Origin of the sequence: Rahnella inusitata (assembly GCF_018288855.1) — a bacterium.
Lineage (GTDB): Bacteria > Pseudomonadota > Gammaproteobacteria > Enterobacterales > Enterobacteriaceae > Rahnella > Rahnella inusitata.
This window is the reverse complement of the sequence record NZ_CP065024.1, coordinates 634388-692058: the sequence shown is the minus strand read 5'-3', so window position 1 is coordinate 692058 and position 57671 is coordinate 634388. Positions and strand designations below refer to the sequence as shown.

General features: G+C 54.5%; 49 protein-coding genes (2 of these 49 running past the window's edge). 20 read left to right on the top strand and 29 right to left on the bottom strand.

The window, feature by feature from the left end; translation table 11 throughout:
- Together envZ and ompR are read right to left on the bottom strand one after the other, a co-directional pair.
- A protein-coding gene (envZ, locus tag I2123_RS03120; protein ID WP_112167553.1) for a two-component system sensor histidine kinase EnvZ crosses the window boundary here: on the bottom strand, window positions 1-168 show its start. 1194 nt of this gene lie to the left of the window's left edge; 168 of the gene's 1362 nt are visible here — the first part of the coding sequence; its start codon is at window positions 166-168; the stop codon falls past the left edge of the window.
- A complete protein-coding gene (gene ompR, locus I2123_RS03115; protein ID WP_009635740.1) occupies window positions 165-884 on the bottom strand; it encodes an osmolarity response regulator transcription factor OmpR in 720 nt (239 codons plus the stop codon). Before ompR ends, envZ begins: the two co-directional genes overlap by 4 nt.
- A 659-nt stretch (window positions 885-1543) precedes the next feature.
- On the opposite strand from ompR, the gene I2123_RS03110 reads away from it, so the two are divergent.
- The 4 genes from I2123_RS03110 (at window position 1544) to I2123_RS03095 (ending at window position 6564) form a co-directional block, all read left to right on the top strand.
- Window positions 1544-2092, top strand: coding sequence for a fimbrial protein (locus I2123_RS03110; RefSeq protein ID WP_213051800.1), 549 nt, complete (start codon window positions 1544-1546; stop codon window positions 2090-2092).
- Between the two features lie 78 nt (window positions 2093-2170).
- Window positions 2171-2857 carry a fimbrial biogenesis chaperone gene (locus I2123_RS03105; protein WP_213051799.1) on the top strand — a complete coding sequence of 229 codons (687 nt, stop codon included), beginning with the start codon at window positions 2171-2173 and terminating at the stop codon, window positions 2855-2857.
- A 57-nt stretch (window positions 2858-2914) separates the two neighbouring features.
- Window positions 2915-5452, top strand: a complete 2538-nt coding sequence (locus I2123_RS03100) for a fimbria/pilus outer membrane usher protein (RefSeq protein ID WP_213051798.1) — start codon at window positions 2915-2917, stop codon at window positions 5450-5452.
- An 8-nt stretch (window positions 5453-5460) separates the two neighbouring features.
- Window positions 5461-6564: a fimbrial protein gene (locus I2123_RS03095; RefSeq protein ID WP_213051797.1), complete on the top strand. Its 1104-nt coding sequence runs from the start codon at window positions 5461-5463 to the stop codon at window positions 6562-6564.
- 37 nt (window positions 6565-6601) lie between these two features.
- Here I2123_RS03095 and pbpC read toward each other — a convergent pair whose 3' ends face one another.
- A complete protein-coding gene (gene pbpC, locus I2123_RS03090) occupies window positions 6602-8971 on the bottom strand; it encodes a penicillin-binding protein 1C (RefSeq protein ID WP_244879876.1) in 2370 nt (789 codons plus the stop codon).
- Window positions 8972-9046: 75 nt separating this feature from the next.
- Window positions 9047-15052 carry an alpha-2-macroglobulin family protein gene (locus I2123_RS03085; protein WP_213051796.1) on the bottom strand — a complete coding sequence of 2002 codons (6006 nt, stop codon included), beginning with the start codon at window positions 15050-15052 and terminating at the stop codon, window positions 9047-9049.
- 273 nt (window positions 15053-15325) lie between these two features.
- On the opposite strand from I2123_RS03085, the gene greB reads away from it, so the two are divergent.
- From greB to I2123_RS03055, 6 genes are all read left to right on the top strand, one after another.
- On the top strand, window positions 15326-15799 hold the full coding sequence (gene greB, locus I2123_RS03080) for a transcription elongation factor GreB (protein ID WP_120078239.1): 474 nt from the start codon (window positions 15326-15328) through the stop codon (window positions 15797-15799).
- 122 nt (window positions 15800-15921) lie between these two features.
- Window positions 15922-18255, top strand: coding sequence for a Tex family protein (locus I2123_RS03075; RefSeq protein ID WP_213051795.1), 2334 nt, complete (start codon window positions 15922-15924; stop codon window positions 18253-18255).
- Between the two features lie 413 nt (window positions 18256-18668).
- Complete coding sequence (gene feoA, locus I2123_RS03070) at window positions 18669-18893, top strand: ferrous iron transporter A (RefSeq protein WP_112167544.1); 225 nt, start codon at window positions 18669-18671, stop codon at window positions 18891-18893.
- 64 nt (window positions 18894-18957) lie between these two features.
- The gene (gene feoB / locus I2123_RS03065) at window positions 18958-21276 is read left to right on the top strand and encodes a Fe(2+) transporter permease subunit FeoB (RefSeq protein WP_213051794.1); all 2319 of its coding nucleotides are present in this window, start codon (window positions 18958-18960) and stop codon (window positions 21274-21276) included.
- 8 nt (window positions 21277-21284) lie between these two features.
- Entirely contained in the window at window positions 21285-21524 is a 240-nt protein-coding gene (locus I2123_RS03060; RefSeq protein ID WP_112167542.1) for a FeoC-like transcriptional regulator, read from the top strand.
- 70 nt (window positions 21525-21594) lie between these two features.
- Window positions 21595-22515 (top strand): LysR family transcriptional regulator, encoded by a 921-nt coding sequence (locus tag I2123_RS03055; RefSeq protein WP_112167541.1) that lies wholly within the window; start codon window positions 21595-21597, stop codon window positions 22513-22515.
- A gap of 5 nt (window positions 22516-22520) precedes the next feature.
- On the opposite strand, the gene mdcH is transcribed toward I2123_RS03055, so the two are convergent.
- The 10 genes from mdcH to bioH all read right to left on the bottom strand — a co-directional run bounded on the left by mdcH (window position 22521) and on the right by bioH (window position 31363).
- The gene (mdcH, locus tag I2123_RS03050) at window positions 22521-23456 is read right to left on the bottom strand and encodes a malonate decarboxylase subunit epsilon (protein ID WP_213051793.1); all 936 of its coding nucleotides are present in this window, start codon (window positions 23454-23456) and stop codon (window positions 22521-22523) included.
- 21 nt (window positions 23457-23477) lie between these two features.
- On the bottom strand, window positions 23478-24104 hold the full coding sequence (locus I2123_RS03045; RefSeq protein ID WP_213051792.1) for a malonate decarboxylase holo-ACP synthase: 627 nt from the start codon (window positions 24102-24104) through the stop codon (window positions 23478-23480).
- 19 nt (window positions 24105-24123) lie between these two features.
- Window positions 24124-25086, bottom strand: coding sequence for an AEC family transporter (locus tag I2123_RS03040; RefSeq protein WP_213051791.1), 963 nt, complete (start codon window positions 25084-25086; stop codon window positions 24124-24126).
- A gap of 188 nt (window positions 25087-25274) precedes the next feature.
- Window positions 25275-26090, bottom strand: a complete 816-nt coding sequence (gene mdcE, locus I2123_RS03035; protein ID WP_213051790.1) for a biotin-independent malonate decarboxylase subunit gamma — start codon at window positions 26088-26090, stop codon at window positions 25275-25277.
- Window positions 26087-26929 carry a biotin-independent malonate decarboxylase subunit beta gene (locus tag I2123_RS03030; RefSeq protein WP_213051789.1) on the bottom strand — a complete coding sequence of 281 codons (843 nt, stop codon included), beginning with the start codon at window positions 26927-26929 and terminating at the stop codon, window positions 26087-26089. Before I2123_RS03030 ends, mdcE begins: the two co-directional genes overlap by 4 nt.
- Window positions 26919-27221 (bottom strand): malonate decarboxylase subunit delta, encoded by a 303-nt coding sequence (locus I2123_RS03025; protein WP_213051788.1) that lies wholly within the window; start codon window positions 27219-27221, stop codon window positions 26919-26921. Before I2123_RS03025 ends, I2123_RS03030 begins: the two co-directional genes overlap by 11 nt.
- A 20-nt stretch (window positions 27222-27241) precedes the next feature.
- On the bottom strand, window positions 27242-28117 hold the full coding sequence (locus I2123_RS03020) for a triphosphoribosyl-dephospho-CoA synthase (protein ID WP_213051787.1): 876 nt from the start codon (window positions 28115-28117) through the stop codon (window positions 27242-27244).
- 5 nt (window positions 28118-28122) lie between these two features.
- Window positions 28123-29784, bottom strand: coding sequence for a malonate decarboxylase subunit alpha (gene mdcA / locus I2123_RS03015; RefSeq protein ID WP_112167533.1), 1662 nt, complete (start codon window positions 29782-29784; stop codon window positions 28123-28125).
- 308 nt (window positions 29785-30092) lie between these two features.
- Window positions 30093-30362 carry a YdgH/BhsA/McbA-like domain containing protein gene (locus I2123_RS03010; RefSeq protein WP_112167532.1) on the bottom strand — a complete coding sequence of 90 codons (270 nt, stop codon included), beginning with the start codon at window positions 30360-30362 and terminating at the stop codon, window positions 30093-30095.
- Window positions 30363-30592: 230 nt separating this feature from the next.
- Window positions 30593-31363 (bottom strand): pimeloyl-ACP methyl ester esterase BioH, encoded by a 771-nt coding sequence (gene bioH / locus I2123_RS03005; protein WP_213051786.1) that lies wholly within the window; start codon window positions 31361-31363, stop codon window positions 30593-30595.
- A gap of 46 nt (window positions 31364-31409) precedes the next feature.
- On the opposite strand from bioH, the gene gntX reads away from it, so the two are divergent.
- Entirely contained in the window at window positions 31410-32093 is a 684-nt protein-coding gene (gene gntX / locus I2123_RS03000) for a DNA utilization protein GntX (RefSeq protein WP_213051785.1), read from the top strand.
- 103 nt (window positions 32094-32196) lie between these two features.
- Window positions 32197-32772 carry a Fe-S biogenesis protein NfuA gene (gene nfuA / locus I2123_RS02995; RefSeq protein ID WP_112167529.1) on the top strand — a complete coding sequence of 192 codons (576 nt, stop codon included), beginning with the start codon at window positions 32197-32199 and terminating at the stop codon, window positions 32770-32772.
- Window positions 32773-32891: 119 nt separating this feature from the next.
- Here nfuA and malQ read toward each other — a convergent pair whose 3' ends face one another.
- The 8 genes from malQ to ulaA form a co-directional block, all read right to left on the bottom strand.
- Window positions 32892-35024, bottom strand: coding sequence for a 4-alpha-glucanotransferase (gene malQ / locus I2123_RS02990; protein WP_213051784.1), 2133 nt, complete (start codon window positions 35022-35024; stop codon window positions 32892-32894).
- A gap of 8 nt (window positions 35025-35032) precedes the next feature.
- Window positions 35033-37447 carry a maltodextrin phosphorylase gene (gene malP, locus I2123_RS02985; protein ID WP_112167527.1) on the bottom strand — a complete coding sequence of 805 codons (2415 nt, stop codon included), beginning with the start codon at window positions 37445-37447 and terminating at the stop codon, window positions 35033-35035.
- Window positions 37448-37744: 297 nt separating this feature from the next.
- Window positions 37745-38434 carry an L-ribulose-5-phosphate 4-epimerase gene (locus tag I2123_RS02980; protein WP_112167526.1) on the bottom strand — a complete coding sequence of 230 codons (690 nt, stop codon included), beginning with the start codon at window positions 38432-38434 and terminating at the stop codon, window positions 37745-37747.
- Window positions 38431-39291, bottom strand: a complete 861-nt coding sequence (locus I2123_RS02975; protein WP_213051783.1) for an L-ribulose-5-phosphate 3-epimerase — start codon at window positions 39289-39291, stop codon at window positions 38431-38433. Before I2123_RS02975 ends, I2123_RS02980 begins: the two co-directional genes overlap by 4 nt.
- A gap of 10 nt (window positions 39292-39301) precedes the next feature.
- Window positions 39302-39958 (bottom strand): 3-keto-L-gulonate-6-phosphate decarboxylase UlaD, encoded by a 657-nt coding sequence (locus I2123_RS02970; protein WP_112167524.1) that lies wholly within the window; start codon window positions 39956-39958, stop codon window positions 39302-39304.
- Between the two features lie 33 nt (window positions 39959-39991).
- Window positions 39992-40462, bottom strand: coding sequence for a PTS ascorbate transporter subunit IIA (gene ulaC / locus I2123_RS02965; protein WP_112167523.1), 471 nt, complete (start codon window positions 40460-40462; stop codon window positions 39992-39994).
- Between the two features lie 11 nt (window positions 40463-40473).
- On the bottom strand, window positions 40474-40782 hold the full coding sequence (ulaB, locus tag I2123_RS02960) for a PTS ascorbate transporter subunit IIB (protein ID WP_213051782.1): 309 nt from the start codon (window positions 40780-40782) through the stop codon (window positions 40474-40476).
- A 14-nt stretch (window positions 40783-40796) separates the two neighbouring features.
- Window positions 40797-42200 (bottom strand): PTS ascorbate transporter subunit IIC, encoded by a 1404-nt coding sequence (ulaA, locus tag I2123_RS02955; RefSeq protein WP_112167521.1) that lies wholly within the window; start codon window positions 42198-42200, stop codon window positions 40797-40799.
- A 405-nt stretch (window positions 42201-42605) separates the two neighbouring features.
- On the opposite strand from ulaA, the gene ulaG reads away from it, so the two are divergent.
- From ulaG to glpD, 7 genes are all read left to right on the top strand, one after another.
- Window positions 42606-43670, top strand: coding sequence for an L-ascorbate 6-phosphate lactonase (gene ulaG / locus I2123_RS02950; protein ID WP_112167520.1), 1065 nt, complete (start codon window positions 42606-42608; stop codon window positions 43668-43670).
- Window positions 43671-43791: 121 nt separating this feature from the next.
- The gene (gene ulaR, locus I2123_RS02945; RefSeq protein WP_213051781.1) at window positions 43792-44547 is read left to right on the top strand and encodes an HTH-type transcriptional regulator UlaR; all 756 of its coding nucleotides are present in this window, start codon (window positions 43792-43794) and stop codon (window positions 44545-44547) included.
- 84 nt (window positions 44548-44631) lie between these two features.
- On the top strand, window positions 44632-44952 hold the full coding sequence (gene glpE / locus I2123_RS02940; protein WP_112167518.1) for a thiosulfate sulfurtransferase GlpE: 321 nt from the start codon (window positions 44632-44634) through the stop codon (window positions 44950-44952).
- 142 nt (window positions 44953-45094) lie between these two features.
- A complete protein-coding gene (locus I2123_RS02935) occupies window positions 45095-46285 on the top strand; it encodes a trans-sulfuration enzyme family protein (protein ID WP_112167517.1) in 1191 nt (396 codons plus the stop codon).
- Between the two features lie 219 nt (window positions 46286-46504).
- A complete protein-coding gene (glpG, locus tag I2123_RS02930) occupies window positions 46505-47335 on the top strand; it encodes a rhomboid family intramembrane serine protease GlpG (protein WP_213051780.1) in 831 nt (276 codons plus the stop codon).
- Between the two features lie 9 nt (window positions 47336-47344).
- Window positions 47345-48103, top strand: a complete 759-nt coding sequence (locus I2123_RS02925) for a DeoR/GlpR family transcriptional regulator (protein WP_112167515.1) — start codon at window positions 47345-47347, stop codon at window positions 48101-48103.
- 277 nt (window positions 48104-48380) lie between these two features.
- Window positions 48381-49892 (top strand): glycerol-3-phosphate dehydrogenase, encoded by a 1512-nt coding sequence (gene glpD / locus I2123_RS02920; protein WP_213051779.1) that lies wholly within the window; start codon window positions 48381-48383, stop codon window positions 49890-49892.
- A 66-nt stretch (window positions 49893-49958) separates the two neighbouring features.
- On the opposite strand, the gene gntR is transcribed toward glpD, so the two are convergent.
- The 6 genes from gntR to I2123_RS02890 form a co-directional block, all read right to left on the bottom strand.
- Entirely contained in the window at window positions 49959-50954 is a 996-nt protein-coding gene (gene gntR / locus I2123_RS02915) for a gluconate operon transcriptional repressor GntR (RefSeq protein WP_112167513.1), read from the bottom strand.
- A 105-nt stretch (window positions 50955-51059) separates the two neighbouring features.
- A complete protein-coding gene (locus I2123_RS02910) occupies window positions 51060-51977 on the bottom strand; it encodes a LacI family DNA-binding transcriptional regulator (RefSeq protein WP_112167512.1) in 918 nt (305 codons plus the stop codon).
- Window positions 51978-52005: 28 nt separating this feature from the next.
- Window positions 52006-53388, bottom strand: coding sequence for a glycoside hydrolase family 1 protein (locus tag I2123_RS02905; protein ID WP_213051778.1), 1383 nt, complete (start codon window positions 53386-53388; stop codon window positions 52006-52008).
- Between the two features lie 25 nt (window positions 53389-53413).
- The gene (locus I2123_RS02900; RefSeq protein ID WP_213051777.1) at window positions 53414-54742 is read right to left on the bottom strand and encodes a PTS sugar transporter subunit IIC; all 1329 of its coding nucleotides are present in this window, start codon (window positions 54740-54742) and stop codon (window positions 53414-53416) included.
- A complete protein-coding gene (locus I2123_RS02895) occupies window positions 54739-55062 on the bottom strand; it encodes a PTS sugar transporter subunit IIB (protein WP_112167510.1) in 324 nt (107 codons plus the stop codon). Before I2123_RS02895 ends, I2123_RS02900 begins: the two co-directional genes overlap by 4 nt.
- Window positions 55063-55331: 269 nt before the next feature.
- Window positions 55332-56027, bottom strand: coding sequence for a pirin family protein (locus I2123_RS02890; RefSeq protein WP_112167509.1), 696 nt, complete (start codon window positions 56025-56027; stop codon window positions 55332-55334).
- 523 nt (window positions 56028-56550) lie between these two features.
- On the opposite strand from I2123_RS02890, the gene I2123_RS02885 reads away from it, so the two are divergent.
- Window positions 56551-57048 carry a GNAT family N-acetyltransferase gene (locus I2123_RS02885; protein WP_213051776.1) on the top strand — a complete coding sequence of 166 codons (498 nt, stop codon included), beginning with the start codon at window positions 56551-56553 and terminating at the stop codon, window positions 57046-57048.
- Here the strand turns inward: I2123_RS02885 and I2123_RS02880 are convergent.
- Window positions 57045-57671: the 3' portion of an MFS transporter gene (locus I2123_RS02880; RefSeq protein ID WP_112167507.1), read on the bottom strand. 600 nt of this gene lie beyond the right edge of the window; the window shows 627 of its 1227 coding nt (coding positions 601-1227); its start codon lies beyond the right edge, outside the window; its stop codon occupies window positions 57045-57047. The two genes, I2123_RS02885 and I2123_RS02880, sit on opposite strands and share 4 nt — an antisense overlap.

The following is a 57671-nucleotide window of genomic DNA, read 5'->3' as shown; positions in this document are numbered from 1 at the left end:
CATACGTACTTCGTATGCCAGCACCTTATTAAACTGTTGCAGGCTAGGTAAGATGGCGAAGTTCAGCACCACCAGATAGGTCGTCACCAGGCTGACGAACAGCAAGGTGACGATTAATAACAGTGTTCGGGCAAACGAGCTACGCGGTGAAAAGCGTATTCGTCTCATGCCTTACTGCCGTCCGGGACGAACACATAGCCCAGACCCCATACGGTCTGGATATAACGCGGATGCGCCGGATCTTCTTCTACCATGCGGCGCAGACGGGAAATCTGCACGTCGATAGAACGCTCCATCGCACTGTATTCACGGCCACGCGCCAGATTCATCAGCTTGTCACGGGACAACGGTTCACGCGGATGGCTCACCAGCGCTTTCAGGACGGCGAACTCACCGCTGGTCAGCGGCATAGGCTCGTCTTCACGGAACATTTCGCGGGTACCGAGGTTGAGTTTGAACTTACCGAACGAAATCACCGCTTCTTCCTGAGAAGGTGCGCCCGGCAACTCGTTGGCCTGACGGCGCAAAACGGCACGTATACGCGCCAGCAGTTCACGCGGGTTGAATGGTTTAGGAATGTAGTCGTCGGCGCCAATTTCCAGACCGACGATACGGTCAACTTCTTCACCTTTCGCCGTCACCATAATAATCGGCATCGGATTGCTCTGGCTGCGCAGACGGCGGCAGATAGACAAACCGTCTTCGCCCGGCAACATCAAATCCAGCACCATCAGATGGAAGGATTCACGGGTCAGCAGGCGATCCATCTGCTCGGCATTCGCGACGCTGCGTACCTGGAAGCCCTGCTCTGTCAGATAACGTTCTAAAAGTGCGCGCAGACGCATGTCGTCATCGACAACCAGAATCTTGTGATTTTCTTGCATGTAACTCTCCCAAAGGCGTGAATGCCTGAAGCTTCTATTGTTAGAAATATGAGCCAAAACAGACAGCGTTTAATGGTATATATTCTAGTCGAAATTGTAACAATGAATACGGATTTCCTAATTTATCAACAATATCAGAGGAATCTCCCACCATCTACGGTTGGTTTGTTACGGTTTGTCGCGATGCCTGAAGGAAGCGAGTTACCCATCCCCCCGGACGTAACCGCTCGAAAATCATCCATTACATTTCAATAGTTCCTAATAAAAGAACTTTCAGAAATACGATTAATTTAAAATAAACGAATAAATTTAACACTTCGCTGCAGTAGCTTATTTTTAAGGCACCCCCTTACCTTAACCATTAAGTTAAAATGTTTAATAAAAGGAAACCCATCCTATAATAACTCTCTCTTGTTAAATTATTTAATCAAACCGAAACGATCAGCCGGATGAATTAATAAGAGCTCAACGATCAGATAAATGAATATAATCGCGCTAATCTTATTAGCCTTCTGTGATAATGATCTACACCCTCTATTCAATGCCTAAAATAGTTGATAGAATCCGCATTTGCAGGCATTTAATTAGTATCGCTAATATATTAATCAAGTGTATCTGTGACTAAGCTCTTAATTTTTTATTTCAGAATGGATGCGAAAATGAAAACGACATACAAGCTCATTGTAAGTGGGTTACTGCTGGCATTAGCCGGGAATAGCTATGCGATAGATGGGACGATAAAATTCACTGGTGAAATACTTAAAACTACGTGCGTTATTAACAATGGTAGTGACGTGAAAGTTGAATTAGGGCATTACGCTGCGGCTCAATTTACCAAAGCTGGTGAAACTTCGCCTCAACTTGTTCCTGTCATTCTTCCTCTGACCAATTGCCCGGTTACGGATACCATCCCTCAACTTCGCGTCTGGTTAGAAGCTGAACCGGTTGATGCCAGTCATCCGAATTTAATTCAGGTCGGTGAGGGGGTTGTTTCTGAAGATATTGCTACTGGCGTAGGGATCGAAATCATTGACTCTGCGACAGGATCAATAATGCCTCTAAATAAGTTGTCAGATATCAGCTACCCCATCACAGGTTCCAGCATGAATATTAACTGGAAAGCGTATTATCGGTCTTACGTCGCACCCGATGATATCCACGAAGGTGCGGCAGATGCCAGTGTGAATGTGACTCTCGATTACCGGTAAAATGTACTCTCTCACCAGTTCAGAGAACATTGAACTGGTGAGGCTAAATTATACCTCCTTACTGGATGTAATAAGTTCATGCGCAATATAATCAGCCTTTTAGTTAAAATTTCGCTAATTTTTATTTTTTCCATTCAGCTAAGTTATGGTGGCGGGATACTGGTTGGCCGCACAAGGCTTATCTACAATGCGGAAAAAAGAGAAGTTGCATTACCTCTTAGTAATCTTTCAGATAGTAAACCCTTTTTGATACAATCATGGGTGGAAGGCAGTGATGGTAAAACTCGAGGGCCATTTGTCGTAACACCACCACTCTTTCGCCTTAATGCACAAGAAGAAAATAGCCTTCGAATTACTTATACAGGGGGCGAATTACCCACTAATAAGGAATCGATATTTTATATTAATGTTAGAGCTATTCCATCAACGCCTAAGAATGATGTCAATGAGTTGAAACTCGTCGTTAAAACTCGAATTAAGCTATTTTACCGCCCAGAAGGAATAGAAGGCCGGGCTTCTGACGCTTACAAAACCCTAACATTTTCCAGGAAAGATGGACAGTTATACATAGCCAACCCCTCTTCTTATTACGTTGTATTTAGCTATCTTATGCTAGGCAATACCTTATTAAAAGATGTCGATATGATTGCGCCTGGCGATCAGATTACCGTGACTTTGCCTGCTAATAATACCGCTAACAGTATTGAATGGAGAGCGATTAATGATTACGGCGGTGATTCTGCCCCGATTAAGGGCACTCTATAATTTAGTTAAAATATTAACTACATAGCAGGAATACATTTGGGCGTCAGGGAAAAGACAATGGATTATTACGCGCCAGTGAAACAAGCCAAGAAACGCTTAACTCTACCTCAGCATTTGCAACACCATCTTTTTATCATATCTCTGACCTGTTCCGTCCCCGCATTGAGCTTAACTCTTAATTCGGCGCTAGCAGAGGAAGTTTATTTTGATCCGAAATTGCTTGAGAATCATGGCCAATCAACGGATAAAGTTGATCTTTCTGTTTTTTCTTTAAGTGATAAAGCACAAGTTCCCGGTCTCTATGAAACAACAATTTATGTTAACCGGCATGAAGTGCTGGAACAGAAAATCCGTTATGACCAGTTGCCAGATGGTTCGCTGATTGCACAAATCACGCCTGATTTATTACGAGCGTTGAACGTGAAGGTTGATGCTTTCCCTTCTTTGATCAGCCAAGAACATAATGTTCCTCTTCGTAAACTGAGTGATTATATTCCTGCCGCCGATGCCAAGTTTGATTTTAACCGCATGCGTCTGGATATCAGCATCCCTCAGGCGGCCATGGATCAGAAAGCCAACGGCTACGTAGATCCCAAAAAGTGGGACGATGGTGTGCCAGTCTTATTCTCCAACTACGCATTTTCTGGCTCTCAGCGTAGAAACAAAAATGGTAGCGATGACTCCAGCCAGTATCTGAATATGCAAAATGGGTTAAATTTGGGCCCATGGCGTTTACGTAATTACAGCACTTACAACAGCGGAGATAACGAGCACCGTTGGGATACTATTTCTACTTATGCACAGCGCGACATTAAAATCCTCAAATCCCAGATTCTGATCGGTGAAAGCTCGACACCCGGCGATCTTTTTCCAAGCCTGCAATTTACCGGCATTCAACTCGCTTCAGATGACAATATGTTGCCCGACAGTCAGCGGGGGTTTGCACCCACGATCCGCGGCATCGCCAATTCCAATGCAGAAGTCACCATCCGGCAGGATGGCTACATTATTTATCAAAGCTACGTCGCTCCGGGTGCATTCGAAATTAATGACCTTTATCCTTCCTCTTTTAGCGGTGAACTGGAAGTAACAGTAAGAGAAGCCGATGGGACGGAACGAAAGTTTAATCAACCCTTCTCCGCTGTTCCTGTCATGCAGCGTCCTGGTCGTTTCAAATATAGCGGCACACTTGGCCACTATCGCTCAAATGAAAGTGGAGATAAAGAACCTGACTTTGTTCAGGGAACCACGATATATGGCATCTCCAATGAGATTACCGCCTATACAGGCATCCTGCTTTCGTCTGACTATATTTCAGGACTGGCAGGAATGGGGTTCAGTCTGCTCGATCTCGGTTCCGTTTCTGTCGATGGGACTCAGGCTCAAACCACGTTAGATAACAATCAAAGTAGCAGCGGCCAGTCTTACCGTATCCAATACTCTAAAAATATCGAAACGACGGATACCAACTTTTCAGTTGCAAGTTACCGTTATTCCACCAACGGTTTTTACGATTTTGATGAGGCTAATCAATCCCAGGATGACTCAGGGCAAGAGAATCATAAGAGAAGTAAATATCAAATCAGTATTAATCAGGCACTCTGGGAGGGCGCTAGCCTTTATACATCGGCTTATCAGCAGGATTACTGGCGCAATAGCAATAAAGAGAAAAATATCACTTTCGGGATGAATACCAGTTTTTACGGCGTAAGTTATAACCTTTCATATTCCTTCAGCCAGGTTAAAGATGAGGAAAATGACCAGCAAATCGCCATGAACATTCGCGTTCCTTTAAGTCGTTGGCTGCCACAAAGTTGGGCTACCTATAACGTCACTCATCAAAAAGGTGACAGTACACGCCAGCAACTAGGCATCAGCGGTAGTGCTCTGGATGATTATCGGCTTAGCTACTCCGCCCAGCAAAGTCATACAGATCATGGGGGCACGCACAACACTAATTTAAATGCTACCTATCGCTCAACATACGGCACGCTTAATACGGGATACTATTACGACAATACGTCTCAACAAATTAACTACGGTATCGCTGGGGGGGTCATTGCGCATTCCCACGGGGTCACGCTTTCCCAACCGTTAGGGGATTCTTTTGCACTGATAGACACTAATGGTGCCAGCGGCGCCAGAGTGCAAAATATTCCTGGTTTGAAAACAGACTGGCGTGGATATGCCGTCGTGCCCTATCTTACGCCCTACTCTGAAAATCGTATTGATATTGATACCACAACCCTTCCTAGAGACGTCGATGTTACAAAATCCTCCGAGATGGTCATTCCTAACAAAGGAGCCATGGTGGTGGCACATTTCGATGCTCGCCTTGGTGTTCGTACCCTGATTAAGTTGCTTCAACCCAATGGTAATCCGGTGCCTTTTGGCGCTATTGCTGTCAGTGAAGATCAAACACTAGAAAATATCGTCGATGAGGAAGGGATTCTTTACTTGTCGGGAGTTAAAACTAATGAACCTGTGAGTATACATGTCAAATGGGGTGTTGCAGCGAATCAGCAATGTAGAGTGACCGTGAATATCTCGCCTGCTGCGGTCTCAGTACAATCTATTACTGCCTCTTGTATTTAGGAAAAAAAATGGAATGTAAAATAAAGTTTAAAATACTTTCAAGGGCAGCGCTCTTACTCGCTTTACCTTGCCTGTACACTCCGAAAATATTCGCAGCCAACTCCGTTAGCTGTGAACCTCTTAATAGCGGAGCAACTTCTTATGAAAACTCATTACTTCATGATTTAAAAAGTGAAGAAAATAAAAAGGCATTCTCCTTTGAGGATGGCTTAAATGGTGGCCAACAAGGCTATCAGATATCATGTAATTGTTCAGATGATGATGCAACAAGTTCCAGCGGAGTACAGGTTATTTACAGTCTGCAAACCTCTTTATCCACGGGACATGCACTAAATTATTATAAAGTTAATGAACATCTGGATGTTATGACGCAAATTATCATCCCTAACAATAGTTATGTTACTGTTCCAACAGTCAATGCAGTGATTGATAAAACCCTCCATCGTGATAAAAATAACAACGGTGTTTGCAGACAACAAGCTACGCACGATACGCTGGCAACAGGTTCTCAAGGTAGAATGACCTTTTATGTCACTACGCCTTTTGTGGGGGAAATAAATATCCCACGCACGGAAATTGCCCGCATCTATGCTTCTGCCGCAACGTCTTCAGATAAAAATCCTTATTTAGGCAATCCCGTAGCTATTCTATATCTCAGTGGCACACTGACGGCTCCACAAAACTGTGAGATAAATCAGGGAGAAGTGATTTCCGTAAATTTAGGCTCTATTCAGGCCAGTAGATTTATAACAAAAAATTCCCCGCCGGATAATTTTAAACAAACCAACTTCGATATTAGATATAATTGTACGAAAAATGGCTTGCCGGTGATCCCCGTAGGTAATAAGTTATCCATGATTCTTGATGGGCAGGATGTGCAGGACCAATATTATCTTGTTGCCCGCCGTCGATCTTCAGATAATAAAGCTGATATCGGAATTATTGTGGAAGAGGCTGGAACTTTTATACCTTTTACTAAGGGTGTACTGGCAATGAATCAAAATGGTTTGGGAAAAATCTCCCTGACAGCTATCCCAATAAACCTCGTTGGCGGTGAACTCGATACCGGCGAATTCGAGGCAACTGCCACACTTAAAGTGGATATCCGATAGCCCATTTCAGGCAGCAAAACTGCTGCCTGACTTCCCGCTAATTCACAATCTCAATACTGATTAACCGGCTGTCCGCCCTTCCGCGATCGTCCACTGCGCGGATGCGGTACTGCCCGTTGTTGATGGGTCGCCAGTCGATGGCCGATTTACTGACGGAGCTGCCGAGGTAGATATCATCGACAAACCAGTACACCGTTTTGCTGTCGGCATCGGTAACCGCGTTGAAGGCGATGCGGTCACGCCCCTGCTGGGATTGTCGTAGCGTATAAGTGGTATTTTTCAGCGGCGAGGTAATCCGCGGTGGATTGCCCCCGACATCAACGCCGTTATCTTTGCATCTGTTCACCGGCGGTTTCCGCTTCGGTAGTCCGGCCTGCGCGAACACGTTCGCCAAATCCGATGGCCAGAACTCGAACACTTCGACGCGGGTTTCGTCTTGATCAAAAGGCGGGCACGCCACGTCGCCAGTCAGTTTATCCAGCCGCACCGGGCGATACACAGTGTCGACTTTGATGGGCGACTTGCCGGGAATGAACCAGGTTTTACCTTTTTGCTGACACCACGGCGTTGGCAAATCACCGCTGGCGAGGCAAATATCCACACGTTTTAGCTGTTTCGGGAACGGGCGTTTGGGTTCCTGCAAATCCGGATAGCTGGCACTGATGCTGTCAATAATGTTGAAGAACAGCGGCGCGGCGGCCTCAGCACCGACAAACACGTTATTGCCCTTGCTGTTGAAATTCCCTTCCCACACCACCAGCACGTAGGGGCCGAAAATTCCGACGCTCCACGCATCGCGAAAACCCCATGACGTCCCGGTTTTCCAATAGACCGGCAGCGAAGACGGCTGTTGCGCCAACGTATCGCCGGGGCGGCGGTGCTGACGCAACATGTCCAGCGTCATAAAGCTGGCTTCTTCGCTCAGCAACCTGACCGGCGTAGTCGGACGGGGATCGATTTGCTGCATACGCAATGGTTGCAATACGCCACGATTAGCCAGCAGCGCGTACAATTTTCCCAGCTCCTGCATCGTCACTTCGCCACCGCCCAGTACCAGCGACAAGCCATAGTGATTCTCACTGGACATATTGGCGACGCCGGACAGCCGCAGGAACTGATAGAACGATGGCTGGCGAAGCTGCGACGCAACGTACACCGCCGGAATGTTGCGGCTGAAATTGAGGGCATCGGTTGCGGTCACCGGCCCGAGAAAGCGCCGGTCGAAGTTTTCAGGCGCGTAAGCGCCAAACGCCGATGGCACATCTTTCAGGATGGTCATCGGGTGCAACACGCCTTGCTCCATTCCGAGTGCGTAGATGAATGGCTTGAGCGCAGAACCTGGTGAGCGTTTGGCGTTGGTGCCGTTGACCTGCCCCTGAATACTGCGATTGTAATAATCCGCCGATCCCATCAGCGCACGCACGCCCATATCCCTTGTATCGACCAGTAACACCGCGGCGTTTCGGATCCCGCGACTTTGATTGCGGGTAATAAACGCGTTCACCTGCCGTTCGACCAGCCGCTGCAAACCGGCGTCCAGCGTGGTATCGACGCGGTTATTCGTCTGGATTAATTGCTGATTTTGCTGGCGCAGTTGCTCGATAAAGTGCGGCGCGATATACGGCATCCGCTCGGGCTGACGCAGCGCCAGCGGCAGTTTAAACAGTGAAAGCTGGCTGCTATCGGTGGTGTACTGCGCCTGCCAGCGGACGAACAGCCGGTTACGCGCCTGCGTCAGCGCCGTGCCGAGCACGCCGGTTTTAGCATCAATACGAAAGCTCGGCGATTGTGGCAGCACCGCCAGCGTCAGCGCTTCCGGCAGCGTGAGGTCTTTCGGCACTTTGTCGAAATAGATCAGGCTGGCCGCGCCGATGCTCTCGATATTGCGACCGTACGGCGCGTAGTTCAGATAGGCTTCGAGAATGTCGTGTTTTGAATAACTCAGTTCCAGCTGCACCGCGCGCAAAACCTGCATGATTTTGCCCGACGGCGTGCGGGTATTGAGATGCCAGTGCATACGCGCCAACTGCATGGTGATGGTGGATCCGCCCTGCATTTTTCCGCCCGCGACGTAGCTGCGCCAGAAACCGCGCATCAGGCTGAACGGATTGAAACCAGGATTAACGTAAAACCAGCGGTCTTCGTGCAGCAGCAAACCGTTGACCGCCAGTGGAGAAACCTGCTCCAGCGGCGTCCATAAACGGTAGCGATCGTCGTTGGCCAGCGTGATACGCATCAGCGTGCCCTGGCGGTCATAATAGACTGAAGAGAAAGGTTGCCCCTGCGAAAGCGGCGGATGCGGCCACAAACGGCAGGCCAGCACAATCAGCGCCAGTAAAAAGACACCCATGGCAATGTTTTGCAGCTGGCGTTTCGCTGTTTTGAAAAATGCGGGAAAGGTCATCATCTGGCTACTCTGGAAAAGTTGCGCCCCGCGATCAATGGCGGGGCGCAGTCTTCAGTGAGTGTGTTGCACCCGCTGTTATTTATTGTCAGCCGCAGGCACGACAACCAGTTTTTTATCACTGACGGACAATGCCTGAACTTCGCGGTCGTACATCGCCTCGCCATACGCTGGCGGGATCACAAAGCTACCGGTGTTGGTGGCTTTGATCTGATACACAAACTCCTGCACATCGGTACTGGCGCTGCCGTAAATGACCACGCGATCTTCGCGAATATCGCTGTAGTCCGGTGCCCACGTCGATCCCGATGCGGCCAGCGGCGACTGCCAGGACGCCGACGCATCGGCCTCACTGCTTTCATCATTGCTGTCAGCTTCCGGTTCCGGTGGCGTCTGTTGTACCACTTCAAATCCGCCCGGCAGCAAATCGACAATCGCCAGATTGCTCTGCCCTTCTTTCGAATTGGCGCGGATTTTCAGATGCACATTGATCTTCTGCCCCAGCGTCACCTGCGTGACCGGATTGCCTTTTTCGTCGGTGTAATCACGGGTAATTTCCAGACCGCGCGAGATGGCTTTTTTCGGTGCCGCCAGATCGTAACCGGCCTGCGTGACCACATACCAGGCGGGCGCATCGTTACCGTTTTCCACCCGAATTGCTTGGGCATCGGCGGTAAAATTGGCTTTGGCAAACAGCCCCTGAACGCTGGAAATCAGCTGCGGTTCAACATTTTTGGTTTTGCTGATCTGCGTGATTTTCAGCGCATCCGGTGCCGTCGCTTGCGCCGCGACCTGGGCGGAATAACTCTCCAGCGCCAGAATACTCATCGCGGAGGAATACGTGGTGTAACGCTCTTCTTTCAGCGATTTGACCATATTTTCCAGCACCTGCGGCGGAATAGCCGACACTTTTTCCGGGAAATGACGGGTGATCAGATACAGCCGCGTCGCGTCCTGCACCAGCGGGTCAAAGTAACTTTGCGTCCACCAGCCTTTGTCGTACGCCTTGCTCAGCTGTTTCCACGTCGGCTGTAACAATGTATTGGCTTCATCATCCATTTTCAGCATGCGGTAAGACGAGGCGAGATACAGCGCGCTGAGATCGGTTTTCCACGTGTCCGGGTAGCGTTGTTGCAGCGTATCCTGCACCGAAGCCAGCGAACTGGTGGTGATTTCACCCTGACGCGTCAGCAAATACACCGCCCACGCGCGCAGTCGCAGATTGTACAAATCGTCATTCTGATTCGCCGCCAGCACGCGCAGTGCCGCGTTGGCTTCCTCCAGCATGCCGGCCGGTAACGCCACGCCCGCAGCTTTGGCTTCCAGCAGATATTGCACCACGTAAGGCGTAACGAACGGATCGGTTTCTGGCGACGAACGCCACAAGCCAATTGCGCCGCTGTCGTTCTGACGCGAGCGCAGGATAGCCAGCATGTCTTTCAGCTTTTTGCTGGTCTCGGCCTGACTCAGATTACCTTTCATTTCCGGATGCAGGCCTTCGAGGATCATCGGAATCGAACGGCTGACAATCTGCTCCGAACAGTAGTACGGATAATCCGCCAGATACTGCGACAGCCCGCTGGTCAGCACCAGTGGCGAATTCGACACCGCCGCCTTGCGCACCCCATAGGCATCAAACATCTGACGCAGATTATCGACGTTCTGGCTGCTGCCGCTCATGCGGCCCATGACGGACTGCGTACGGAACGGCATAGCCGGACGCACCGACGTACTGATGGTGCGACGGCTGGTTTTATCGGCATAGGTCGCTTCAAACACCAGCGGCGCATCGCCCGGAACGGCGTTGGCACGCAGACGGAAGTTAATCACGCCCTCGCGTTTTTCCGCCAGCGACAGGCTCTGATCCGCTTTGCCGACCACTTCCAGCTGCGGCGGTACGTTAAGATGCACGGCGATCGCTACGCTCTTGCCGTTCAGCCCGTCAAGGTTATTGCTTACGCCCACGCTGACGTCAAACTCATCACCCGGCGCCACCATCGATGGCACGTTTGGCGTCATGATGAAGTTGTCACGCACGGTGGCAGAAGTCTGCGCTTTACCGATTTTGTCCGGCGTGACGGAGATTGCCATTACGCGGATTTTGCCGTTGAAGTAATCCGGCACCTGATAATCGAACTGCTTCTGGCCGTTAACTTCAGTGATGCCAGACCAATAAGCCACCGGCTTGTCACGTTTGCGTTTGAACGGATTGACGTTCAGATCCAGCCCTTCGCCGCCGTCACCGCCCGGTGCTGCCGCAAGCTGCATCAGTTTGCTGAACTCCGGCAGGATAAGGTCGAGGATTTGCGAGCTTTCCACGCCCAGCTCGCGCTTGCGGAAGAAGTACTCCAGGGGATCTTTCAGGCGATAACGCGCCACCTGCAAAATGCCTTCATCCACGGCAAACAACGCCACCTGCTGCGGGCCGTCGGTGGTGACCGTCATCGCCAGGTTTTCACCCGGTTTGATCACGTCCGGCGCATGGATTTCCAGAGAGTTTTGACGCGCCTTAGTGCTGATTTTGAAAGGCATTACGCCATAACTCAGCGGGCTCATGAAGATTTCATCGGAGTTCACATCACGTACGAACTGCACGTTGATGTAGCCGTTGCCTTCCATGCCCGCCGGTACGCGGATTTTCTGTACGGAACTGGTGGTATCGGTGTGGAACCACTGCCAGCTGTAGACTTTGTCTTTCTCGATGGTGATGAGACCGCTGCCGGTATATGGCGCGTTGATTGACACTTCGATTTCATCGCCCGGCAGATATTCGCCCTGATTGAGTTTCAGCTTCAGCTCGGCATTTCTGTCCAGCGAACGGCTGAGGTTGGCATTACCGGCGACGGTATAACCGATGCGGTTTAGAACGTTGCCCTGCGCATCTTCAACCACCAGCACGAAATCACCCGGCTTGTCGGTTGCCAGTGTCAGGTCATTGCCCTGCGCGGTCAGCGAGAGCGGCTGCTCTGAAAGCTGAACTTCTTTCATTTTCGACTGGTATTTGTAAACGCCGGAATCCTGTTTGGTCAGTACAGAAATGTATTTCTGTTCGATCAGCGCCACTTTCAGCGCAGGCAGGGCGATTTGTTTAAGCGTCGGGTCAACGGCAATCACGTTCAGATGACGCACCGCTCCGTGATTGATGTAACCCAGATCGCCGTCCGGTTTCACACCGACCAGATAATCATACGGCGACACCAGTACCCGCGCAGTAGCCGACACGGAGCGTCCGCCACCGGCCACAAAGGCTTCCGACAGCAGTTGCAGCTGATAGGTCGCATCGGCGTACGATTTCAGATCCAGCGGGATCGTTGCAGCACCTTTCTCATCGGTAGTGCGGTCTTCCAATTCCGTTTCGAAACCGTCGCTGTTCTGGCGATTCTCGTAGAACGCGTAGTCCGGGAACTGATCGAAGCTCGGATACATCGGGCGCAGCGTCAGTTTCGAGGTCACGCGACGATCCTGCGCAGGCGTACCGAACAGATTCTGCACGTCGATATTGGCTTGTAATTCAGAAGGTTTGACCCAGCCCTGCTTACGTTCCGGCATCAGCTGGAGTTTAACTTTTAACTGGTCCGGCTCGAATTCCTTGACGTTCACCGAGGTGTGACCGAGGAACGTAGAAGATTCATTGTCTTTGCCGATGAGATACAGATAAACGTTCCATTCACCGGTAGGCGAATTCTCGTCGGTGGTGTAGCTCAGTTCGTTGAAACCACTGGCACCGAGCGTCAGCGGAATGGTGCTCATCAGCTTGTCGCGCGGATCGTGAATTTCTGCACGTACCGGCACGCCCGCCAGACCATTGCTCCACTCGGCGGCTCGGGTGATAAGACCGATATTGAACGTATCGCCCGGACGGTAAACGCCGCGATCGGAGAACAGATAACTGCTCAGCGTGCGCGGGTCATTCGGCGTGATTTCGCCGTCAACGTCAAAACGTGAGAAATCGAGGCCGCGATCGTTATCGCGATCGGCTGGCAGGAAGGAAACATCGCCCTCTTTTTCCACCAGGAACATGACCGGCTGGCGCTCGCTGGTATAAACATCCAGCGCAGGGAAGCGCACGTGGCCGTCGGCACCGGTGTTTTGGGAAAGCAGAGTGACACCGTTTTTCGCAATCACCGACACTTTGGCGTTACTGACAGGCGTACCGCTGTGAATCGACTGCACAAACACATCGCGGGTTTTATCCTGCGAACGCTTGGCAATAATTCCCAAATCGGTGACCACCACAAAGCGCGAATCCCCGACCGGCGCTTCGTCTCCGCTCTGGTCTTCTTCCTGATACTGATTACCATCGTCATCGGTAGCCGGTTTTTCTTCTTTCTTCTTCGGATCCCATTCTGACAGCGTCAGCAGGAACACGCCGCGATGCGAAGCCGGATCGGTCGAAAGATAGCGGGAAAGATCGACGCCCTGATAATTCACCTCACCCGGCTTATCGTTATTGACCGCCGTCTGATATTTAAAGTGCTCGGTGAAATACTCGTCATTCAGGCGGTTAAATTCTGCCGATGAGTACTGACGGCTTTTGAAGGAAACAATGTGCTGCAACTGGCTCGGGATGACGCGTTTGATGTCCAGACGCATGCCCGGCACGTTACGCGCCGCGACGCTGATTTGTTTATCACCGTTAACAGACAGCAGCGAACCCTGCGACATAAACTGCAGCGATTTCGGATAATCCGGCACCTGCACGATGCGGTAGACTTTTTCCGGCATTTTGTAGCCGCCGGACGAGGTCAGCACGTTGTCGATTTCCACCAGCATGGAACGGTGCGCGGGCGCATCGAAGCGGAAACTGAACTGCGGCTGATAATCGCTTTCGGCCTCATTAAGCTGATTGTTTAACGGCGTGGACTGTGCGAGCACGTTGTTTTCAACGCTCTGCACATCCCAGCTGGCGTAATCATCCGGCCCGGTCGCAGATTCTGAATCATTGGGATCATGCTGCGGCAGCAGCCAGACTTTCACCGCGCGGCGGATATCTTTGTCTTTCACCGCATCGCTGAAGCCGACGATCAGCGCACGCTGACCTTTCGAACCTTCGGCATCAACGACCTGCGCGCTGGCTTCGTTGACGGTCAGGCTGTAAAGCGTCGGTACTGAAACCCAGCCGTTACGCGCCTGTGTGGTGGCATTGGACGCTACCGAGGCTTTCACGCCCTCGCCTATCGTCACATGCACTGCACCGCCGTGATCGAGGGATTTCAGCGGTTCGGAATGCACCCAGGCGTTGAGTTTTTTCTGGTCGTAGACCACGGAGTAATTCAGCTTAGACTCGGTTTTAGCTTTGCCTTCGGTCAGGCCGAGAGAAACCTGTTTCTCAAAGCTGGCAACGTCCACCGGCGCATTGAATTTGACGTTAAAAATTGCGCTGCGTTTCTGTGGATCCTGCGGGTCCTGATAATATTCGGTCTCGCCCAGCTGATAATCAAACGCAGGCGCGGTGAATTCATATTTCGTCACCGCCAGCTTAATCTGCGGCGCGAGCAGCACGTCAGGGGTGAAATTGACTTCATATTTGGTGCCCATCGGCAGCGGATTTTTCGGCACGAAAGCTAACGTATAGCCGCTCAGCCATTTCCATTCGCCTTCGGCGGCAGGTTTCAGGGAAATCCCTTTTTCCACCACTTTGCCGACGTCAGTCAGCGGCGCAGCAGAATTTTTAAAGTAAAACGTCACTTGCTGCGGTGCCGGCTTTTGCGCGGCGTAGTTCACCGCTTCCGGGCCGCTGACCCGTACGCTGGTTTCCTGATACACCATCGGTGCCGGTTCGATCGGCTGCGGACGGTTTAACCACCAGTGATAGCCATAAACGCCCGCCCCCGCGACGCACAGTAAAACCAGAATCGTCAGGCTGATGGCTTTCGGGTGTTTATCTACCCCGCCTTCCATACGCGCAAAACCGCGTTTCAGTCCGCCGGACATTGCCGTCCACCAGACCGGCGCACGCCAGTCGATATTGCCGACAACAGGTTTAATGACGCGACCGAGCAGCCCGAAAATAAAGGCCAATGCGCGGAAGACGCCTTTTATCAATGTAAAAGGCAAACGAAGTAAAAATTTGAGTAAATCCATTTGTAGCTGTACCCCTAATCCCTGTGACCCGTAACCAGAAGTGATTTTTTAGTAAAACTTTTATGTATTCAGAATATTGCGAAATTTCTTAAATGTTAACAAAACCGTAATAGCGCGGCGAAGGATAATAATTATTCGACTAAAAAGCCATCAGATAAAGCGTAGCATCCCGTTGGATTTTTCGGCCAATTTCTGCGCTGTCAGCCATGCGATTGTGTGAAACAATGGCTGCAGGAATTTTGGAATACACACGTGTGGAAGGCGACAGGTAGCATGAAGACCAAACTCATTACCCGCGAAGGCTACGACAAACTCAAAACTGAACTGGATTTCCTGTGGCGCGAAGAACGTCCGGAAGTCACCAAAAAGGTCACCTGGGCCGCCAGTCTGGGCGATCGCAGCGAAAATGCCGATTACCAGTACAACAAAAAGCGCCTGCGTGAGATCGACCGTCGCGTGCGCTATCTGACCAAATGTCTGGAGCAGCTGCGTATCGTCGATTACTCGCCGCAGCAGGACGGCAAAGTGTTCTTCGGCGCGTGGGTGGAAGTGGAAAACGACGATGGCGACATCAAACGTTTTCGCATTGTCGGCTACGATGAAATCTTTGGCCGCCGCGACTATATTTCTATCGACTCCCCGATGGCGCGTGCGCTGCTGAAAAAGGAAGTCGGTGACAGTCTGGTGGTCACCACGCCGGTCGGTGACGCGACCTGGTACGTCAATGACATCGAATACGTCAAATGATCAGCTAACTCTCAAAACGTGAGGCACATCGTCCTGACGGCTGGCATTTTCAGCCTTCAAACCGTATAACTGTGCCCCTGCTTTTTACGTCACTCACTAACGAAAAAACTGATACCAGACTTATGAATGATCAACTGAGCCGCATTATCGCAAGTGAATTGCAGGTTCGCCCGGAGCAGGTTGCTTCCGTGGTGCGTCTGCTGGATGAAGGTAATACCGTGCCGTTTATTGCGCGGTATCGTAAGGAAGTCACCGGTGGGTTGGATGATACCCAGCTGCGTCAGTTGGACACCCGTCTGGGTTATCTGCGTGAGCTGGAAGACCGCCGCCAGACCATCCTCAAATCCATCGAGGAACAGGGCAAACTGAGCGACGATCTGGCTAAAGCGATCAACACTACGTTGAGCAAAACCGAGCTGGAAGACCTTTATCTGCCGTTCAAACCGAAGCGCCGCACGCGCGGGCAAATCGCTATCGAAGCCGGACTGGAACCGCTGGCAGAATTACTGTGGAACGATCCGCATAACGAGCCTGACGCAACGGCTGCAAAATTTGTCGATGCCGATAAAGGCGTCGCCGACACGAAAGCCGCGCTGGACGGCGCGCGCTACATCCTGATGGAACGTTTCGCCGAAGATGCTTCGCTGCTGGCGAAAGTCCGCGACTACCTGTGGAAAAATGCACATCTGACTTCGCGCCTGGTCGAAGGCAAAGCGCAGGAAGGCGCGAAATTCAGCGACTATTTCGATCATCACGAACCGATCGCCAAAGTCCCGTCGCACCGTGCGCTGGCGATGTTCCGTGGCCGCAACGAAGGCGTCTTACAGCTGGCGCTGAATGCCGATCCACAGCACGACGAACCGCCAAAAGAGAGCTACGCCGAACAACTGATCATCGATCATCTTGGCCTGCGCCTCAATAACGCACCGGCTGATGTCTGGCGCCGTGCGGTGGTTAACTGGACCTGGCGCATCAAAGTGCTGCTGCACCTCGAAACCGAGCTGATGAGCACCGTGCGTGAACGCGCCGAAGACGAGGCGATTAACGTTTTCGCCCGCAACATGCACGATCTGCTGATGGCCGCCCCGGCCGGTATGCGCGCCACGATGGGTCTCGATCCGGGTCTGCGTACCGGTGTGAAAGTCGCGGTTGTGGATAACACCGGCAAACTGGTGGGTATCGATACTGTTTATCCACATACCGGTCAGGCTACAAAAGCCGCACAACAGGTCGCGGCGCTGTGCATTAAACATAACGTCGAACTGGTGGCGATCGGCAACGGGACGGCTTCCCGCGAAACCGAACGCTTCTTCATCGAGCTGCAAAAACAGTTCCCGGCGGTGAAAGCGCAGAAAGTTATCGTCAGCGAAGCCGGGGCATCGGTCTATTCCGCCTCCGAACTGGCGGCGCTGGAATTCCCGGATCTCGACGTGTCCATTCGCGGTGCGGTATCTATCGCCCGTCGTTTGCAGGATCCGCTGGCCGAACTGGTGAAAATCGATCCGAAATCCATCGGTGTCGGCCAGTATCAGCACGACGTCAGCCAGTCACAGCTGGCGAAAAAGCTCGATACCGTGGTGGAAGACTGCGTAAACGCCGTGGGTGTGGATCTCAACACCGCGTCCGTGCCGCTGCTGACCCGCGTGGCCGGTCTGACCCGCATGATGGCGCAGAATATCGTCAACTGGCGCGATGAGAACGGTCAGTTCCGCAACCGTGAACAGCTGCTGAAAGTCAGCCGTCTGGGGCCGAAAGCCTTCGAGCAGTGCGCGGGCTTCCTGCGTATCAACCATGGTGACAACCCGCTCGACGCCTCTACGGTTCACCCGGAAACCTATCCGGTGGTGGAGCGCATTCTGGCGGCGACACAGCTGGCCCTAAAAGATCTGATGGGCGATTCGAACGCGTTGCGCGGCCTGAAAGCCAGTGAATTCACCGACGCCAAGTTTGGTATGCCGACCGTTACCGACATCATCAAAGAGCTGGAAAAACCGGGGCACGATCCGCGCCCTGAGTTTAAAACTGCAACCTTTGCCGATGGCGTGGAAACCATGAATGACCTGATGCCAGGCATGATCCTTGAAGGTTCGGTCACCAACGTGACTAACTTCGGCGCATTTGTGGACATCGGCGTTCATCAGGACGGGCTGGTGCACATTTCGTCTCTGGCAAACAAATTCGTCGAAGATCCGCATACTGTGGTGAAAGCCGGCGATATCGTTAAAGTCAAAGTGATGGAAGTCGATCTGCAACGCAAACGTATCGCGCTGACCATGCGTCTGGATGAGCAACCGGGCGAAGCGCCGGGGCGTCGTTCTTCCGCGCCAGCCGCAGGTGACAATCGCGATGGGCAGAAACGTCCGACGCAAAACAAGCCAGCGGGTCGCAATGCGGCTCCGGCGGGGAATAATGCAATGGCGGATGCACTGGCCGCCGCAATGGGTAAAAAACGTTAACTTTTACGTTTTAAGCCATTAAACGAAAGCCGCTGAATTTTAGCGGCTTTTTTTATGTACTTTTTTTCGACACTTTTTAAAGTCTCTCCTAATGAATCAATCACTGCGGTAAATCAATAAATCAGAGATTGCACAGGCATAGGATAGCGACGCGGTAGGGACATCCGTGAAGAGGCACGCCTCTTTTCTTTTTGTCTCGCCATGCGTAGTAATTATGATAACTATTTTCGTTTGTACTACTTTGCGTATTCAGTACGCCGTCAGCAATACGCTGGCATTTGCACACCAGGGACAATTTCTGAGCAGTTTTTTTTGCAACATAATTCGCACTTAAGTGGAATAACCGGGCACGGAAGCGCGGCGTAGCTTTGGCAACGCGGCCCCCACAAACCCGATCGCTTCGCGAGGAACTCATGCAACTTCAGTCACAACGTGCTTACAAAATCACCGGCTTTTCTCATGAAATCAGCCCGGCGTACCGCCAGAAACTGCTGTCACTGGGCATGCTGCCTGGGTCGTTCTTCAACATTATCCGCGTCGCACCGATGGGCGATCCGGTGCAAATCGAGACACGCCGCACCAGTCTGGTTGTGCGCAGAAAAGATCTCGATCTGCTCAAGCTCGAAATACTGGCCTGACTTTTTGCGCGGGTCACACTGATCCCCTGCGCGTTTCTCCTTTCTCACACGTAGATCTGAACGTATGAAAGCACTGACCATTGGCCTGATTGGTAATCCCAACTCAGGTAAAACCACCCTTTTTAATCAGCTGACCGGTTCACGCCAGCGCGTGGGTAACTGGGCGGGCGTGACTGTCGAACGCAAAGAAGGCCAGTTCGCCACCGAAGATCACAAAATCACGCTGGTGGATTTACCGGGCACTTACTCCCTGACCACCATCTCCGAACAAACCTCGCTCGACGAACAGATTGCCTGCCACTACATTCTCAGCGGCGATGCCGACCTGATGATTAACGTTGTGGATGCCTCCAACCTTGAGCGCAATCTTTACCTGACACTGCAACTGCTCGAGCTCGGCATTCCGTGCATCGTCGCGCTGAACATGCTCGACATCGCCAAAATCCAGAACATCAATATCGATATCCCGGCGCTGTCTGCGCGTCTGGGCTGCCCGGTGATCGCACTGGTATCTACCCGCGCCTCCGGCATTAAAGAACTGAAAACGGCCATCGACTCGTTGCCACCGGCCACGACGCTTGCGCGCGTGACCTACCCTCCGCTGCTGCAACAGGAAGTGGACGTGCTGGCCGCCGCCATGCCGTCAGAGATGGCGCTGCAACAACGCCGCTGGCTGGCTTTGCAAATTCTTGAAGGCGATATCTACAGCCAGACCCACGCCGGTAACGCGCAACAGCTGCTGCCGGAAGTGAAAGCGCGGCTGGCAGCACAGGAGCTGGACGATCCGGCGCTGCTGATCGCCGATGCGCGCTATCAGTCCATTGCCCAGCTGAGTGCTGAAATCAGCAACTCGCACCTCACCGCGCCGAATAAACTGACGCAGGTGCTGGACCGCGTGATCCTCAACCGTTTCCTCGGCGTACCGATTTTCCTGCTGGTGATGTACCTGATGTTCGTTCTGGCGATCAACATCGGCGGTGCGCTGCAACCGATTTTCGATATTGGTTCCGCGGCGATTTTCATTCAGGGCATGCAGTGGATTGGTTTTACCCTGCACTTCCCGCAATGGCTGACCATTTTCCTCGCGCAGGGCGTGGGCGGCGGGATCAACACCGTTCTGCCGCTGGTGCCGCAAATCGGCATGATGTATCTGTTCCTCTCCTTCCTTGAAGATTCCGGTTACATGGCGCGCGCCGCGTTCGTGATGGACAGGCTGATGCAGGCGCTTGGCCTGCCCGGCAAATCCTTCGTGCCGCTCATTGTCGGGTTCGGCTGTAACGTTCCGTCGATTATGGGTGCGCGTACGCTGGACGCCCCGCGCGAACGCCTGATCACCGTCATGATGGCGCCGTTTATGTCCTGCGGCGCACGTCTGGCTATCTTCGCCGTTTTCTCCGCAGCGTTCTTCGGGCAGGACGGCGCCTCCATCGTCTTCTCACTGTATTTGTTGGGCATTGTGGTCGCCATCCTCACCGGCCTGCTGCTCAAATACACCATCATGCGCGGCGAAGCGTCACCGTTCGTGATGGAACTGCCGGTGTATCACGTTCCGCATCTGAAAAGCCTGCTGTTGCAAACCTGGCAGCGTCTGAAAGGTTTCGTGCTGCGCGCCGGTAAAGTCATCGTCATCGCCAGTATTTTCATCGGCGCACTGAACAGCTTCTCGTTCAGCGGCAACGCGGTGAATAACATCAATGATTCGGCGCTGGCCTCGGTCAGTAAAGTGCTGACGCCGGTGCTCGCGCCGATGGGTGTGCACAGTGACAACTGGCAGGCAACCGTCGGTCTGGTGACCGGTGCGATGGCGAAAGAAGTGGTGGTCGGTACGCTGAACACCCTTTACACCGCCGAACACATCACCAATGAAGAATTTGATGCGGCGAATTTTAACCTGGTGGATGAACTGGGCGGCGCGGTGAAAGAGACCTGGCAGGGGCTGAAAGACACATTCAGCATCAGTGTGCTGTCTAACCCGATCGAAGCCAGTAAAGGCGACGGCGAAATGGGCGTCAGCTCGATGGGCGTCATGAGCAACAAATTTGGCTCAGCGATTTCGGCCTACAGCTATCTGATCTTCGTGCTGCTCTACGTACCTTGCGTGTCCGTGATGGGGGCGATTGCCCGTGAAACCAGCCGCAGCTGGATGACCTTCTCGATCTTCTGGGGGCTGAACGTCGCCTATTCTCTGGCAACGTTGTTCTATCAGGCAGCCACCTTCCGCGATCATCCGGGACACAGTATGACCATCATTCTAATCGTGCTGGCCTTTAACGCGTTGGTGCTTATCGCCCTGCGCAACGCCCGCAGCCGCGTTAGCCTGCATCTGCAACCGCGTAAAGCGGCGGCCTGCTGTGAACCCGCGACCGGCAGCGATTGCCACTAGGAGATATGATGGCCACTCTGATTGAGGTACGCGACAGTCTCGCACTGGCTGGCCGGGCGGATGCCCGCCAGCTTAGTCTGCAACTCAATACCCCGCAGCCACTGGTGCAGGCGATGCTTGAAAGGCTGGTCGCCATGCGCAAAGCCGAAGCCATCGACGCCGACGACAGCTGCCTCTCCGGCGGCTGCAAAAGCTGCGCCGAAGGCAAAAAATGCCTGACGGTCAGCTATCAGCTCATCCCGCATTGATTCCAATCCTTTCTCAATAGCCGCACTGCGGCTATTATCCTCAGGCCGCAACTGCGCCGCAGGAACCCGTATGATCGACAGTGAAATCACTTTCCGCAAACTCGAAATTTTCCTCGCCTACATGGAAAAGCAGAACATCAGCCGCGCCGCCGAACAGCTCGGACTGAGCAGCGTCAGCGTGCATCGTGCGCTACATTCTCTGGAAGAAGGGTTGCGCTGTCCGCTGTTCATCCACAAAGGCCGCAACCTGTTACCACTGCCCGCCGCCGAAGCGTTGCTGGAACACGCCACGCAGGTCATCGAACAGATGGAACACGGCATTCAGGCCACCCAGCGCGCCGCCGGATTTGGCGACAAAAGCCTGAAGCTCGGCACGCTGTATTCCCTGACGCTGGAAACCATTCCGCGCCTCATCATGGGGCTGAAACTGCGCCGTCCGGAACTTGAGCTGGAACTGGTGATGGGCTCGAACAATGATTTGCTGCACAAGCTGGAAGACGGCCAGCTCGATGCCATCCTGATTTCCACCAGCGACTCCAGTATCGACGCCCAACGTTACGATCAGCTGCCGCTTTTTCAGGATGATATTTTCCTCGCCGCGCCTGCCAGTTCAGAAATGGCAACCGAGGGCACGGCGGATTTGCGGGATTTCAAACAGGAAAAATTCGTCTCACTGGCCGAAGGATTCGCGACTTACCACGGGTTTCAGGAAGCATTTCAGATTGCCGGATTTGAGCCGGATATTGTGACGCGGGTAAATGACATTTTCTCAATGCTGAGTCTGGTGCAGGCGGGCGTCGGCTATACGCTGATCCCTGGCCGGATGAAGGGAGTGTATGAAAATACGGTACGTTTACTGCCGCTGGCCGAAGCCTATCAGATGCGTCAGACCATCGCGCTGGTGTTCCCGCACAGCCGCGAGCACGACCCGAACCTGCTCGCCCTCGCAGCCGAAAGCCGGATGTATGCGCTGGCGAGCCGCAAGCGCTGACCCTTTTACCGCTCATTTTCCCGTAACCGCGCTGCGAGACGTCCCGCCACCTGCATCCCGGACTGGCATAACGACAGCGCTTCGCCCTGTTCCATCGCGCGTCGGGTGAGCCCGCTAAGCACCGCGCCGGGGGGCATTTCGAGTGCCAGGCGCACGTCGCGCTCATACGCCGCAACCATCGCGTCACGCCAGTTCACGGTACGTGCCATATTCATTGCCAAATCGTCGGCGATTTTCTCCGGCTGCCAGTAAACGCGCCCGGTGGTGCCACTAAGATAACCACAGGTCGGGCGGGAAATCGTCACATCTTTGAACGCTTCAACCAGTTTTGCGGCGGGTTCATCGAGCAACGCACAATGCGACGGCACGCTGACCGCCAGCCGGTGGGTTTTCTGCGCGCCCTGCGCTTTGGCAAGCGCCATCACTTCCTGCATCGCGGCGTCACTGCCAGCGATCACCAGCTGATCTTCGGCATTGATATTGGCCAGATAGACCGGTGATCCCGCCGTGTTGACCTGCGCCACTAATGCTTCGACTTGATTCTGACGCAGGCCGGTGATCGCCGAGAGGCCAAACCCCTGCGGATACGCCTGCTGCATCAGTTCGCCGCGCAACGCGACCAGTTTCACTGCCTGTGAGAAGTCCAGCGCACCGGCGATCACCGCAGCGGGAAACGCACCAATCGACAGGCCGCTGCAAAAATCAGGCTCGATGCCTTCGGCCTGACATTGTTTTGCCCAGATAACACCGGCGGTCAGCAAGCAGAGCTGAACCGCGCGGGTATCGCGCAATGCGTCGGCGGTGTCGAGGAGCAGAACGTCTTCGCCGAGCGCGCGGCTGGCCTGTTCAATAAGGGAGTGCGTCAGGGCATTGTCCGGTAAACGGTGCAGCATCTGCGGTACCTGCGGCCCCTGACCGGGGAAAGTAAAGAGGATTTTCATCGTGCTCCTTGGTGGCAGGCCTCAGCCTGCCAGCAATTGCCACGGGTCACGCACCCGCAACGGGCCGGTGTCAGTTTTCAGCATCACGTCACCGCCACGCAGCCATTCGCTGAGAGCAAATCCGCCTTGTGGTGTATTGATCTGGACATCGGCACGGCACACCAGTCGCTGAAGCCGTTCATAAAATTCGGTGAACTGTGCGCGGCTGACCGGTGCGTCGCAGCGCACCAGCAAATCCAGATCGCTGTCGGCGTGCATCACCGGAAGGTCACTGGCCAGCGCATAGGCGCAGCTGCCCGTCACGCCCCACATGAAAGGCAGCTGCATTCTGCACAACGTAATCAGCGCCTGCACCGGTTGCTGTGAAACAAACGGTGAGTGCAGAAGCACATTGACGTCGCTGACCAGTGATTCCGGCGTCACGACCCGCACGATCGCCGCCGGGCTAACCCAGGCGGCGGCACGCTGAATGCGGGTCAGCCCGCGAATGCCCACCGGGACAGCGCCATCAGCACGTACATCGCGGCGCACCACCAGCGGCAGCGCGGTGCGCCAGCTGCTGTTTACCCACGCGGGTAAGGCGTCGTCGCTGTCGAGCGCGGAGCGGTCAGCGATCCAGATAAAATCATGGGCACGCGGTTGAGACATCGTTCTGCATCCTTTCTTATCAGTGAAGTGAAGCGGTCAGCGTGATAAACAGCGGCAGCGTCACAATGCACAGCACGGAGCTAATCAGCAGAGACGCTTCAGCATCCGGCGACTGCACCCCAAAACGGTTACCAAATACGATACCGAAGAAACCGGCGGACAGCGCAATCATCAGAATTGCCGTCACCGCCACCTGACCGCTCAGGCCAAACGCCAGCACCAGACCCCAGGCGATAAACGGCTGGATCAGGTTTTTCGCGATACAGGATAACAGCACCGGGCCGTTAATTTTCAGCTTACGGGCGGAGAGGATCACACCGGTCAGGAACAGCGCAGAAGCGGTCGCTGACAGACCCAAAGGCTTGATCGACGCCAGGAAAATTTCCGGCATTTTAATCCCAATTGCCGCCAGAATCACACCCAGCAGCGGTGCCCAGACGATGGGTTTTTTCACCGAACGCCACATCAGTACCGGCAGCAGCGCCAGCGATGAGCCCTGATTTTCGCCGCTTAAACGCGCTTTTTCACGTTCCAGAATCAGCAGACAGAACGGCGTCATCAGCACGGAACCGCAGGCGATGGAAACCGCCACAGACAGCGACGTTGAAGGCGCATCACCCATTACGCTGCTCAGAATAGGCAGGCCGAGCGCGGCATAGTTTGGCAGCGCGACGGTCAGCGTCAGCACGGCGGCGTCCTGTGCGGACTTCTTAAATACTTTGGTGCAAATAAAATAGATCGCCGCGTAGGTTATCCACATCGCCAGCACCAGTACCAGAATCAGCGGTGACTGTTCGACAATGCCCGACCACGGTGTTTGTACGGTCGCTGCAAACAGCGCAGCGGGTAAAGCGAAATCCATCACGAAAATATTCAGTAAAGAGACATTCTGGTTATCCACCATTTTCGCTTTCCCGGCATAAAAACCGAGGATCATGATGACGAAAATAGGGGCAAGCGCGTGCAAAATTACGTAAGTCATAGCGAGTTTCCTGAGACAAAAATGAATGCTCAGTCAGCGCCGGTGCGATGGTTTTTTTAGTATGACAGTCCAGTTGCAGACAACAGCAGGCTCGCGCCCTGACGAATCATCAGGGCGGAACCCGCGATGCGGCTGCGTCACGCTGTTTGCAGGTGCGTTACCGGTTGAGACTGAAAGTAGTTAACGAATTACCATTCCTGGCGCATCTGCTGGCGAACGCGCTGCGAACTGGCGCGGTTTTCGGCACCCAGACGGTTGCTGAGGCTTACGCCTTCTTTGCGTGCGTCCAGAATGTTTTGCCAGACCGTGTTTTCGACACGGGCGATATCGTCAGGCGTTGCGCTGTCGGGATCAGCGATGTCGAGCAGTTGTGACAGCAGTCCCAGCGTGGCGTAGTTTTCGATGTCGTAGGCCATCGGCGGAATGGTCGCCGCCAGTTTTTCCAGCGCGTCCACCGAGCGCAGGGTGATACGTGCGGCGGATTCTTTCCCCATCGCGTGGATCATCACGCCGTTATTCTTGAAAGCGATCAGCTTGTTGGCCTGATAGCCATGCGCCAGAAACGCCCCGGACATCGCCTTACCGACAATCAGCCCGACAACCGGATGCCCGGCCAGACGCGCGCGGGCATAAGCGCCTGCGGCACCGGCCAGCGCCTGATGAATGCCGAACGCTTCTTCGCGACGGCCATACGCCTGACTTGGCACATCAATCACCGCCACGATGGCGCGTTTGGTAGCTGCATTGGCATCGGCGGCAATCACATCGTTGACGACCTTCGCCAGCGTCCAGCCTTCCAGCAGACCGACTTCACCGCCCGCGGCGCGCGGATAATGATTGTTTTTATCGGGCACCACGGCGATAAAACGCACGGCCTGATCGTTAATTTTGCCGTCTGCCGCTTTCACGGAGGAGCACAGCCCGGCCACCGGCGTGGCGTCTTTGGTCAGTTCGGCAAACCAGTAATCACCCCGGCTGACGGTGTTGCTCTTAAAAGTGCTCATGCGCGATCCTCCCGGTTAAACAAGGCTTCCGTCACGTCACGGCTGGCCTGCTGCGCGGTGTCAAAACCGGTCAGTTTTGGCAGGTAATACTCATAATTATCAGAACGGTGTGTCACAGGGACGCCTTTTTTGATGAAGGCCAGCACGTTGTCTTTCACTTCAACAAGGGAATCTTTTACCAGCGCATCAACAAAACCGCTGTGATAGCGCACTTCGCCGCCGGTCATACTCCAGATAAACGGGCGGTCGCGGGAATCGTATTCATCGATCCCGGCTTCCTGTTCGATCACCTGCGGGCCGTTCAGGCCGAGGCGTGCTTCACGGGTGACAATCAGATAGCTGCACAACGCGGCGGCAATCGACATCCCGCCGAAGCAGCCGACGGTTCCGGCCACGACGCCAATCACCGGCGTATAGCGGCGTAAATCTACGATCGCGGCGTGAATGTCGGCGATTGCCGCCAGCCCCAGATTGGCTTCCTGCAAACGTACGCCACCGGTTTCCAGCAGCAGAACCGCCTGCGTCGGGATACCGTTGCGGTTATCTTCCGCTGCCATTTCCAAGGCAGCGGCCATTTTTGCCCCGGACACTTCACCCATGCTGCCGCCCTGGAAGCTGCCTTCAATCGCAACAACCACGGCGGGCTGGCCGTTGATCTGGCCTTTGGCGACCACCATGCCGTCATCGGCCTGCGGGACAATGCCCTGCGGTTCCAGCCACGGCGACATGATGCGGTCGAACGGCCCCAGCAGTTCGCGGAAAGTCCCGGCGTCCAGCAATTTGCGGGCGCGCTGACGGGCACTCAGCTCGATAAAGCTCTGATCGGGATCAGTTTGCATGCTCAGCCTCCTCAAAGACTTGTTCGATACGCAGACGGGCAACCCCTGGTGTGGCGCCAAAATCATGGATGTCGAGGCGACCTGCCGGTAGTTCGCGCAGGGTGCTCAGACGGTCGAAAAAGTGCAGCCACAGGCTGTGGCTGCCATCGACGGAAGTGGTCACTGAAATTTTCAGCGCCTGTGTGGCGTGGGGTTCATACAGCGCTTCTAAGTCGCCGGAACCCACCACGCCCGCCTGGGCGTGATCTGCCAGCGGCTTGGCCGCCGGGTAACTAAATTCAAAACGTTCCATAACACCTCTTTTTACTGATGTTAGTTAATTCGTATCGTGTGCGGTTCGCTGACGCTGTCGAGAAACAGGGTCGCGGCCAGTAAGTCGGCTGCACCACCGGGCGAGACGTTATCGGCCAGCATCCGGCGTTCCAGACGCCGTAATTGCTGTCTGCCTGCAACCGAGTGCATTCCACCGGCTGCGAGCACCGCCTGCGCGCCCTGATGCATCGCGTGCAGCGCCGGTAAACCACCGCGCGACAGCACGCAGGTATCGGTAAGCCGGGTCATCACCGCCAGTAATGCATCGACCTGCGCTTCGCTTTCACTGGCGCCGCGCGAACGGCTGCGATGCAGCTGCGGCAGCGCGCAGTCGATAATGTGCGGGAATCCGCCCTGCGCCTCTTCGCGCGCGCCGGGCACCTGATAACGCTGCACGGCGTGCGAGCCTTTACTGAATTTTTTCGGGCTGAATGCGTCGGGCAATGCCGCGATTTTTGCGGCGCGCTGCGCAATGTGCTGCGGCAGCAGGCTTTCCGGCTGCATGGCAACGGCGCTGACCAGCAACCCCATCGCCCAGATAGCGCCGCGGTGCGTATTGACGCCGCCGGTTTCCACCATCATCTGCGCCTCACCTGCACGGCCTAAACGTCCGATGTCCTGACGCAGGGCGATATCCGCCGGGCGCTGCCAGCTGTGTAACGCCAGCGCATAGAACGTCGGGGTCAGGCTGTGCGCCGAACGCACCATCAGATCCAGATTCAAATCCTGATGTGCGCCAGAACTCCGGCTGTCCACCAGCCCCGGTTTCGGGCTAAGCCGCGCTTCGTCGATCAGCGCCTGCGTCGCCGTGTCTGCCAGCCTTTCGGCCAGTTCTTCCGCTGTCAGCACAGCGCCAATCGGTAAAGTCTGCGGCATCAGGATCACCAGCTGCGGAATTTGGCAGGCGGGTTATACAAGCCGCCGGACCAGTCAACCAGATCGCTCACGCTGCCAGCTGCGAGTAAAGAACGGGTGGCGTCGGTGCGGCGAATACCCATGTCTTCCGGGAAGACCACCAGTTCCTGACGGCGCAGGTCGGCAACGCGTTTGGCGTCAACGCCCAGCCCGATATCGGTGATCCCGGCGACCGCCGCAACCATCGCACGGCGTTCTTCCAGAGAGCGGGCGCGATGCAGATAGGCGATCCCTTCTTCGGTCAGGACGTGGGTGACGTCATCGCCATAAATCATCACCGGTGCCAGCGGCATACCGGATTCTTTACCCACATCCACCGCTTCGAGTTTTTCCACGAACGTCGGTTTGCCACCGGCCTGGAAGGTTTCAACCATCTGCACCACCAGCTTTTTACCGCGCGCCAGCGGGTCCGGCTCTTCGATCATATCGAGCCAGGCAGGCGTGGCGTGGCGGCGACCGTGCGGGTCATGTCCCATGTTTGGCGCACCACCGAAACCGGCGAGACGCCCGCGGGTCACGGTGGAGGAGTTAGCGAGGCCATCAACCTGCAAGGTGGAACCGATGAACATGTCCACCGCGTACTGACCGGCCATTTGGCAGAACGCGCGGTTAGATCGCATCGAGCCGTCCCGGCCAGTGAAGAACACGTCAGGACGGGCGCGGATATACTCTTCCATTCCCAGTTCGCCGCCGAAGCAGTGAACGGTATCCACCCAGCCACTTTCGATAGCGGGGATCAGCGTCGGGTGCGGGTTGAGCGTCCAGTGTTTACAGATTTTGCCGCGCAGGCCGAGCTGTTCGCCGTAGGTCGGCAGCAGCAGTTCGATAGCCGCGGTGTTAAAGCCGATGCCGTGGTTTAGCGACTGCACGTTGTGTTTGGCGTAGATGCCTTTGATAGCCATCATCGCCATCAGGACGTGAACCGGTTTAATCAGGCGCGGATCGCGGGTGAACAGCGGTTCGATGAAGAACGGCTTATCGGCCACCACCACGAAATCAATCCAGTCGCCGGGAATGTCCACGCGCGGCAGGTCGGCGTCGTCTTCGACCAGTTCGTTGACCTGCGCAATCACGATGCCGTTTTTAAAGGCCGCCGCTTCGACCAGCGCAGGCGTATCTTCGGTGCTCGCGCCGGTGTAGAGATTCCCTTTACGGTCCGCTTTGAAACCGGCGATCAGCGCAATGTTCGGCACCAGATCGACGTACAGGCGGGAATAGAGTTCGATGTAAGTGTGAATAGCCCCGATTTCCATCTGACCGTCTTCCAGCAGCTGCGCAATGCGCAGACTTTGCGGGCCGGAGAAGGCGAAATCGAGTTTGCGGGCAATGCCGCGTTCGAAGAGATCCAGATGTTCGGCGCGGCTGACGCTCGGCATGATCATATGCAAATCATGCAGCTTTTCAGGGTTCACTTTGGCCAGTGAGCGCGACAGAAAATCGGCTTGTTTCTGATTATTCCCTTCCATCACCACGCGGTCGCCGGAGGCAATCAGCGCTTCCAGAACAGGAATAATTTTATCGGTGGGTAACACTTTACCCTCGGCCACGGAGCGGACACTGTCGATACGCCGTTGTTTTTCATTGCGGCGGGTGTCCCACGCTTTCGTGGTCTGCGGATGTTGCGGCATGCCAAACCTCCCTGGGTTGAGCTTGCTGAAGCCTTCCCGACGTAACGAAAAAGAAAGAACGGGGGAAGTTCAGGCAAGTGGCGGTTGCATCACATTTGACCTGTTTAGGTAACGGGTTAAGTGTAGGAATCCACAGGGAACCCATCAATTAAGCGGTCTGACACTTCGTTACTCTAAGAGTAACGATTAAAATTAAATTAGGTAAATCAGGAGGATGGGGAATTCAGAAAGGGAGATGGCGCACAAAATGAGTGGAAATAAAAAGGGATGCGCAGTGGCATCCCTCAGTCAGGTTCAGTTCAACTGTTTTATTTGAAGACTTCAGCCGTTGCAGTGATTTTCTTTTTCTCTTGAGCCGCAATCACAACGTAGTATTTGCCGCCTTTCTCATCAGCCAGTTTGGACAGCTCTTCTTTAGCATCCATTGGTGCGGTGTATTCATTGCTGGTCGTGACCACGCCCAGGCTGGTGTAACCTTTTTCTTTGGCTTCTTCTTTGGAGATCATATCCGCCGCCATGGCGTTGATTGAGAATAACCCGGTCAGCATTGCCGCAACGATAATTTTATTAGTTTTCATGACATTACCTTTAAATTGGATGAATAGTTTTCAAAAAAGCCGTCAGGATATGAACGTAAAGTGTCGTTGCGCTGGCATGACCCTCATGGTTAAACACCAGTAAACTCCCCAGAGACGCAAACAGGCAGGCATAACAACTTACGCTTGCCAGTCACTCCGCCATATCGGCTTAAGTATTGGTCACCTTTGGAAATTATCCAGAAATTTGAAAAAAATATTTACATTACCTTTCATTTTGCAATCAGGAAGGACTCAACAATCGAACAGAAGGCGTCCGGATGCGAGATAAACGGCGCGTGTGAGGCCTTGCCCATAATTTCCGAACGCGACTGCGGCCACAGTTCATCCATCAACGGCACCACTTTGCGCGGCACCAGACCGTCCAGCGCGCCATAAACTCGCAACAACGGGACGGTCAGCGCGGTCATCGGCTGGCGCAAATCGACGCTGCGTAAAATCTCCAGGCCACCGTTGAGCACCTCTACGCCCGGCATCGGCAAGCCGAGCACGATAGATTTCAGCAGACGCGCATCCTGCCGCGCGCTGTCGCTGCCCAGCGTTTGCAGCGCCAGAAAACGCTCGACGGTGCGCTGGAAATCCTCACTCAGCTGATGCTGGAACCCGTGCAATACGTCGGGGCGGATACCCGGCCAGTCGTCCTGCGCAGCGAAACAGGGCGAGGAGGCGACAGTAATGAGTTTTTCCACCCGCTGCGGCGCTGTCAGCGCAATCTGACTGGCGACCAGTCCGCCCAGTGACCAGCCCAGCCATGCGGCTTTTTCAGGGGCAGCGGCCAGCACGATTTCCGCCATCTCTTCGAGCGTCATCGCGCCAAATCCTTCGCTGCGGCCATAGCCCGGCAGGTCGATCAGATGCAGACAGAAATGCGGCGCAAGCCGCTCGGCGGTGTAACGCCACACTTGTGCATTCAGTCCCCATCCGTGAAGCAGCACAAGATGGCGATCTCCCTCGCCGATTGTCTCCCGGTAAAGCGTGTTCATAGCGTATTGTCCGTGTCTGTCTGAATGGCAAAAGGAATCCGCCACTATGCTAACAATTGCCAGCCGCTGTTGGCTATGCCAGTGTCCGCTGCATCTTGCAGTTCAGGGGATTTGCAGTCTGTGCATGAAAAATCTGCCCGCCATACCGCCCTGCTGCCCGCGCTGCGGATTGCCATGTGCCGCAGCACATTTGGAGTGTGGTCGCTGCCTGCAAAAACCGCCGCCGTGGGATGCGATGATCTTCGCCTGTCCCTATGAAATGCCGGTCAGCGGACTGGTGCTGCGCCTGAAATTCTCGAAACAGCCGGAGCTGGATACCGCCCTCGCCCGCCTGTTGTTACTGCGCTGGCAGGCGCGCTGGCGCGAAAGGTCGTTGCCAAGGCCGGACGTTATTTTAAGCGTTCCGCTACACCAGAAGCGCTATTTCTCACGCGGCTATAATCAAAGTGAACTGCTCGCCCGTCCTCTGGCGCGATGGCTGCACTGCGATTTTCTGCCCTATGCCCTGCGCCGCAACCGGCGTACACCGCCGCAGCAAAGCCTGACCGAGCGGGAAAGAAAGTGGAATTTGCGCAAGGCGTTTACCTGTCATGAAAATCTGCACAATAAGCATGTGATGCTGGTAGACGATGTGGTCACCACCGGCAGCACCGTGCGGGAAATCAGTAAAATCCTGCGTAAACAGGGAGTTGCTTCGCTGCAAATTGGCTGTATTTGCCGGACGCTATAAGCTTAAGCACGTGCTGCTAACACTGCGGCAACACGAGGGATGACGGGTAAATGCAAAGGGCGTATTATAACCAACTGGAATAGTCAACTATTGAGCTAATGTTATGATCCTTGTTACCGATGCTGCCCAAGAGCACTTTGCCAAACTGCTGGCAAACCAGGAAGAAGGCACCCAAATCCGCGTATTCGTGATCAATCCGGGTACGCCAACCGCAGAGTGCGGTGTCTCCTATTGCCCACCCGACGCGGTTGAAGCGACGGATACCGAACTGAAGTTCGAGAAGCTGTCTGCTTTCGTCGATGAACTCAGCGCGCCTTATCTGCAAGACGCGGTGATCGATTTCGTGACCGATCAGCTCGGTTCCCAGCTGACGCTGAAAGCGCCGAACGCGAAAATGCGTAAAGTGTCTGACGATGCGCCGCTGATGGAACGTGTTGAATACCAGCTGCAGTCGCAGATTAACCCGCAGTTAGCCAGCCACGGTGGCCGTGTTTCCCTGATGGAAATCACCGATGATGGTATCGCCATTCTGCAATTCGGCGGCGGCTGTAACGGCTGTTCAATGATTGATGTCACCCTGAAAGATGGCATCGAGAAAGAACTGCTGCAAAACTTCCCAGAGCTGAAAGGCGTTCGCGATCTGACCGAACACCAGCGCGGCGAACACTCATTCTACTGATCAACCGTTGATCGGCCAGAATGCAAAAAGCACCCTGTGAATTGGGTGCTTTTTTTATGGCTCCGGTTTAGAAATGCCCTTAATACCCCACCCCAACCGGGATGGAAGGCAAGCGTGTTTTAGCGCCTCTCCGTGCGAAGCGGGAGGCTGGGAGAGGGTTTAGCAGACGGCGCTGAAACCACCTGCCTGCGCTGGTTCAAATCACTGAGCAGGGCATCAATATGCTTATCGCCAAACATGTCCTCCAGCGTTCGCGTCAGTTTTCGCCGCCAGTTGGGATATTCGGTATTGGTGCCGGGCACATTGACCGGCAAATCCATATCCAGCCAGTCTTCCGGTTGCAGGCCGAGCAGTGCGCTGGCGCTGTCTGCCAGATAACACTGCAAACCCCGGTTAAGATCCGGCGTCATCGGCATGTTTTCAGTATGGCGCGATGTCCCTTTCGGCACGCAGTGTTGCAGATGCAGCGCGTTTAGCAGCCCCTGTTTACTGCGCTCCCGCTCGCCGCGCAGTTTCTCCAGCACCTGCGGATCCGGGTACACGCCCAGCGACTCACCGAGCGTTAAATCACCGCCCTCCCAGTACCCACGCAGCGTGGGTAAATCATGCGTAGTGACCGTGGCCATTGCCTGAGCCACGTAATCCTGCGGCGGGCGATAAGTGAAGGTTTTATCGTGCTCGAAATACAGCACTTTATAGGAATAGACGCCGCTGTCGCGCAGGCTGGCAACAATCTCTTTGGGCACAGTGCCAAGATCTTCGCCAATCACCATGCACTGATGCCGCTGACTTTCCAGCGCCAGCACGCCGAGCAAATCTTCCAGCGGATAACGCACATACGCACCGCTCCCCGCTTCCTGATCGGCCGGTATCCACCACAGCCGCAGCAATCCCATCACGTGATCGATACGCAGCGCGCCGCACTCCGCCATATTAGCGCGCAGTAAGTCAATAAATGGCTGATAGGCACGGGCTTTCATTTCATGCGGATCGATGGGCGGCAGCCCCCAGTTTTGCCCCTGCGGCCCGAGGATGTCCGGCGGTGCGCCGATGGTGGCGTTCAGGCAATATAAAGCCGGATCCGACCAGGTTTCTGCTCCGCCTTCGGCGACACCGACCGCTAAATCCCGATACAACCCGATGGGCATCTCCAGTTCAACGCTGCGCTGATAACACGCGGAAAACTGCGTGTGTGCCAGCCACTGCTGCCACATGAAGAACTCAATTTCACTGGCGTAACGCTCGCTGAATTCAGCCACGTCTGCGCCTTTCGCATCACGATACGCATCGGGCCAGACCGGCCAGCCCCACTGGCCCAAATCCAGATCCCGCAGGTGGGTATGCAGCGCGTCGAACAGCGCCTGCTGGCGTAAACTGTCGCCGCCGTTTTGCACAAAACGTCGGAAATCACGCTTACGCAAGCTGGCTTCTGGCAGCTCACCAAACAGCGGCCACGCCAGTTTCAGCGCGGCGGATTTGAGCTTCATTACCAGCGGATAATCGACGTAATCCGTACTGCGCGCCTGCAACAGCGCATCGTGCGTTTCGACAGAATGCCACCAGCTTTGCGCCAGTGAGCTCGCGGCAAACTCTTCCACGGCATTCACGTCGATATACGTCAGATTCAGCCAGCGGCGGGACGACGGGCTGTACGGGCTGGCGCTTAGCGGATTCGCCGGATAAAGCGCATGAATCGGATTCAGCCCGACAAATGCACCGCCGCGTTTTCCGACTTCTTCGACCATCCTTTTAAGATCGCCAAAATCACCCACGCCCCAGTTATTTTCCGAACGAAGCGTATACAGCTGTAGGGTCGCACCCCACAATTTTTGTCCTTCCCGCAAAGCCCGAGGCTCGAAACAGCGCGGGGGCACCACAATAATCCGGCACGCCCAGGCCTGACCATTTTGCGATAAGGTCAGCTGGTGATAGCCGGTGGGCAGACTGACGGTGAAATTGATCAGGTTGCCGCTGTGAGTTTCTCCCTGCGTCTGGTCACCGTTTTCCAGCGTCAGTTGCCACGTAAATTCGCCGCTGCCTGCGGGCGTTATCAGCACTTTTTTGCCTGCGGTAAACACTTTCACTGGCGGAACCGGGGTAACGTCTTCGACGTCCTGTGGGTCACGTCCCATCGCCGCCAGCAGCGCGATACGGGTGTCATCGGAGACCGTTTCGACCTCATCGGCCATGTTAATAAAGCTGTCTAAAATCCCCGCCCGGCGGGCAGCTTCAATAAGTTGCTTGTCCTCCATGCCTGCTCCTAACGTTTGGCCTGCCAGATGCGCTGCTGGTAATCGCGGATGGAACGGTCGGCGCTGAACATCCCGACGCGCGCGGTATTGAGCAGCGCGCGGCGCGTCCATTCATCGGCGTTGCGGTACAGCACATCCACCTGTTTTTGCGCTTCGCAGTACTGGGCGAAATCGGCCAGCACCAGATACGGATCACCGCCGTCGAGCAGGCTGTTGAGCATCAGATCGAAGGCTTTTTTGTCGCCGTTCGCGTAAAAACCGCTGGCCAGTTCGTCGAGGATCGCTTTCAGGTGTTTGTCTTTTTTCACCACCGCTTTTGGCTTGTAGCCTTTTTTCAGCTGCGCTTTCACTTCATCCACTGTCAGGCCAAAGATAAAGATATTGTCCTCACCGACCTGCTCGGCGATCTCGACGTTCGCGCCATCGAGCGTGCCGACGGTCAGCGCACCGTTGAGCGCCAGCTTCATGTTGCCGGTACCGGAGGCTTCTTTGCCCGCCGTTGAAATCTGCTCAGACACGTCCGCCGCCGGGATCATCAGTTCGGCCACCGACACGCAATAATCCGGGATAAACACCACTTTGATGCGATCCGCGACGATCGGATCATTATTGATCTTCTCGGCGACCTGATTGATCGCATAGATAATATTTTTAGCGAGGTAATAACCGGGCGCGGCTTTGGCACCGAACAAGAAAACACGCGGCACGATATCGAGTTTCGGGTTATCGCGGATCTGGCGGTACAGCGAGAGGATATGCAGCAGGTTAAGATGCTGACGTTTGTACTCGTGCAGGCGTTTGATCTGCACATCGAAAATCGCATCCGGATTGAGCCGGATACCCAGGCGATGCCAGACGTACTCCGCCAGCCGCACTTTGTTGTCATGCTTGATTTTACGGTACTGCTTGCAGAACTTTTTGTCTTTGACGCCGCTTTCCAGTTCTTTGAGCAGATCAAGATTAGTCACCCAGCTGTCGGTTTTCAGACGGTCATCAATCAGTGCTGACAGCGCAGGGTTGCACTGTTTCAGCCAGCGACGCGGTGTGATGCCGTTGGTGACGTTGTGGAATTTTTCCGGCCACAGACGGTGATATTCCGGGAAGAGATCTTTGACCACCAGATCCGAATGCAGCGCCGCGACGCCGTTCACCGCAAAACCGGCGACCACGCACAGATTCGCCATGCGCACCTGTTTGTCGTGATGTACCGCCAGTTTCGCCCAGACCGCTTCATCACCCGGCCACTCTTTGCTGACCAGTTTCTTAAAGTTGGTGTTGATTTGCTTAATGATCTGGAAATGACGCGGCAGGAGGCTGCGCACCAGACTTTCGTCCCAGGTTTCCAGCGCTTCCGGCATTAAAGTGTGGTTGGTATAAGCAAACGTGCGGCTGGTGATGTGCCACGCGTCGTTCCAGCTCATCTGATGTTCGTCGATAAGCACACGCAACATTTCAGGAATGGCGATGGTCGGGTGGGTATCGTTGAGCTGGATAACTTCGTAATCCGGTAGCTCGCTGATTTTACGGCCAAGAAAATGATGACGCCGCAAGATATCTGCCACCGAACAGGCGCACTGGAAATATTGCTGCATCAGGCGCAGGCGTTTACCGGCCTGATGATTATCATTGGGATAGAGTACTTTGGTGAGTTTGGCGGCGTCGATACCCTGCTGTTCCGCTTTCAGAAACTCGCCGTCGTTAAACAAATCGAGATCAAATGGATGCGGATGAGTGGCCTCCCAAAGGCGCAGCGGCTGGGTAACGCCGTTGCGATAGCCCATCACCGGCAGATCCCAGGCTTCGCCGCGCAGGGTAAACTCCGGTTCCCAGCGCGCAACACCCTGCTCATTTTTGACGATTTTCCCGCCGATACCGACGTTCACCGCCAGCGAGCTGTTATGGCGGAACCACGGGTAGTCGTTGCGGTGCCAGTCATCAGGCGACTCTTTTTGCTTACCATCGACAAACCGCTGGCGGAACAGGCCGTACTGATAATTCAGGCCATAGCCGATGCCCGGTTGCCCGACTGACGCCATCGCATCAAGATAACAGGCTGCCAGGCGACCCAGCCCGCCGTTACCGAGTGCCGGATCGATTTCTTCTTCCAGCAGGTCGGTCAGATTGATATCGAACTGTTCCAGCGCACTGGCAATTTTCTCATACCAGCCGAGGTTGATCAGGTTGTTGCCGGTCAGCCTTCCGACCAGAAACTCCATCGAAATGTAGTTAACGTGGCGGGTGACTTTTTTGCTTTTGCTGGTGACGGTATCGCTTTGCGGCGGCAGCTGTTCGGCGACGGCGGCGCTGACCGCATGCCACCACTGATGCCGGGTCATATCCTTCGCGCTGGTGAGTCCGAACGCTTGCCACTGGCGGGTTAACGCCGCCAAAAAAACATCCTGCTTGAGCGTGATCTTCGACATAGGGCAGTCTCTTTTCTGTCAGAGGGGACGGAATATTTCCGTGAGAAAAAGCCTGATTGCGGTAAAAAGTGTGATCCCAATACACTTATGTATAAACCCTATGTCGAAAAAATGCTCACCAGAGGTCAGAGGAAAAATGCATGAAATCATGTCGAAGGGATAATTTGGTTTAGCGCAAGATGGCACCAATACCCCTCCCCAACTCTTCTCATCGCAGGAGAGGGAGCTGATCGAGTTTTGCTTGTCCCTCTGCGAAAGGAGAGGCTGGGAGGGGTTTTTCTGGTCTCTCAGCGTCGGCTATTTCTGCCCGTAATACGCATCCGGCCCATGTTTTCTGCTGAAATGTTTATGCAACAGATAATCGTCCATCGGCGGTTGCGCGCGTTGCAGGGTGCCGGTGATCCACGCCATTTTTGCGACTTCTTCCAGCACCACCGCGTTGTGCACCGCCTGCTCCGGCGTGATTCCCCAACAGAACGGCCCGTGCTGTGCCACCAGAATGCCCGGCATGTGCAACGGCTGAATGCCTGCAAGCGTTTCAGCAATCACTTTGCCGGTTTCCAGCTCGTACTGCCCGGCGACTTCTTCGCGCGTTAAGGGGCGCGTACAGGGGATCGCTCCGGCAAAATAATCCGCGTGCGTGGTGCCTAGCGCCGGAATCGCGACGCCCGCCTGCGCCCATGACGTCGCGTGGGTGGAATGTGTATGAACGATGCCGCCGAGTTCAGGGAAGCGGGCGTACAGTGTCAGATGCGTCGCGGTGTCGGAAGAGGGTTTGTAATGCCCTTCAACGACGTCTCCTTGCAGGTTCACCACCACCATGTCGCTGGCCTGCATTTTTTCGTATTCAACGCCGCTCGGTTTGATCACCACCAGCCCGCGCTGACGGTCGATGCCGCTGACGTTGCCCCAGGTGAACGTCACCAGACCGTACGCCGGCAGCGCCATATTGGCTTCAAACACGCGCTGTTTCAGTGACTCCGTCATGCTATTTCCTCCATGTTCAGCCCGGCTTTCTGCATTTTATCCACCACCCAGGCGCGCGCGTTGCGGACTTCCTGCATCGGGTCGGCGGCGGTTTCGCTCCACATTTCGATAAGATAGGGTCCGCGATAGCCGCTTTTTTGCAGCGTTTCGAAGCAGCGCTCAAACTCCACCACGCCGCTGCCGAACGGTACGTTTTTGAACACGCCAGGCTGTGTATCTTTTATATGCACGGCAACGATGTGCCCTGCGCCGCTTGCCAGCTCCATCTGTACGTCGTTATCCCACGCGGACAAATTGCCGATATCCGGATAAAGCTGGAACCACGGATTGTTCAGGTAATGGGTATAACCGAGCGCCTTGCTGATCGAATTCATCAGCGGGTAATCCATAATTTCCATCGCCAGCGTCACCTGCGCGCGGCTGGCCATTTCGACCGATTCCTGCAAGCCCTCGCGAAAACGTTCGCGGGTGTGATCGTTGGCCTGCTGGTAATAGACATCGTAACCGGCAAGCTGGATCACGCGGATGCCCAAATCCTGCGCCAGCACAATGGCTTTGCGCATGATTTCCAGCCCCTGATTGCGGGTTTTATCCTCTTCAGAGCCGAGCGGAAAACGGCGGTGCGCGCTCAGGCACATTGAAGGAATACGAATACCGGTGCGTGAAATCGCATCGATCACCCGCAGACGCTGCTCACTTGACCAGTCAAGCCGCGCCAGCCGGTGATCGGTTTCATCTACCGACATTTCAACGAAATCGAAACCCAGCTCTTTCGCCAGCGTCAGGCGCTTCAGCCAGTCTTCGCCCGCAGGCAGGGCTTTTTCATAGATACCGAGTGGAACGGCTTTGTGCATCATGCGAGATTCCTTAGCCCCAGAGCTGGCTGATGGATTTTTTGAACTGACGCGCCGCGTCTACCGGATCTTTGGCATCGCGGATACTGCGACCGGCGATAAAGACGTGGATCGGAATACCTTTAAACAGCGGCAAATCTTCCAGCGCCAGGCCGCCAGTGACGGTGACTTTGAAGCCCATGTCGGACAGACGTTTGATGGCGGTAATATCGGCCTCGCTCCACGCCACGCCTGCGGCCTGCGCATCACGGCTGCGGTGATACACTACTTGCCCGATACCCGCTTCGCGCCATTCCTGCGCCTGTTCCCATGTCCAGTAGCCGGTCAGTTCAATTTGAACGTCACCGTTAAACTCTTTCGCCACCTCCAGCGCGCCTTTGGTGGTGTTGATGTCGGCGCAGCAAATCACCGTCACCCAGTCCGCATTAGCTTCAAAACACATCCGCGAGAGGATTTTTCCGGCATCCGCGATTTTGGCATCGGCCAGCACGATTTTTTCCGGATACAGCGCTTTCAAATCACGCACCGCACGCACGCCTTCGGCGACGCACAAAATGGTGCCGACTTCGATGATGTCCACTTCGTGAGCAATCAGACGCGTGGTTTTGTAGGCGTCGTCCATCGACTGGTTATCGAGTGCTACCTGCAACATCGGTAATGAATGAGACATATTGAATTCCTTCTCTGAGAGCAAAAATGTGAATTAGTGCGCCGCGGCGGCGGAGGTTTGGTCGATCAAATCAAGAACCTGCTGCGCTGAAGTACAGGCACGCAGGCGATCAAAATTGGCGTCATCCTCGAACAGGTTCACCACCTGCATGATGCCAACTTCCTGATGCGCGTTGGCATCCACGGCGGCCAGCGTGATGAGAATATCCACCGGATCGTTATCTTCATGATTGAACACCAGCGGCGTTTTCAGCGTCACCAGCGCGAAACCTGTCTTAAGCACGCCCTCTTCCGGGCGGCCATGCGGCATCGCCAGACCGGGCGCTATCACAAAGTACGGGCCGAAACGTTCGACGCCATCCAGAATCGCCTGGTAATAGCGCGGCTCCACCACGCCAGCCTTCACCAGCATATCGACGCCAATTTTTACCGCGTCCTGCCAGGTTTGTGCTTGCGCGTTCAGGCAGATCGAATCGTTCTGAGCCAGCGAATCTCGCAGTTTCATCTTTCTCCCCCCTACTTTTTCAGCGACGTGGGGAAGTGTGCATTAATCACTTCCATCACTTTCGGGCCGAAGTCCGCAGCTGAAAGCATGTTGCGCACGCCAACGACGTATTTGTTGCCGCTGACCGTGATTTCATCCGCGACGTGCGTGGAGGCGACAATAATGTCCGCGCCGCTCAACTCTGATTTGTACTCGCCCACCGCGCAGCTGTTCATGGTGTGAGCCACACCTTCCTGCGTCAGGAACTGGCCGATTTTCATCTTCATGATCATTGAACTGCCTTGCCCGCAACCGCATACCGCCAGAATTCGTACTGTCATGGGAACCTCGTTGATTAGTGAGAAGTGGATTGATTCAGCGCTTGTTTTTCAGCGTCTTCTTCGGCGCGCAACGTGCGGCCCGCAAAGAACATGTACATCAATGCAATCACCGCGATGACGCCCATAAAGGCCATGCCGAGGCTGAAGAAGCCCTGCATCATTGGCGGTGCGAGAATCGACCAGTCGGCCATCCCCATCCAGGCGCTGAGGCCGGTGAGTTTGATAGCCCAGACGCAGCCAAAGATTTCGATCATCCCCATCACCAGACAGATTTTCAGCGCAGCGCGCCAGCCGCCGAAGTGGTTGGCAAACACGCCGATGGTGGCGTTTGAGAAGAACATCGGGATAAAGCCGGGGATGATCATGATGGAAGAACCGAGACCGAACAGGATGGCCACGGCAATCAGCTGGCCGATGGTGCCCCACATAAAGCCCCAGACCACGGCGTTTGGCGCGAAGCTGTATATCGCTGCGCAGTCGATCGCCAGAACGGCACCGGGAATTAAACGTTGAGAGATGCCGTTAAAGGCTTCGGTCAGTTCGGCGACAAACATGCGCACACCCTGAATGATGATGAAAATCGCCACGGCAAACATCAGACCGGTTTGCAGGATGTAGATTGTCCAGTGGGTTTTACCGGCCATATGTTGCAGCGTATCCAGGCCAAACGAACAGAGAATGATGCCGAAAAACACGGTCATCACAATGGCGGTGGAGACGATGTTGTCGTGGAAAATATTCAGCCAGCCCGGCAGTTTGAGGTCTTCGACGCTGTCTTCTTTCTTGCCGAGATACGGTGCGATTTTATAGGCGATCCAGGAGGCAAACTGCTGCTGGTGGCCGATGGAAAAACCGCTGTTTTCGGTCACCGACTGCGTCGGTTTGTACATCATGTTGGACGTGATGCCCCAGTACAGCGACACCAGGATCGCCGTGCACCAGATGGTGGTCCACATCGGGTAGCCCATGATGAAGAAGAAGACCGCAATCAGCCCGGCCTGTTGGAACATGATATGGCCGGTGAGCATGATGGTGCGAATGCCGGTAATGCGGCGGAAAACCACCATCAGAATGTTCAGTCCGAGGGCAATCAGCACCGCGTAACCCACCCAACTGTAGGCATCGCCCATGCGTTCGACCGTCGCCATCATGGAGGCGTAGGTGTCAGAAATCGCCCCGTTGATGCCGTAAACTTCCGACAGCTTGGCCACCACCGGTTTAAACGTGCCGGTCAGAATGCCGGACCCGGCCTGCAATAACATAAAGCCGATAATGGTTTTGATGGTGCCTTTGATAACTACCGTCGCGCTCTTTCTGAGCAGGATGTAACCGAGCATGGTCACAATACCCAGCAGCAGCGGTGCGTTGGTCATTACCTGATTAAAAAATACGGTAAAGAGTGTGTAGAGCATTTCCATAAAACTCTCCGTCTGACCTTGTTTAATCTTTTTGGCGCTAACGTTGCGCTGAAAAGTGAGGGACAGATGCACCCTAATGCTCACATCGAATCAGGTAAAGATTCACAATGATTATTTGTGAGCAGTCTCGCAAGTTATCGTCATGTCGGAAATGTTCACCCAAAAGCCATAAATCCTCTTTTTATTTATATTTCAGCTTATTAACTGAAACTGGCTTCTATAAAAACGTTCTTCATGCGCATTATCTTTTAAGAATCCGTTGTCATCCCGATCAGTAAATCTTCGTTCAAAGTCATTGTCATGACGATATTTCGGTGATAACTTCCGCACAAACAAATCACATATAATCATCAAATGATTTATTGTGACACTTACATCACACTGATATGACGATGAGGGAACACCATGAGCAAAGTAGAAACGATCAGCCGCGAATCCTGGATCCTGAGCACTTTCCCGGAATGGGGCACCTGGTTAAACGAAGAAATTGAGCAGGAAAAGGTCGCGCCGGGCACCTTTGCCATGTGGTGGCTGGGCTGTACAGGGATTTGGCTGAAATCCGAAGGCGGCGCGAACATTTGCGTGGATTTGTGGTGCGGCGTCGGCAAGCAAAATCACAGCAGCCCGCTGATGAAAACCGGCCACCAGATGCAACGCATGGCCGGTGTGAAGAAGCTGCAACCCAACCTGCGCACCACGCCATTCGTACTTGATCCCTTTGCGATCCGCGAGATCGACGCCGTGTTATCCACGCACGATCACAACGATCACATTGACGTTAACGTCGCCGCCGCCGTCATGCAAAACTGCGCCTCCGACGTGCCGTTCATCGGCCCGCAAACCTGCGTGGATCTGTGGATGAGCTGGGGCGTGCCCGCTGAGCGATGCATCGTGATGACGCCGGGGAAAGTCGTGCGTATCAAAGATGTGGAAATTCATGCGCTGGATTCTTTCGATCGCACGGTACTCATCACCCTGCCCGCCGACCAAAAAGCCGCAGGCGTTCTGCCGGACATGATGGATCAGCGGGCGGTGAACTACCTGTTCAAAACGCCGGGCGGGAACCTGTATCACAGCGGCGATTCGCACTATTCCAACTATTACGCCAAACACGGTAATGAATATCAGATAGACGTGGCGCTCGGCTCCTACGGCGAAAATCCGCGCGGCGTGACTGATAAAATGACCAGTGTCGATATGCTGCGCATGGCGGAATCGCTGAACACCAAAGTGGTGATCCCGTTCCATCACGATATCTGGTCGAATTTCCAGGCCGATCCGCAGGAAATCCGCGTACTGTGGGAGATGAAGAAAGACCGCCTGAAATACGGTTTTAAGCCGTTTATCTGGCAGGTCGGCGGCAAATTCACCTACCCGAATGACAAAGACAATTTCGAATATCACTATCCGCGCGGGTTCGAGGATTGCTTCACCACAGACACCGATTTACCCTTTAAATCATTCCTCTAAAACGTTGTGCGATCAGGCGGAGGGGATTCACTCCGCCTCATCATAAACAATGTTATTGCCATTACTGCTCGTTTATAATCACGCGGTAATCATTCTGATTCGATTTACTCGCGGAGCCACCATGACTGAGCCACAACGCCACAATGCCATCCTTGATCTTTTGCAGCGTCAGGGCCAGATTTCTGTCGCTGATGTGATTGATCACTTTGATATTTCTCCGGCGACAGCGCGTCGTGACATCACAAAACTCAATGAATTAGGCAAATTACGCAAAGTGCGTAACGGTGCCGAAGCCGTCAATCAGCCGCGTCAGAACTGGACACCGCTGAATATCCACCAGACCCACAATCTCAATGAAAAAATGCGTATCGCCAAAGCGGCAGCTGAACTGTGCCAGCCGGGCGAAAGCGTGGTGATTAACTGCGGTTCTACGGCGTTTCTGCTCGGGCGCGAAATGTGCGGGAAAGACATTCAGGTAATCACCAACTATCTGCCACTGGCCAATTATCTGATTGAGCAGGAGCACGACAGCGTGGTCATCATGGGTGGGCAGTACAATAAAAGTCAGTCGATCACCCTCGCCCCGCAGGACGGCGACGCCAGCCTGTATGCTGGCCACTGGATGTTCACCAGCGGCGCGGGGCTGACGCCCGATGGCCTCTATAAAACCGACATGCTGACGGCGATGGCCGAGCAGAAGATGCTGAATTATGTCGGGAATCTGGCGGTGCTGGTCGATAGCAGCAAAGTCGGCCAGCGTGCCGGCATGTTGTTCAGCCGCACCGAACAGATCGACGTGCTGATCACCGGCAAAGAAGCCAGCGCTGAAATCATCAGGCAGTTGCGCGAGAAAGGCGTGAAAGTGGTGCTGGTTTAACGGATACCCGCGCAGTTTGTCTGGTCTTGATCGGCAAATAGTTAGGTAGAATGAGCGTATAACTGACGAATGAGGCCCGGCCAAATGGAACAATTTGAAGCAATCAGCGTGGAACAAGCGCACACCCGTCTGACATCAGGCGAAGCGGTGATGGTCGATATCCGTGATCCGCAGACATTCGGCGCAGGTCATGCACCCGGCGCATTCCACCTGAGCAATGACAGCATGCGTGCCTTTATGGATCAGGCCGATGCCAAAAAACCGGTCCTGGTGATGTGCTACCACGGCATCAGCAGCCGCGGTGCGGCGCAGTTTCTCATCGGTCAGGGTTTCGAATCCGTCTACAGCGTTGACGGCGGTTTTGAAGCCTGGTCAAAAACCTTCCCTCAGGATATCGAAGCCTGATTTTCCGTTGTTTTAACCGGCGCAGACGCACTTTCCTTTATAACCAGCCCGATCGGTCTGCGCCTAAAATGTTCTTAAGCGGAAAAAGCTACACATCTTCAGTCTTGATATAATTTCCTTCTACCAACGACAGGATTTCAAGATGAAACATCTGAACACTTCACGTTCTTTAGGGATGCGTACCCTCGCCGTTCATGGCGGCCAGCAGCCCGATGCCCAAACGGGCGCTATCGCGACGCCAATCACGGCGTCTTCTGCATTTTCTTACCCCGATTTTGACAGCGGCGCGCGCCGTTTCAGCGGTGAAGAGCCGGGCTACATGTACAGCCGCTTCGCCAATCCGACGGTGACCGTTTTCGAGCAGAAACTTGCGGCACTGGAAGGTGCTGAAACCGCCGTGGCCTGTGCCAGCGGCATGGCGGCGATCAGTGCCACCTTGTTTGCCCTGCTGGTGCCGGGCGATGAAATCATTCATATCGGTACGCTGTACGGCGGTACCGAAGGCGTGGTGCGTAATCTTCTGCCGCGTTACGGTATCAAACCGGTTCATGTCGCGAACGTCGCCGAACTGGAAGCCGCATTCACCAAAAACACTAAAGTGGTGCTGGTCGAGACACCGGCAAATCCGGGGCTGGATATCGCGGATCTGGCGCAAATCGCCCGTCTCTCGAAAGCCGCAGGTGCAGTGAGCGTCGCCGACAACACTTTTGCGACACCGTACCTGACGCGCCCGCTCGAGCTGGGTATTGATATCGTTCTGCACTCGGCGACCAAGTACATCAGCGGTCACGGCGATGCGACCGGTGGCGTGGTCGCCGGTGCAGCGGCGCTGATTACGCCAATCCGCACCCTGAGCCTGAAACAGTTCGGTGGTTGCCTCAGCCCGTTTGAAGCCAGTTTGCTGATCCGTGGATTGAAAACGCTGCCGCTGCGCGTCGAAGCCAGTTCACTGAGCGCGCAGGCCGTGGCGGAATTCCTCGACGGACACAGTGCGGTCGACACTGTCTTTTATCCGGGACTGAAACAGCATCCGGGCCATGCGGTGGCCTCGCAACAGATGAAACTGTTCGGCGGGATTATGGCCATCGAACTGAAAGGCGGGCTGAACGCCGCACGGACGTTCCTCGATAAGCTGAGCATCATCACGCAGGCCGTGTCTCTTGGTGATACGGATTCGCTGGCCTGCCACCCGGCATCCACCACCCACAGCGCCGTCGCACCGGAAATCCGCCGTCAAAGCGGTATCACCGACGGACTGGTCCGCATCAGTATCGGTATCGAAGACACCGACGACCTGATCGCCGATCTGGAACAGGCACTGGAAGGCCTGTAAGGTTAATGATTGCAACATCGTTCAACCGCGATGTTGCATCAAATCCCGATCCATCTCACACCCGCGTTATTTTTTTCTTTTCCGCTGGCTTCACAGCATTTGTAAATTCCCCTCCTTTTACTGACTGACGTTATAATCGACTTCCCGTACGCTGGCAGATAAGGTATTGCCCTAAAATGACGGCAACAAATCAAACCATTAGGGAAATCGATTAACGCTATGGTGCGCATTCTTAACCTGAACAACCCTCGTCTCGCTCAGGCGTTTGTCGATTACATGGCAACGCAGGGATTTACGCTGACGATGAAACACGAAAGTCAGGAAGTACAGATCTGGCTGGATGACGAATCCCGTCTGGAAGAAGCCGAAAAACAGGTTGCACTGTTTGTCCGTGATCCGCTGCATCCGCGCTATCAGGAGGCCAGCTGGAGAACCGGCAAGGCGCAGCCGCATTTAAAGATGTCGCACACGCCATTCCTCAAAAGCCTGCGCAGCAGCGCCGGGCCGCTGACTATTGGCATGATTGTGCTCAGCCTGGCGGTGTTTATCCTGCAACAGCTGGTCGGTGATGCTTTGGTGATGAGCTGGCTGGCGTGGCCGGACAGTTTACGCGTTTTCCAGGTCTGGCGCTGGTTTACCCCGGCGCTGATGAATTTCTCCTTTATCGCGCTGCTGATTAATCTGGCGTGGTGGTGGTATCTGGCCAGCCAGATCGAAATGCATCTGGGCAGCGGCAAGCTGTTTACGGTCACGATCGTTTCAGCTCTGATCAGCGGATGGGGCCAGTCGATGGTCAGCGGCGCCTGGTTCGGCGGTCTCTCCGGCGTGGTGTACGCGCTGATGGGTTACGCCTGGCTGACCGGCCAGCTGAAACCGGAAAGCAAGTTGTACGTGCCCGGCGGGCTGCTGGTGATTTCGCTGATTTTTATGTTTATCGGGTATGCTACGGGCGGCGCTGCCGTGTCCAATGCTGCACACGCGTTTGGTCTGGGTCTTGGCCTGGTGATGGCATTTGTTGATACGCGCGCACCGCGCAAAAAAAGCAAGTAGGGGATTCGGGTGAAACAAACACAACGCCATGATGCGATTATCGATTTAGTCCGCCAGCAGGGATATGTCAGCACCGAAGAGCTGGTCGAGCACTTCGCCGTCAGCCCGCAAACTATTCGCCGTGATCTGAACGATCTGGCTGAACAGAACAAAATCCATCGTCATCACGGCGGCGCGGCACTGCCGTCGAGTTCGGTGAACGCCGCGTATAACGACCGTAAAGTGATGTGGTCGGAAGCGAAAGCGCGCATCGCCGAACGCGTCGCCAGCCAGATCCCCGACGGTTCGACGCTGTTTATCGATATCGGCACCACGCCGGAAGCCGTGGCGCACGCACTGCTCAATCATAAAGATCTGCGCATCGTCACCAACAACCTGAACGTGGCGACGCTCTACAGTGCGAAAGATGACTGCCGTCTGTTCCTCGCCGGAGGCGAAGTGCGCGCCCGCGACGGCGGCATCATGGGCGAAGCGACGCTCGACTTCATCTCTCAGTTCCGCCTCGATTACGGCATTCTCGGCATCAGCGGCATTGATATGGACGGCTCACTGCTCGAATTCGATTATCACGAAGCACGAACCAAGCGCGCGATTATCGAAAACTCACGCTGCGTGATGCTGGTGACTGACCACTCCAAGTTCGGGCGTAACGCGATGGTGAACCTGGGTAAAATGGATTTGATCCACTATCTGTTTACCGACAAACAGCCGCCGGACAGCGTGAAGCAAATCATCGACAAGTACGACGTCCAGCTCGAACTCTGCTGATTTACCTGCCCCTGTGGAGCGTCGCACTGGCGCTCCTGCTTTTTCTTCTTCCCCATCCCCTGCCCTAAACGAACAATTTCGAAAAATTCCACGCGCGACCGCGTTCGGTTTCTTTCCCTTCTCTCCGTTTTGCTCGAAACCGACACAAAAATGTTACCTTCATCACGCATAATTGTTTTTATTTGGTTAACGCTTGGCTTGTTTGTCGATTCTCGATTACAATCGTGAGCGAAAACGAACATAAAAGAGCTATTACGAACATCTGGAGGAAGATGACGTGGAAACCAAAGACTTGATCGTAATTGGTGGCGGTATTAACGGTACCGGCATCGCAACAGATGCAGCTGGCCGCGGGCTGTCTGTACTGCTGCTTGAAGCGCAAGACTTGGCCTGCGCGACCTCTTCGGCCAGTTCTAAATTGATTCACGGTGGCCTGCGCTACCTGGAACATTACGAATTCCGTCTGGTCAGCGAAGCGCTGGCTGAACGTGAAGTGCTGCTGAAAATGGCACCGCACATTGCCTTCCCGATGCGTTTCCGCTTACCGCATCAGCCGCACCTGCGCCCGGCCTGGATGATCCGCGCCGGCCTGTTCCTGTATGACCATCTGGGTAAACGCACCAGCCTGCCGGCCAGTAAAGGCCTGAAATTCGGCAGCGAGTCGGTGCTCAAACCTGAGCTGACCAAAGGCTTTGAATACTCAGACTGCTGGGTTGACGATGCGCGCTTAGTTGTCGTTAACGCGCAGGAAGTGGAAGAGCGCGGCGGCGAAGTTCGTACCCGCACCCGCGTAACCCGTGCATGGCGTGAAGACGGTTTGTGGATTGTGGAAGCCGAAGATATCGACACCGGCAAAACCTTCACCTGGCGTGCCAAAGGTCTGGTGAACGCCACCGGGCCGTGGGTAAAACATTTCTTCGACGACGGCCTGAAGCTGAAATCGCCGTACGGCATTCGTCTGATCAAAGGCAGTCACATTGTGGTGCCACGCGCGCACAATCAGCCGCAGGCGTACATTCTGCAAAACGAAGACCACCGTATTGTGTTTGTGATCCCATGGCTGGATGAGTTCTCAATTATCGGCACCACCGACGTGGAATATCACGGCGACCCGAAAGACGTGAAGATCGACGATAAAGAGATCGGCTATCTGCTGAAAGTGTATAACGATCACTTTAAGAAACAGCTGACCACCGAAGACATCGTCTGGACATACTCCGGCGTACGTCCGCTGTGCGATGACGAATCTGATTCACCGCAGGCGGTCACCCGCGATTACACGCTCGACGTTCACGATCTGGACGGTAAAGCACCGCTGCTTTCCGTGTTCGGCGGCAAACTGACGACCTACCGTAAACTGGCGGAACATGCGCTGGAAAAACTTGGGAAGTATTATCCTAAAGCCGGTCCGGCGTGGACCAAAACAGCCGTCCTGCCTGGCGGGAAACTGAATGGCGATCGCGATACTTACAGCGCCAATCTGCGTAGCCGTTTCAAATGGTTGCCGGAATCGCTGGCACGCCGTTATGCCCGCACCTACGGCAGCCAGACGGAGCTGTTCCTGTCAGATGCCACCAGCATTGAATCGCTGGGCGAAGATTTCGGTCACGGATTCTACGAGGCGGAGCTGCGGTATCTGGTGGAAAAAGAGTGGGTAAGCGAACTCGATGATGCGATCTGGCGCCGTACTAAACTCGGCATGTGGCTCGATAAAGCGCAGCAACAGCGCGTCGCCGAGTGGCTGCAAACGCATAAACAGCAGAAAAGACATTTGTCACTGGCATCGTAGTTAGCCCGTGTGTGAATCTACAATCCCCGGCCATTGCGTCGGGGATTTTTTTATCTGCTTTTAAACTCAAATACTGCCGCCCGCCGAAATCGTAAACCCGACATCCACCATGCGCGGGACGACGTTTTCGCCGCGCAGTCTGGCCAGCAGGCGTTCGGCGGAAATCTGCCCCATTCTTTCTCGCGGCGTCAGGACGCTGGCGAGCGGCGGCTCCATCGCCTGTCCCATGTTGTGGCCGTGGAAACCGGCGATTGCCATTTGTGACGGAATACGCAGCCCCTGACGCTGGCATTCAAAGAATGCGCCTGCCGCAAGGTCGTCGTTGGTGCAGAAAATACTGTCGATTTGCGGCCAGTCTTTTTGCGCCTGACGCAATAATTCCGCGCCCGCGCTGTAGCTTGAGGAACGGCTGGTCATCACGCTGTACGGCTCAAGACCGGATTCGCGCATCGCCTGCTCGTAGCCCTGCTGTTTGATGATCGTACGTTCATCCTGACGTGCGCCGAAATAGACCACGTGACGATGCCCGCGCGCGATGATCTGCTGGGTCATCTGCCGTGCGGCTTCAAAGTTATTGAACCCGACCGCGAGATCGACGCACGGCGAGACGCAGTCCATCATCTCCACCACCGGAATACCGGCAACTTCGATCATTTTCAGCGTACGCGCGGTGTGATGGCGTTCGGATAAAATCAGCCCGTCGATATTGTAGGAAAGCAGCGACGTCAGCCGCTGTTCTTCGCGTTCCTGACTGTAGCCGTAGTGCGCCAGCATGGTCTGGTAGCCATGAATATCAGTGACGCTTTCAATGCCGCGCAGCACTTCGGCGAACACCTGGTTGGTCAGCGAGGGCAACAAGACGCCGATAGCGCGGCTTTTGGCGTTGGAGAGAATATCCGGGGCGCGGTTAGGGATGTATCCCAGCTCATCGAGCGCCGCCGAAATCTTTTCCTGCAACGCGCCGGACACCTGTTCGGGATTGCGCAAATAACGGCTGACCGTCATTTTGGTGACGCCCACTTTATCGGCAACATCCTGGAGTACGGGTCTTTTTTTCTTCATGACAGTCAATGAGATGCGGCCGGTGAAAGAGTGAGGGATCAGAAGGTTATGTTAGCAAACATTCGCGCAGGCGGGTATCCGTTGCTGCGCGACATGCGAGGTGGATCAGGCCGGTAAACTGAGCTGGCCGCGAACCGGTTCGCCGGTGTTCGCTGAGAACTGTCCGGCCAGTAACGCCATCGCCCGTTGCGCCAGCGTTTCCAGCGGCCAGGCGATCGCCGGTATTGCAGACGCGCCCGGCGGCAGCGTGCTGTCGAGACTGAAGACCATCACCGCCTGCGGCACGTTCCGCCCAAGCTGCGCGAGCTGACGCAGTGCGTCCTGCGCGGTGGCATCGTCCGGCACCAGCAGCGCGTTAAACGGCACATTTTGCGCCAGCAGTTGCGTCAGTGCCTGATCGCCACTGTGCACCAGCCGCCGGTCGTAAGGCAGTAAAAACTTCTCCAGCGCCAGATGATAACCCTGAAGGATTTGCCCCGCCGCATCGCTGTTTTCAAAATTGATCAGCGCGATCTGCCTGCGCCCCTGCTGTAGCACGTACTGACAGGCGGTTTCGGTGGCGAAGCTGCGGTCAAAATGAATGCTGCGCCCGGAGTCCGCATCCAGGCAGTCAATAGTGATGACGTTGTCAGGCAGCGCCGGAAGGGCAAAGCGCGCGCCGATCACAATCATCGCGTCACACAAACCGCGCCCGATCTCATCCACGGAATGCGAGAGGCTGGCGGCGTCGGTGGCGAATCTGAGCAGTAAATACTTCTGATTGAGTCGCAGTTCTTTTTCCAGCGCATGCAGGTAGCCGGTGCTCTGATTGATGTTTTCCGCCGCGCAAATCACGCCGATGCAGCCGGTAGACTGCGTCGACAACGACTGCGCGATCATGCTCGGTTTGTATTGCAGCGCTTCCACCGCCTGCATCACCGCCAGGCGGCTCTCCTCTTTTACTCCGCGGCTGCCACTCAGGACACGGGAAACCGTCGCTTTCGACACGTTAGCCAGCCGCGAAACGTCGTTAATGTTTGCCATGTCGTTCCTTGTTTAACCGCGTTATCTGTTAGTCGAAGCCGTGTTCGGCGGCGACCTTCGCGAACCATTCGCCGCTTTTTTTCACCGTGCGTTTTTGCGTGTCGAGATCCAGCTGCACAAAGCCATAGCGGTTTTTGTACGCATTCATCCATGACCAGCAATCGATAAACGTCCACATATGATATCCGAGACAGCCACTGCCTTCCTGCAACGCGCGATGCAGCCATTTGAGATGCCCGCTGACGAACTCAATGCGGTAATCATCATCGATCCGCCCGTCCTTCTCAAAACGCAGCTCATGTTCCACGCCCATGCCGTTTTCAGAAATAAAACAGCGCGGATTACCGTAGTTTTCACGCAGGTTGGTCAGAATATCGTAGATGCCCTGCTCGTAGATTTCCCAGCCACGGTGCGGGTTCATCTTACGCCCCGGCATGACGTAGTTGTCAAAGAACCATTCCGGCATGAACGGGCTTTCCGGATTCACCATACTGTCGCGGCACTGAATGCGGCGTGGCTGGTAATAGTTGATGCCGAGCAAATCCACCACGCCCTGTTGCAGCAACGCTTTATCGCCATCCTGACAGGCCGGAAGCTGATCGTGCTTTTTCAGCAACTCTACCAGTTCTTGCGGATATTCACCGCGCAGCGCCGGATCGAGGAAGCTGCGGTTAAACATCAGATCGGCAATGTTCGCGGCTTTGAGATCCGCCGGGTTCTGTGAGCGCGGATAAGACGGCGTCAGGTTAAGGATAATACCGATTTCGCCGCCCTGCTGACGGACCCGATAAGCTTTCACCGCCAGCGCATGTGCCAGCATCGTGTGATAAGCCACGGTCGCTGCACGTTTGAAATCCACCACATTCGGATAATGGAAATCATACAGGTAGCCGCCTTCCACCGGCACAACCGGCTCGTTGAAGGTAAACCAGTGTTTCACGCGGTCGCCGAACAGTTCGAAGCAGGTATCGGCATATTTGTCATAGGCATGGACCACCTCGCGGTTTTCCCAGCCACCGATTTCCTGCATCGCCATCGGCATGTCGAAATGGAACAGGTTGATGAACGGCTGCACGCCCTGCGCCAGCATTTCATCGATCACCTGATTGTAGAAGGTGACCGCTTCTGGGTTCACCTCACCGCGCCCGTTGGGGATCAGGCGCGCCCACGAAATCGAGGTGCGGAATGTGTTGTGGTTCAGCTGCTTCAGCAGCGCGATATCCTCGCGCCAGTTTTTATAAAACGTCGATGTGTCCTGCGGCCCGACATCGCCATGAAAACGCGTCGGTTGCTGCGAATACCAGTGATCCCAGACCGTGGCGCTTTTGCCGTGGCTGAGGGTTTCCCCTTCAGTTTGCGGCGCAGAGCTGGCACTGCCCCACCAGAATTCTTTTGGAAATTGATATTTCATCGTCATCCTCGCTGTCCGTTAGCTTTTAGCTGTTTGCTGGCACGGCGTTACCCGCCGTTTGTGTAGTAGCCTTTTCCGCTTCCTGTTTCAGCAACGTACGTTCGTAGGCTTTCAGGAACGGGTAATACATTACTGCCGATAACACCATACAGAAAAGACACATAATTACCGGGCTGAACGCCCAATTTGCGGCCCATGACGCACCAATTGGCGCAGGCGTCGTCCAGGGCGTGAGCGACACCACCTGCGCGACCCAGCCAAGTTTGGTGGCGGTATAGGCGAAGACGGCGTTGAGCATCGGTACCAGTGTGAAGGGCAGGAAAAACACCGGATTCATGATAATCGGCGTACCGAACAGAATCGGTTCGTTGATGTTAAAGAAGCTCGGCACCACGCCCATTTTGCCAATGGTGCGCAGATGCACGGCCTTGCTGCACAGCAGTAAAATCGCCAGCGGCAGGGTCGAGCCGACGCCACCAATCAGCAGATAGTGATCCCAGAAACCTTGCAAATAAATGTGCGGCAGCGGTGCGCCAGCCTGTAACGCGGTCTGGTTGAGCGCCAGATTGGTCATCCAGAACGGGTTCATGATGCCGGTGACAATCAGCGCGCCGTGGATGCCGGCGAACCACAGAACCTGACAGATAAACACCGAGATCAAAATCGCAGGCAGGGAATCCGACGCGGATACCAGCGGCGCCAGCAGATGCATGATGGCTTCAGGAATGATCATGCCGGTGGTGGACTGAATAAACAGGTTCAGCGGATGCAGCGTAGCGACAATCACGATAACCGGGATCAGAATTTCAAAGGAGCGCGCCACGCCGGTCGGGACTTCTTTCGGCAGGCGAATAGTGATGTTGCGGCGTTTGAGCAGCGCATACACTTCGGCGGCATAAATGGCGGTCAGGATGGCAGTGAAAATGCCTTCGCCGGAGAAATACTGGGTGGAGATTTGTTTGTCATGATACGGCGCAGCGACCAGCAGGAAGGCCATAAACGCCAGCAAACCGGTCATGATCGGGTCGAGTTTATAATGCTTACCGAGACTCGCACCGATGCCGACCGAGATGAAAAACGTCATCACGCCCATGCTCAGATACCACGGCAGCATCAGCTGTTCGCGGTATTTCAGCGACAGATCTAACCAGCCGCGCGCGAAGCTGTTGGTGGTATCGGGCGAAAAAGGCGGGAAGATGAACACCAGCATGAACGAGCCGATGATCATAAACGGCAGCGCGGCGATAAAGCCGTCGCGGATAGCAATCACGTGCCGTTGCTGGCCGACGCTTCCGGCCAGCGGCGTGATGTGCTTTTCGATGACGTTGACCATCGCCTGATAGAGACCACTCATACGCGGCTTCCTTCCTGTGCAATCAGCCCGTAAGCGAAGTCCAGCACGTTATCACCGCGCTGCATGCCGTAATCCATCATGTTGATGGTTTCGACCGGAATATTGAATTCAGCCGCTCTGGCGGATAAGTCGGCCTGCATGTAACGTACCTGCGGCCCGAGCAGCACCACCTGATAATCACGGAATTTCTCGTCAAACTCGCTGGCCCCGAATGCTTCGATCTGCACTTCCTCACCGCGTTCTGCCGCGACCTCTTTCATTTTGCGAACTAACAAACTGGTCGACATACCCGCCGAACAACAAAGCATGATTCTTTTCATTTTGCTTTTCTCCCAGATGATGGATGTTCTGCCCGTTTTCTCTTGCTGAGGGTATTTGAGTCTCTTTGGAAACCGGTTTCCATGGGTGAAAGAGCGGAATGAGAGCGTGCTCATAAAATCGGGACTGGTTCGCATCAGGCTGTGAAAAGCATCACGAAGTTGAATAAATTATCAGCACGTCCTGGGATAAAGGACTATGCCGGACGGCCAGCGTCAGAGAGCAGACGTAAAAAAGGCGACCGGAGTCGCCTTTTGATTGGACACTATTTTCAGACCGGTGGCAGATCGAACAGCAGGATTTCACTGTCTTCATCGGCATGCACGGACAGCGCCGTTTCATCCCAAATCGCCAGCGCATCGCTTGGTCCGGCTTTCTGGCCGTTAATCGACACGGTGCCTTTCACCACCTGGATCCAAACGCGACGTTCTGCCTGAATCTGATACACAGACTGTTCGTCTTTTTTCAGCGCCCAGCGTGACAGTTCCATATCCTGGAACACTTTCAGCGAACCTTCGCGGGCATCCGGCGAAAGCACCAGCTGACGGCCTTGTGGCGCGTCGAACATACGCTGTTCGTAACGCGGTTCCAGACCTTTTTTGTCAGGAATGATCCAGATCTGATACAGATGCAATTTACGGTCTTTATTACCGTTGTACTCGGAGTGAGTCACGCCGGTACCAGCACTCATTATCTGGAATTCACCCGCCTGAATTTGCTCTTTGTTGCCCATGCTGTCCTGATGTTCCACGGTGCCTTCGAGCACGTAGGTCAGGATTTCCATGTCTTTGTGAGGGTGTTTACCAAACCCTTGTCCTTCGTCGATGAAGTCTTCATTGATAACCCGCAGTGCGGAGAAGCCCATGAAGTTCGCATCATAGTAATCGGCGAAAGAAAATGTGTGCCAGCTTTCCAGCCAGCCATGACTTGCGTGACCGCGTTCTTGTGCTTTGCGTAAGTAGATCATGTTCAACTCTCCTCAATGTTTTCTCTAGTCTAGTCAACGGCCGGGAATAAGAAAGCGTAAAAATCTCACTCCTCTGTTCAAAAAATATGAACAAATGCAGATGGCTAAATTCAAAGGAATTGTTGGAGATTTAAGCGTTAACAGGAGAGGTTTTTCCCAAAATAGTTCGTGCAGGTGAAGGCGGCAAGCGAGAGAGCCCTCGGGCGCATAGATTACTCTGTGAACGGGGTGAACGCGTGCAGCCAACGCACTACCGGCGCGAGATATGAGGGGAAAAGGGGAAAAAAAAAGCCAGCACCCGGCTGGCTAAATAATACTGGAAGCAATGTGAGCAATGTCGTGCATTCATGGGGACCCGTTTGACCTTGGTGTGAGGCCATCCCCGGAACGCATGGCAATAATAATTATTATCATTCGCACTTGTAAAGCATTATTTTTAATCACACGCAGGATTGACACTTTTTCAATTCCTGATAAATCTAGAGGATATTCAAACAGTAACCACAATAAAAGGAGTGTCGCTATGAGCGAAATCGTTATCCGCCACGCAGAAACCACGGACGCAGAAGCGCTTCAACACCTCTACGCTCAGGTTCCTGTGTACAGCGACACTCTCCAGCTTCCGTATCCGCCTGCCGCCCTATGGGAAGGCCGTCTGGCTAATCCGTCACCGAACCGCTTCGCGCTGGTGGCCTGTATCGACGGCAAACTGGTGGGCAATCTGACGTTGATGGTCGAAGAGCCCTGGCGACGCCGCCACGTAGCCACGTTTGGCATCGGCGTAGATACCGGTTTTCAGGGAAGAGGCGTGGGCAGCAATCTTGTCGCGGCCGCGCTGGACCTGTGCGACAAATGGCTGCATATAAAACGCGTCGAGCTGACGGTGTATGCCGATAACGAGGGGGCGATCGCGCTGTATAAGAAGTTTGGTTTCAGCGTTGAAGGGCTCAGCCCGTGCTATGCGCTGCGTGACGGCGAATACGTCGACACGCTGCATATGGGCCGTATCCGTTCGTATTAATCGGTTTTGACACAGGCGCTGGCTTTCTGCGGGGACTGGCTTAACAGCAACCGCAGAACCAGCGCCATGGCGATAAAGACCAGCAACGCCGAGCCCAGATAAATCGCATCAATCCCCGCCTGCGCCATCAGAATGCCAGCCAGAGGCCCGGTCACGCCCAGCGATAAATCCAGGAATGCCGAATAGGTCGCCAGCGCACTGCCCTGATTTTCCTGCGGCAATTTTTTGACAGCCACCACGCCCAGCGCAGGAAACACCAGTGAGAAGCCCGCACCGGTGAGAAACGCGCCGCCCATTGCCACCGCAGACGTCGGGGCGAAAAACACCAGAATCAGCCCGATGATTTCTACACCAAAGCACAGCAGAGAGACACGCAGTCCGCCGAAGCGGTTGATACAGTTGGGGAACAGCAGCCGCATACCGACAAAGGCCGCACTGAAAAAGGTCAGGGAAAACGCCGCGCCCGACCAGCCTTTGGCGTCATAAAACAGCGTAATGAAGGTGGCGATCACGCCGAAACCGGTAGACGCGAGGCCAAGCGCAAGCCCGTAAGGCAACACTTTGCCGAGCACCTGACGAAACGGGATCTGCGACGTGGCTTTCCCCGCGACCGGCGTTTTACG

Excerpts from the sequence above, each read along its gene's own strand:
- I2123_RS02890 (WP_112167509.1), bottom strand. The coding sequence starts at position 56,027 with ATGATCTACTTACGCAAAGCACAAGAACGCGGTCACGCAAGTCATGGC.
- I2123_RS03055 (WP_112167541.1), top strand. The coding sequence starts at position 21,595 with ATGATCGACAGTGAAATCACTTTCCGCAAACTCGAAATTTTCCTCGCC.
- mdcE (WP_213051790.1), bottom strand. The coding sequence starts at position 26,090 with ATGAGCACTTTTAAGAGCAACACCGTCAGCCGGGGTGATTACTGGTTT.
- ulaC (WP_112167523.1), bottom strand. The coding sequence starts at position 40,462 with ATGAAACTGCGAGATTCGCTGGCTCAGAACGATTCGATCTGCCTGAAC.
- I2123_RS03105 (WP_213051799.1), top strand. The coding sequence starts at position 2,171 with ATGCGCAATATAATCAGCCTTTTAGTTAAAATTTCGCTAATTTTTATT.
- ulaB (WP_213051782.1), bottom strand. The coding sequence starts at position 40,782 with ATGACAGTACGAATTCTGGCGGTATGCGGTTGCGGGCAAGGCAGTTCA.
- I2123_RS03040 (WP_213051791.1), bottom strand. The coding sequence starts at position 25,086 with ATGACTTACGTAATTTTGCACGCGCTTGCCCCTATTTTCGTCATCATG.
- I2123_RS03085 (WP_213051796.1), bottom strand. The coding sequence starts at position 15,052 with ATGGATTTACTCAAATTTTTACTTCGTTTGCCTTTTACATTGATAAAA.
- I2123_RS03110 (WP_213051800.1), top strand. The coding sequence starts at position 1,544 with ATGAAAACGACATACAAGCTCATTGTAAGTGGGTTACTGCTGGCATTA.
- I2123_RS03075 (WP_213051795.1), top strand. The coding sequence starts at position 15,922 with ATGAATGATCAACTGAGCCGCATTATCGCAAGTGAATTGCAGGTTCGC.
- glpG (WP_213051780.1), top strand. The coding sequence starts at position 46,505 with ATGGTGCGCATTCTTAACCTGAACAACCCTCGTCTCGCTCAGGCGTTT.
- nfuA (WP_112167529.1), top strand. The coding sequence starts at position 32,197 with ATGATCCTTGTTACCGATGCTGCCCAAGAGCACTTTGCCAAACTGCTG.
- I2123_RS02900 (WP_213051777.1), bottom strand. The coding sequence starts at position 54,742 with ATGAGTGGTCTCTATCAGGCGATGGTCAACGTCATCGAAAAGCACATC.
- I2123_RS02935 (WP_112167517.1), top strand. The coding sequence starts at position 45,095 with ATGAAACATCTGAACACTTCACGTTCTTTAGGGATGCGTACCCTCGCC.
- I2123_RS03060 (WP_112167542.1), top strand. The coding sequence starts at position 21,285 with ATGGCCACTCTGATTGAGGTACGCGACAGTCTCGCACTGGCTGGCCGG.
- ulaR (WP_213051781.1), top strand. The coding sequence starts at position 43,792 with ATGACTGAGCCACAACGCCACAATGCCATCCTTGATCTTTTGCAGCGT.
- malQ (WP_213051784.1), bottom strand. The coding sequence starts at position 35,024 with ATGGAGGACAAGCAACTTATTGAAGCTGCCCGCCGGGCGGGGATTTTA.
- I2123_RS03095 (WP_213051797.1), top strand. The coding sequence starts at position 5,461 with ATGGAATGTAAAATAAAGTTTAAAATACTTTCAAGGGCAGCGCTCTTA.
- feoB (WP_213051794.1), top strand. The coding sequence starts at position 18,958 with ATGAAAGCACTGACCATTGGCCTGATTGGTAATCCCAACTCAGGTAAA.
- mdcA (WP_112167533.1), bottom strand. The coding sequence starts at position 29,784 with ATGCCGCAACATCCGCAGACCACGAAAGCGTGGGACACCCGCCGCAAT.
- malP (WP_112167527.1), bottom strand. The coding sequence starts at position 37,447 with ATGTCGAAGATCACGCTCAAGCAGGATGTTTTTTTGGCGGCGTTAACC.
- I2123_RS03045 (WP_213051792.1), bottom strand. The coding sequence starts at position 24,104 with ATGTCTCAACCGCGTGCCCATGATTTTATCTGGATCGCTGACCGCTCC.
- I2123_RS02980 (WP_112167526.1), bottom strand. The coding sequence starts at position 38,434 with ATGACGGAGTCACTGAAACAGCGCGTGTTTGAAGCCAATATGGCGCTG.
- I2123_RS02885 (WP_213051776.1), top strand. The coding sequence starts at position 56,551 with ATGAGCGAAATCGTTATCCGCCACGCAGAAACCACGGACGCAGAAGCG.
- feoA (WP_112167544.1), top strand. The coding sequence starts at position 18,669 with ATGCAACTTCAGTCACAACGTGCTTACAAAATCACCGGCTTTTCTCAT.
- ulaG (WP_112167520.1), top strand. The coding sequence starts at position 42,606 with ATGAGCAAAGTAGAAACGATCAGCCGCGAATCCTGGATCCTGAGCACT.
- I2123_RS03025 (WP_213051788.1), bottom strand. The coding sequence starts at position 27,221 with ATGGAACGTTTTGAATTTAGTTACCCGGCGGCCAAGCCGCTGGCAGAT.
- bioH (WP_213051786.1), bottom strand. The coding sequence starts at position 31,363 with ATGAACACGCTTTACCGGGAGACAATCGGCGAGGGAGATCGCCATCTT.
- I2123_RS02970 (WP_112167524.1), bottom strand. The coding sequence starts at position 39,958 with ATGTCTCATTCATTACCGATGTTGCAGGTAGCACTCGATAACCAGTCG.
- I2123_RS02975 (WP_213051783.1), bottom strand. The coding sequence starts at position 39,291 with ATGATGCACAAAGCCGTTCCACTCGGTATCTATGAAAAAGCCCTGCCT.
- I2123_RS03010 (WP_112167532.1), bottom strand. The coding sequence starts at position 30,362 with ATGAAAACTAATAAAATTATCGTTGCGGCAATGCTGACCGGGTTATTC.
- gntR (WP_112167513.1), bottom strand. The coding sequence starts at position 50,954 with ATGAAGAAAAAAAGACCCGTACTCCAGGATGTTGCCGATAAAGTGGGC.
- gntX (WP_213051785.1), top strand. The coding sequence starts at position 31,410 with ATGCTAACAATTGCCAGCCGCTGTTGGCTATGCCAGTGTCCGCTGCAT.
- I2123_RS03020 (WP_213051787.1), bottom strand. The coding sequence starts at position 28,117 with ATGCCGCAGACTTTACCGATTGGCGCTGTGCTGACAGCGGAAGAACTG.
- I2123_RS03100 (WP_213051798.1), top strand. The coding sequence starts at position 2,915 with ATGGATTATTACGCGCCAGTGAAACAAGCCAAGAAACGCTTAACTCTA.
- I2123_RS02910 (WP_112167512.1), bottom strand. The coding sequence starts at position 51,977 with ATGGCAAACATTAACGACGTTTCGCGGCTGGCTAACGTGTCGAAAGCG.
- ompR (WP_009635740.1), bottom strand. The coding sequence starts at position 884 with ATGCAAGAAAATCACAAGATTCTGGTTGTCGATGACGACATGCGTCTG.
- I2123_RS03030 (WP_213051789.1), bottom strand. The coding sequence starts at position 26,929 with ATGCAAACTGATCCCGATCAGAGCTTTATCGAGCTGAGTGCCCGTCAG.
- I2123_RS02905 (WP_213051778.1), bottom strand. The coding sequence starts at position 53,388 with ATGAAATATCAATTTCCAAAAGAATTCTGGTGGGGCAGTGCCAGCTCT.
- I2123_RS02895 (WP_112167510.1), bottom strand. The coding sequence starts at position 55,062 with ATGAAAAGAATCATGCTTTGTTGTTCGGCGGGTATGTCGACCAGTTTG.
- greB (WP_120078239.1), top strand. The coding sequence starts at position 15,326 with ATGAAGACCAAACTCATTACCCGCGAAGGCTACGACAAACTCAAAACT.
- glpE (WP_112167518.1), top strand. The coding sequence starts at position 44,632 with ATGGAACAATTTGAAGCAATCAGCGTGGAACAAGCGCACACCCGTCTG.
- mdcH (WP_213051793.1), bottom strand. The coding sequence starts at position 23,456 with ATGAAAATCCTCTTTACTTTCCCCGGTCAGGGGCCGCAGGTACCGCAG.
- ulaA (WP_112167521.1), bottom strand. The coding sequence starts at position 42,200 with ATGGAAATGCTCTACACACTCTTTACCGTATTTTTTAATCAGGTAATG.
- pbpC (WP_244879876.1), bottom strand. The coding sequence starts at position 8,971 with ATGATGACCTTTCCCGCATTTTTCAAAACAGCGAAACGCCAGCTGCAA.